The sequence below is a fragment of the Oceanobacillus salinisoli genome (assembly GCF_009733865.1).
Classification (GTDB): domain Bacteria; phylum Bacillota; class Bacilli; order Bacillales; family Amphibacillaceae; genus Oceanobacillus; species Oceanobacillus salinisoli.
Window position 1 is genome coordinate 1 of the sequence record NZ_WOFB01000028.1, and the last position, 57,671, is coordinate 57,671.

The window sequence follows — 57,671 nt, forward strand, 5'->3', positions numbered from 1 at the left end:
TTCGTCCTGAGCCAAGATCAAACTCTCCAAAAAAGTTTGAATTATGATTGACACCAATCAACCATAACTAAAAGTCTTAGCTTCAAAAATTGATACAGGGTATAAGTTATCATTTATCAGATTAACTGACATCCAACTTCTTACCACTGACATTTGTTTCATACTGGTTGTTTTGTTCAGTTTTCAAAGAGCAATTGATAACCGCTGTTCTTTTCAGCGACTTTTATTAATATAACACAATTACTTATTTGTTGTCAATAACTATTTTGCTCAAAACCTAAATAATTATTAGCGACAACTTTTATATTATATCAATTACACTGTTACAAGTCAACACTTTTTTTAACTAAACTTTAAATCGTTTTTTGGTTCAAAAGCGTTTCTTTTGCAACAGCAAAAGTTATATTACTACCTTTCAGCCTAAAAGTCAACATCTTATTAAAACTAATTTACCCAAACAAGCAAACCTTATTATGCACATCAGAAACCTATCCTGTGTTTCTTCTGTACTTCAGCAATTGCTTTTCTAAATAAATCCTTATTAAAATCAGGAAAATAAACATCTGAAAAATATAGCTCCGCCTGTGCTGATTGCCATATAAGAAAATTGCTTATTCGCTTCTCCCCACCTGTTCGTATGATTATTTCTGGATCGGGTAAAGTTTTTGTATATAGAAATTGTTGAAAATAGTTTTCATCCAACTGGTTAATATCTATTTTCTTATGCTGTATATCTAAAACTAAATGACGCACAGCCTGTAAAATATCGCTCCTCCCACTATAATTAAGCGCAAAATTCACAATTAACCCATCATTACTTTTGGTTTGTTCGACAGCTTTAATAACCGCTTTTCTTGTAGAATCCGGAAGGCTGGCAATGTTCCCTGATACAAGTATTCGAATGTTTTTCTTCATAAACCCTGGTAGTTTTTTATTAAAAAACTTTACCGGCAAATACATGAGATAGTTTACCTCATCAGCAGGTCTTGACCAATTTTCTGTAGAAAAGGCGTATAACGTAAGTACCTTAATATTCATCTCGACGCAAGCATCAATAATTTTTTCCATAGCTTGCGTTCCAGCAAAATGACCTTCACTCCTGGAAAGACCTCTCGATTTTCCCCATCTTCCATTCCCATCCATAATAATAGCTACATGATTTGGAACCCATAAACTCATCTGGCAGCCTCCTATTCAAAATTCATTCCCTGTTCATTCATCTTTTATCATTCCATTGTTACATCTAGCCGAAAACATATCTTCTTTAATACCACTAAATATTAGAAAAACTCGTATACGCCCACGCTTTCATCAATTGTTAGTTTTTCTTATAGGCTCTTTTCATATAGATTGTTGCTATTTATATGATATTAAGTCAGATATAAGTACGTACGACGTAAAGAATTTCAATTTATTCTCCTGCTACGGAAATACACTACGCTATTGTTGTGCTATATATAGGAAGAGTAACCACACTACCAAACTTTTACAAAACAGCCTTCTTATAATTAAGAAGTTAAAATTTTGGCTGCGTCGAATCCACTTCACTTCTCAGGTAACATTTTATGCGTGAAATAAAGCTTCAATCAGCGGAAGCTTTCTGCTTGCTAATTGAAAATTTCAAAACGTCCGAACACTCCATTGCTAAAGCAAAGCATTTATTCCCTTTCGATATCCAGTCCCTTCATTTGTTCGGTTATCCGATGCTTTGTGAAATTGAATGATTGCCATAGTTGTGTTTCCTGATTTTCTATTTGTTGTTTCCTATTTATAAGCATATCTTTTAACTCCGGATAGTCCGGGTCCAATTCATACAATTCGATTAGACCTTCCACCCCGGTATAAGACAGCGAATTTAAATAATGAATGTCTATCTTCCCTGTATCTTTAAAACGTTCTATATTTTTGTCTACAATTACTTGCTCCACATTGATTACATTTAATAATACATAAAAACTCAGGCCTGCAATCAGATAAAAGTGAAGCAATGTCAGTTTTTCCAACCAAACTCGTATCAACGTATATGCAAAAATCACGATAAGGTAAATCATAAATCCGTGAGCCAAAATCCGGTCCATCGTGAATCCGTAGGCCGCTTCATACAAACTTAATCGCTGATAAGCGGAAGCAAGCATGACACCACTCACTAATATAAGTACCGAATACATGATTTTAAGTATCACCTTCATACTCTTCCTTGAATCCTTGACCAACTTTAAGCAGCATATTAGGATTATCCAATTAATTAACGTCACGAAAAGCAATTCAAAAAATCCCCGTCTTGCATAAGAGGCATAAGTAAATCCATCCTGTAATCCATTACCGAAAAAGTAATTAAACTGAATGACTACAAATAATACATAAACAGCATTTAACATAATTAATATGGTAAGTGCCGTGACACTAGCCCATCGAATCTTTTTCACGTTAGATAAAATCGTTATGCTTTGTGATTCATACTGATTTCGCAGCACTTGTAAAACACCAAAAAATAATAGGGTGAATAATAAAACAAGAGCGAGACGAAAGATAGACTCCCAGGAACCAAACTGCAGGAGAAACCGAGGCAAGCGTAAAACGATATCCTCAAAAACCTTATCTGCCGACATTAAGAGTGCAGTAATTACCAGCAATAAGGGAATCCCAATTCCTAATCCGATAAAAATATGCTTCAACACCTGACTCGTTGTTTCATTTATATTGTGAAACACCTTTTTAAACAATACTTTGCCAAAATTGGAGATATACTTTAATCCTTCCAAAAGCTTAGAAGTCAGAGCAAATACGAATTCAGGCTTTGCCCATTTCATGTTTTTTGGACTTGTAATTAATACAATATGGAAGAAAATCAAAAGTGGTATCAACAGCACATTAAGAACATAAAAGAACTCATTATCATAGACCGCATAGCTTCCAGCAAGCAGCCAGATTACAACCATAAGGAGAATTCCAATTCTTCGATGCTGGAAAGAGAGTTTAAACCGGATGAAAAATACTAAATAAAATCCAAAAACAAAAATCGGATAAGAAATCCCTATCTCTCCATGAAAAAAACTAACTTCCGCCAGAACTCCTAATCCCAAGCATGCTATAAAAAGCAACCAATCTTTCCTTTTCAGTTCCATTGTATAACCCACCTCACCCTTTTAATTCTATATACATAGTTTATCTAGGTATTATTATAAAAAAACACTCTGATTTTCAGGCAGGGAAACATCCTCCCTTTATACAGAAATTCTCTTCCCCCACTTATAACCAATCCAGGATACTGGATATAAAAAACCTGTAAATACAATACAAGTAATAATGAATGGTACACTTAATAATGGATCAAACCAATTATATGGAATAAGCTTGAATATGGTTAAATACATTAATAATAGATTTGGTACAATACAAATCAAGAATGTTCTTTGAAGAATCCTTTTTCCCTTATGTCCAAACTCTTTACCAATTTCATAACCAAGAAGACCCCAAAAAAATGTATAGATAAGCATAATCAGTAAAGTCGTATCCGTTAACGCTGACCAAAGCTGCTCGGCCCAATCCCACTTAAAGACATTATAACTAACCGTTAATAGAATACCACCGATAAAAATCATACTATTACATATTACAAATAACCATTGTGTTTTTCTCGGGGTGGCCGCAGTTTCCTCACGCCAGACTCCTGCAATTTCACGCGGCGAACCCAATCGCTCTACTAATCGCTCATAGACATCTTCATTTTCAACGGAAGATTCCTTTAGTATTTCATATATATGTAACTCATAATCCGCCATAATCGCCTGCTTATCCGGATGCTTACCAATTAATTGCTCTAATTCTTTGTAAAACCTTTGATTCGTCACCTTCAAGATTCGTTTCTCCCAATTAAGTTGTTCATCACCTTCACATAGCGGAGCCATTCATTGGTCTTCTCTGATAGCATTTCTTTGCCTTCCGCGGTAATGCGATAATATTTGCGGGCCGGGCCTTTTTCCTGGTTTTTCCAATACCAATCGATATAGCCTTGCTTATGCATCTTATGAAGTGCAGGATACAATGTCCCTTCTTTCATTTGGAAGTTATGTTCACTGCGGCGATCCATCTCTTTTACCAGTTCATATCCATACATATCACGTTCATCTAATAATTGCAGTACAAGCAAAGATGTACTACCTTTAACAAGTTCCCGGTTAAACATTTTATCACCTACCTAGAATTATTAGGTATATATACTATAAAATATTTACTTTTGATTGTAAAGTATTACTTGAAAAATCATAAGACATCAACCAACACAAATTATCCTAATAACTGGATCGAAACTCTCTTAGAAAATTCAAAAATAATCCCGCTTTTTTATGCATATTTCTAGAAACCTACTAGAAAATAACTGATAATAGAAATGTCTCTTTAAAAACATTCGTAAGGAAGGTAGTTAATGACAACAACATATGAACCAATTATTCAATTTAATAACGTTCATTTCTCAGATAAGGGGATGCCAATCTTAAAAAATATTACAGGATCTTTTCAGGAAGGGAAGATTACGACACTTGTAGGACCTTCTGGCGCAGGGAAAACCACTCTATTCCGCTTATGCAATCGACTCATCTCACCGGATTCCGGAGAGATTCTCATTAAAGACAAACCAATTGAACAATATGACCCGATTGATTTACGGCGCAAAATTGGACTCGCCCTTCAAAGCGCGACAATGATAAGTGGAACAGTGTATAAAAATCTCTCCCTGCCAATGACATTAAAAGGGGAAGAATTACCGGAAGAAGATGCAAAAGAATTATTAGAAGATGTCGCATTAGGTGGAGCGTTTCTGAATCGGAACGTTAAAGATTTATCAGGTGGACAAAAACAAAAAGTGTCCATTGCACGAACATTAGTGAACCATCCCAAAGTTCTTTTATTGGACGAAATCACTTCATCCCTTGACCGGGTATCTCAGCAGGATATCGAGGAACTCATTCAAAAAATTAATCAAAAATACGGGACAACCATTATTTGGATTACCCATAACCTGGAACAAGCTTTATCCATTGGTGATAATACTTGGGTCATGATGGCCGGTGAAGTCATAGAAACTGGAAGAAGCGATTTGCTGAATAATCCGAGAGATGAACGAGTTCAGCGTTTTGTAAGGGGGGATATGGAATGAGTTATTTAGCATTATTCTTGTCACTCATATTTGTATTCATTCCCCTGATCCTATCTAAAACATTACATCTAGGTTTAGAGAAGGATACCATTATCGCTACTGTTCGCTCTATCATTCAATTGCTCGCAGTTGGATACGTACTGCAATTCGTGTTTGCCTCGGAGCAATTTGTATTTATCATTTTAATGATCATCCTGATGATAGGTGCAGCTACACAAAATGCACGAAAAAAAGGTGTAACCATTAAAGGAATCACCTGGAAACTGATTGCAACCTTTGTATTTATTGAAGTACTTACACAAGCCATTCTTCTTGGATTTGGAATTACTCCACCGACCGCGCAGTATATCATTCCTATTAGTGGTATGGTCGTGGGAAATTCTATGGTGCTAGCGATTTTATTTCTTAACCGGTTTACAGCCGAAGTGGAGGCAAGACAGGATGAAACAGAGCTTATTTTGTCACTCGGCGGAACACCAAAGCAGGCAATACATACCTCACTTGTGACCTCTATCAAGGCTAGTACCATTCCGACAATTGAAAGTCAGAAAACAATTGGACTTGTGCAGTTGCCTGGGATGATGAGTGGACAAATTATTGCAGGTGCAGATCCGGTTCAGGCTGTACAATTCCAATTGCTTATCTTATTTTTACTTTTAACGACAGCAATCGTCACTAGTATTATGCTCGGATTTTTGTCCTACCCTACACTGTTTAATGACAAAATGCAGATGCTAAAAATTAGGGAAGAAGAATAAGAACTAACTATCACGCTTCATTTTTAAGTTTTTCATATACTTAGGACGTTAAAGTTTTAGCTTCGTCGAAAAACTTCTTCGCTAAAATTTTATACTTTCCTAACATGTAAAAAAGGAACCGGATAAGAATTCGCCGGTTCCTTTTTTATTATTCCGCTTCTGAAACAACAGTAAATCTTTCATTGATATGTTCTTTATTTTCTATTTCATCTACAACGGCAACCGCGTAATCTGCATAGCTTATATAGCTGTCGCCTGTTTCATTTACAATGACGTGGTCCTTTCCTTTCTTATACGAACCTGTTCTCTTTCCCTCCGGATCAAACATAGCGGCCGGGCTAATAAATGTCCATGTTATGCCACTGGAGTTTTGTAGGTCCTCCAGGTTTTTCGCTTGATTGACAGGAATCGCTATAAATTCTTTTGGAAATTCCGGAGTGTCCATTAGTTTGGTTGTTTTGGCCTCATCTACATATAAACTTCCAGCTCCACCTACTACAATCAATCTTGTTTCAGGAGCGCCTTTTAAAGCTTCTATCAAAGATTTCCCTAAATCTACATGCAGGTACGCATTATCCAGGCCTGTACCAAAGGCATTCACTACCACATCAAATACTTGAAGATCCTCTGTGTTTAGATCAAAGGCATCCTTTTCTACAACAGAAACACTCTTATCCTCCAATTTCTGCGCATCTCGTACAATAGCTGTTACGTCATGCCCTTTTTCCTTCGCCTCTTTTAAAATAAGCTTACCCGCTTTTCCGCCAGCTCCAATAATTCCTATTTTCATTAAGAATCCCTCCATATATTCGTTTTATTGTAACCAATTCGATTACATCTATATCAAAAAAATGGAACATTATGATCCAATTTTTTTAGATAACACCGTTACTAATTCTTCTAGGGTCACCTCGTTTAAAACAGACTCCATTGCGTTTTGGGCCTTTAACAATATGAGTTCGAGAACATCCTGGATATTTGCTCCAACCTGGCAATTTGGATTTGGGTTCTGATGAAATTGAAATAATTCTCCTTCCTCCACAACATCAACGGCTTGATAAATTTCAAGTAATGTTATTTGATCTAAAGGCTTGCGAAGTTCAACTCCACCCTGACCACGATAGATTTCGATTAGTCCCGCATTTTTTAATTTCCCCATTACTCTCCGAATCACAACTGCATTCGTATTCACGCTTTCTGCTATGAACTCCGATGTTAGCCGCGTATCTCTTTCAATAGAAACGAGTGATAAAATATGTACAGCTACAGTAAATCGACTGCTGATTTTCATAATGTGACCTCCGTTGTAATCATTATAGTTACATCAAAAAGATGTGTCAAGGTATTATCTGCAATGTTCTTTGTTGTATACTTTTAAGATAATCGGAAAACCTAATAGTTGACATAACTCTCATAATTTTGTATATTACACTTAATTAAAAATACTTTAATTCAAATTAATAGGATTGAATATAAAAGGAGATTTCCCTATGGGTACTGAAAACTTATCACTAAAAGCATTTGTTGTTTTATTAAAAGCAAATAAAACATTGGGAGAGGTGATTAAGAAAGATATTAGCAGTCATGGCATGCGTACTTCTGATTTTACAATTATGGAAGCATTATACCACAAAGGCAAACAAACGATAAAACAAATTTCAGAAGCTGTACTGATTAACACCGGCTCCATTACTTATGTTATCGACAAATTGGAGAAGAAAGGGCTGCTCGAACGGATTCCCTGTAAGGATGACCGTCGCGCCGTTCATATTCAATTAACAGATGAGGGAATGAACTTAATGGCAGAAATCTTTCCACTCCATCAAAAAGTCATCGAAGAAATATTTGAGGACGTTTCAGAGGAGGAAAAAGAAATCGTAATTGATGTACTAAAACGCGTTGGAAAGAAAGGGGAACAACTAAAATAAAGAAACAGTGGGATACATTATCGATCAGAAACGGAAAATTCCAGGCATATGTAAACCATTCACCTATCCCACTTAAAGCAAAATCATTAAATAATTAGAGATTTGGAAAGGAGAAACATAATGAAACATATATTCCAAGAAGGAAAAAATCATTCAAAAACTTTATTACTGCTTCATGGTACAGGAGGAACGGAACAGGACCTTCTCCCATTAGCAGACATCATTGATGGGGATGCCAATGTACTTAGTGTACGTGGGAATATTTCGGAAAATGGCATGCCTCGCTTTTTTAAACGATTAGCAGAAGGAGTATTTGATGAAGAGGACTTAATTTTCCGCACCAAGGAACTAAATGAATTTCTTGATGAAGCATCTGAAAAGTACGGGTTTGACCGAAATAACATCACTGCCATCGGTTATTCAAATGGAGCGAATATCGCTGCAAGCCTTATGTTTCATTACAAAGACGCGCTACAGGAAGCCATCCTTCACCATCCAATGGTACCGAGAAGAGGCATCGATTTACCTGACCTTGCCGGTAAGAAGGTATTTATTGCTGCAGGAACGAATGACCCAATCTGCCCTGCTGATGAATCTGAAGAACTAAAATCCTTACTTGAAAATGCCGGTGCCAGAGTAGAACTACATTGGGAAAACAGAGGGCATCAACTAACGATGGATGAAGTGAAAGCTGCTGCTAATTGGTACAAAAATTAAGGATCTTATTTTCGCAAAGTTTAAATAAAATGATAAGCACGATGATGGTAGAATATTACCGCTACGGAAATACACTACGATCGTTTTGTACTTTTATATTTTTTTGATATTTGATTTCACTAAATAAATTTAGTAAAGTAAGCTAATCACTATTAAGCTGGCTGATTGGAGCGGAGGGGGCGACTCCTGCGGGAAAGCGAATTTCCTGCAAAGCAACAAATCTTTTCGGCAGGACCAGTAACCGCAATCCTAATCTTTAAAAACAGCCAAAATGAAAAAGCTGCCGTGTTTTGAATTAACACGGCAGCTTTTTAATTTCTTAAAATGACATAAATCAGATAGATTACATACGAAAGTGCTAAAATAAGCCCTTCCCTCTTCCCTACTCTGAAATTGGTTCTGGAGAAGATAAGCAAAATCACAGTTAAAACCATCATAATAAGTACATCACTGAATACCTTGCCATTTACGGGAAGTGGTGTAATCACTGATGAGGTACCAAGCACTAATAAAATATTAAAAATGTTACTCCCGACAATATTACCAAGTGCAATTTCACTTTCCTTTTTAAGTGCTGCGGTTACTGATGTTACTAATTCTGGTAAGGACGTACCCATCGCCACAATGGTTAAGCCAACCAGTGTTTCACTCATACCCCATCGATAAGCAATCTCCGTCGCATTCGATACGACCAGCTCCCCACCAAAAACAATTCCAGCTAAGCCCAATATTGTAATTATAATATTTTTCCCCCATGTCACACCTTGAGGGATTGGTTCATCGGATAAGCTTTCGCGGCTCTTAAACGCAACCTCAATGACATAGTACATAAAGATAGAAAGAAATAATAAAAAGATAAGCCCATCACTTCTTGTAATGAAATTATCACTTAATCCTTCCAAAGTAATATCACTCATCACGACAAGCAATGCTACACTCGCTAAAAATGTAAAGGGGATTTCCTTTCGAATCGTTTCCGTTTCTACCTTTAAGGGGAATATAAATGCTGCTATCCCAACTACCAAGGTTAAATTAAAGATATTACTGCCAATGACATTACCAAGGGATACATCTGCACTCCCTTCTAAAGCTGCGATAATACTAACCGTTACTTCCGGAGAACTCGTTCCAAAAGCAACAATCGTTAATCCAATTAAAATAGAAGGAATCCGAAGCAGCCTTGCGATATTTGATGCTCCGTCAACAAAATAATCTGCCCCTTTAATTAGTAATACAAAGCCAACAACCAATAAAATATATGCCAAATTATTCCACCCTCCTAATCCCATATTTATCATAATATAACCTTCCCCATTTTCTATTTTGAATTCCTTTCAATGGAGGATTGGATTATTTTGCAATAAAGTGAATCTTCAATTAGTGGGGGTCTTACAGCCAGTTAACCACATGATAAAAAAAAGCCGCCTTATTTGGCGACTTTATACTTCCATTAATTTCCCACTTGTTTCACGACGTATCACCGGAGCAACTTCTGTACCTAATAATTCAATCGTTTTTTCTATATTTTTAAAAGGGACTCCACCAATATCCATTTGCAGCATAAAGCGTCTATGCCCAAACATTTCATGCTGATAGAGTATTTTTTCAATAATATCTTCCGGACTTCCGATAAACATAACGCTTTGCGGTTCTGTTATTTTCTCAAATTCTTCCCGTGTGATAGTAGTTTCTATTCCACGCTGCTGATTCATGTATTTCATATAGTTTGCATAGTATGGGTAAAATTCTTCCTTCGCTTTTTCTTTTGTTTGAGCAATATAGCCGTGTCCTGTTATTCCGATTGGCAGTTCGGCTTTCTCATATCCAGCAAGGTATCCCGCCTGATGGTATGCATCTACTAATGGGGCAAATCTTGTATGAAATCCCCCAATCATAGCTATCGTCAAGCCTAAGCCATATCTGCCAGCTCTTGCTGCACTTTCTGGACTTCCTCCCACACCTACTGAAATTGGAAGTTTTTCCTGATGTGGCCGTGGTGCAATTTCGGAATCTTTCAATTCGGAACGGTATTTCCCGCTCCATGTTACCCGTTCATTTTCGTTTAGCTCCATTAATAATTGCAGATGCTCTTCAAATAATGCATCATAGTCATCTAATCGGTATCCAAATAGCGGGAAGGATTCCACAAATGCCCCTCTTCCGGCTATAATCTCTGCACGTCCATTTGATATTAAATCCAACGTGGCAAAGTCCTCGAATAACCTTACTGGGTCTATCGTATTTAAAACCGTTGTCGTACTCGTTAATTTAATATTTTTCGTAACCTGTGCCATAGCAGATAAAACCATTTGCGGGCTGGAAACCGCATAATCTAGACGGTGATGTTCCCCGACACCGAAAATATCCAACCCCGCTTCATCTGCCAGTTTAGCCGCATCGATGATTTCATGAATGCGCTGTTTGGCATTATTTGATTTACCTGTATAAGGATCAGCTACTATATCCCCTAATGTATAAATACCAATTTCAAATGTATTTTCATGGTGTATATCCATCGCTCTTCCTCCAATAATTACATGCTCCTGTGTCTATTTGAACACTTCCGCAAAAGTCTATTCTTCTAATCGAAGCTGTATCGTATTTCCAGAAGGATCTTCCGTTACATAAAAATCATTTTCCTTTGTTACGGTTATACCCAGTTGTTCTAATTTCGATATGGTTTCTTTCCGCTTCTCTTCATCTGGAAATATAAGTGTAAACCAATTTAATCCAACACTATTTTTCGCAGGTGCTTTAGCCCCTACCCCATTCCATACATTCAAACCAATATGATGGTGATAGCCATTGGTTGATGCAAAAAGTGCGCCAGGATATCTCGTTACAATATCGAATCCCAAGCCATTGACATAGAAGTTTTCTGTTTCATCCAAATCAGAAACATGCAAGTGAATATGCCCCATTAATGGATCCTCAGGCATTCCATTCCACTGTTTATCAGCTGCTTCAAGCACACCTTCTGCATCCATTTGTACAGTCGCCATTTCCACTAGATCCTCATTCCAATTCCATTCAGTAGACGGACGGTCTCTTGCAATTTCAATCCCATTTCCGTCTGGATCATCGAAGTAGAGCGCTTCACTTACATAGTGATCAGAAGCTCCTAAACGAATTTGATTTCCCTTTGTCTCAATAAGGTGTTTTAAAAATGCACCAAGGTCTGCACGTGATGGAAAAAGTATCGCAAAATGATATAATCCCGTTGTTCTTCCCTGTTTAGGTACAACATCGTCTGGTTGTTCCAATGTTAAGAGCGGTGTTTTCCCATTTGCAGTTAAAACTGCCTTGCTGCTAGTTTGTTCGAGTACTTTAAATCCCATGAAATCACGATAAAATTCAAGTGATTTATTTAAGTTGGTTACATTTATGTTAACCTCACCAACATAAATGGTTGGTTTTTGGAAAAATTTCTTTTCCATCATTTCCATCTCCTTCTTTTGAAAACATTCATTATCTTTATATTCTGTTAATCCGTTAACTTCTACACTCTTAGTTACTACTTTTTATTTAATTACTTTTAGTAAGTATAAGATGATATCATGGATTTGTCAATTACGTTACAGTGTATTTTTTATATAATTTTGAATATCTATGCCAGTTTTTAACATTGGCTCTTTCGTAAGTTTTATTGCTTTTTAATCTTTGCAGTTGATATAAAATTAAACATATCTTTAGATGATGTAATATTTTAAACAAACAGGTTTATTTTGATAGAATGATTTAAGAACTTCAAGATTAATGAAGTTTTTGTCTGCCGTATGATACATGGCATATACTCTGAAGAAAAGGGGGGTTTACATGATTGTGAGAGAGCACGACGGTCATTTTGTGATGATTGAACAGAATAATCACGCCATAATTTCTGGTGAATTAATGGCAAATTGGAAAGACAGCCTTTTTCTTGGTAAGGCCCACCGAAAGTCCGTGAATTACGCAATCAAAATGCATGATTATGGTTGGAAATACTTTGATAAACAGCCACTTTGGAATGATCAAACGAACAAACCTTATACATTTTCAGATTTCCCTATTTCTCCTAAAACCATCGTCTACACTCACGGAATTAATGAAATTGAAAAAAATGATATCTATGCTGCATTATTATGCAGCGAACATTTTTCAAGGTTCATAGCACAAGAATCATCCAGTCATGCGTCACGCTTCATAGAAGAAGAAAAGGAACGGCGGCAGCGGCTTATCGCTTCTTTAGGGGAGTTAAACAAACGTTTGTTTAACTTTCACTATGATCTCTTAAAACTTGGAGATAGCCTATCATTATACCTATGCTTAAACGAACCTGGCGTTACCAAGGAGGACGTTCATTTCTTTTTTCGCAATGGAATAGATTTGCCATCAGATATAGACCAATTAAGCAAACAAGTTCTGGAGCCGGAATGGAAAGATGAGCATACCATTGTGCTTAGCCCGTTTCCATTTGAATCAAGTGTGACAGTGCGGATAAAACAAAAAGTTGTTTCTAAGACAGTAATTCGAAAACATGGGTTAGTTCATAGTTATGAAAATACTCCTTATGAGGAACTAGAGCTGGAGATTATTCCGAATTAACCACCCTTTTACAATTAAAGAAGGAGCCGAGTGATTCGGCCCCTCTCTTTACGACTCCTGTCTTAATGGTGTCTGTCCATCTGGAAAGCTATCATTTTCCACATAGAGTTTTCTTGTTGGATAAGCGAATTCTGCTCCTTCTTCTCTTACAATATCTAAAATCTTATAATTAATCTCTTCCTTCACCTCTAAAAATTCACCCCATACCGTTGTTTTAGTGAAGAAATATAAGAATATACCCAGACTGCTGTCATTGTATTTATCAAATTTAACAAAGATTGTTTCCTGATCAATATCAGGATGGTTTTTCAATAAATGATCAATTCGTTGGACAATAGCTTGCATTTTTTCTTTAGGTGTTTCATACGTTAATGCCAAGTTAAACGTAATTTGTCGTTTCCCCATTTTGCTCCAGTTTGTAATCGGTTCATTGGCTAACTGCGCATTAGGCACAGAAACAAGTGCATTGGCAAATGTACGAATCTTCGTGCTCCGGAATGTAATATCCTCGACCGTCCCTTCCACACTAGGTGTTAACACCCAATCCCCGATGGTAAATGGTTTTTCCGAAATAATGACAATACCGCCAAGAAAATTGGCCAAAGCATCTTTTGCAGCTAAGGAAATAGCCAATCCACCTAGTCCTAAACCTGCAATAAAACCTTCAATTCGGTAGCCAAATTCCTGAAGAATAACGGTTGCACCAATAGCTACAATAATAAACTGTAAGGTTCTGGACAGTAACGGAATAAGAATTTCATCAATCTTTATATCTGTTTTATCATTAATTTTCCGAAAAAGTTCGGATGATGTGGAGGATAGTCTAACTAATCCCCATGTTAAAAGGAAAATGATAGATGCGCTTATAAAACGACCGAACATTTCGTTTTCCTGGTGATCTATATAAGGGTAATATCTTACCGCAGCGTAAAGTCCAATAATAGTAAATAACCATTGAACTGGTTTTTCAAAGGATAAAAATATATTCGATAAAACATCTATTTTCGTCTTCTTAACTAATCTCATGAGGATTGCAAAAACATATTTGGCAAATAGTTTACGAAAAAGAACAAATAACAGGAATATCCCCACTGCTATTCCCAGCTCAATCAGGTGCTCATAAGAAATAAATAACTCCCATGTCATATTAGTTCATTTCCTCCTAAAATTTCTAGATATTATCAACGGCTAATCTGTGCTTTTCTCTTTTGAAAATTAACATCACGATAATATGCATTTTTCACTAAAATATTTGGCCCTAAGCAATTTACTGCAGGACAATGGCAATTTAAACTTTTAGCAGTTTTACTATCCATCCAGCGGTCATAGGCTTCAGGCAATGTTGTATTCTGAATATTACCCAATGACGGTTCCTCATCACCAAAATCCGTTACAATGACATCCCCATTAAAAATATTCACATTCAAACGTGAGCGACCATCTGGATCATTTCGTACTGTTACACTCTCTTCTTGATATAGACGCTTCAATAAGTCCAAATCATCTCGGTTAGAACTACAGGCATAAAAAGGTAATGTTCCAAATAACATCCACATGTCTTTGTTTCGATAGTCCAGAAGTCGCTGAATCGCTGTTCGCATTTCATCCAGACTAAGAATTTCCAAGTTACTTGCAAAATCAACAGGGTACATAGGATGAATTTCATGACGAGCACAGCCCATTTCATTTACATGATCATGAATTTGCTCAAGATATGGAAATGTTCGTTTATTCAACATCGTTTCTGCAGATACCATTACTCCCTCACTGGAAAGTCGCCTTGAATTTTCCACCATTCGTTCAAAATACTTTTTACGATTATCGAGAGAAGGCTTTCGTTCCATCAAGGCAAATCCAGATTCTGCAAATTCTTCAGCAGTTCCCCAGTTATGAGAAATATGTAACACATCTAAGTATGGAATAATTTCTTCATATCGGCTATATGGCAGCGTCAAATTGGAATTAATCTGAGTTTTGACCCCTCGCTTTGAAGCATACTTTAACAAAGGAATAACATATTCCCGGACAGACTTTTTATTCATCATTGGCTCACCGCCAGTTATACTAAGTGTACGAAGATGCGGAATCTCATCCAAACGTTTAACAAGTAGTTCCATTGGAAGGGCATCTGGATCACGAGCCTGTAGTGTATATCCCACCGCACAATGAGCACAGCGCATATTACACATAGTTGTCGTTGTAAACTCAATATTGGAAAGTGTCATCTTACCAAATTCCCTGACATCCATATATGCTTCCCATGGATCATTGGCAGGTGTTATTGCTAGATTTCTCTCTGTCGTATTCATAAATTAATCTTCCCCTTTAAAATCTATTCTACTATTTTAACACTTTATGTGTTGATTCTTATACTTAAGACATAAAAAATTGTAGCTGGTTGGATATTCAAAAAATTCAACAGTTGATATGCGCTCTCTCATTACCTCTTCCTCTTGTGGTTAAAACCCTCCATTAATGGTTTTTAGTGAATGTGTTAGTTTTTCTTATACTAGGACGTTAAAATTTTAGCTACATTGAATGCCCTTCTTTGCTAAAATTTTTCTAACGTGTAAAAAAGCAGTACTTGGAGAACCTCCTCTATAAAATCAAATATCCTTCCACCTTTCCATTTTTCACTTAAATCTCAGATTATTTTACTGTGTTTAAGGCAAACATAGATAATAACTAATATGATCAAAATCTAATCAAAAAGAGGAGATAACATGGAAAAAAAGCCGTCTACCAATAACGAAACCAACATCGAACATGATGACACACTTACTACCCGGCAAGGACATCCCGTCACCAATAACCAAAACATTAGAACAGTGGGAAACAGAGGACCTGCTACATTAGAAAACTATGACTTCATTGAAAAAATCAGTCACTTTGACCGGGAAAAAGTACCTGAACGGATAGTACATGCCCGTGGTGCAGGTGCTCACGGATATTTCGAGTCCTATGGTATGGCTGGTGATGAACCCGTTTCCAAATACACAAGAGCAAAAGTTTTCCAGGAAAAAGGAAAGCAAACCCCAGTATTTGTCCGCTTTTCTACCGTTGTTCACGGCTTACATTCTCCTGAGACAGTCCGTGACCCAAGGGGATTTGCTGTGAAATTTTATACAGAAGACGGAAACTGGGATTTAGTCGGAAATAACTTAAAAATATTTTTCATTCGTGACGCGGTGAAATTTCCAGACATGATTCATGCCTTCCGCCCAGACCCTGTTACCAACATTCAGGATCCAGAACGTTTTTTTGATTTTTGTGCCAATTCACCAGAATCGTTTCATATGGTGACGTTCGTTTACTCTCCATGGGGAATTCCAGCAAATTACCGTATGATGCAAGGTTCTGGGGTAAACACATATAAATGGGTCAATAAAGAAGGTAAAGCGGTCCTTGTCAAATATCATTGGGAGCCGAAGCAAGGAATAAAGAACCTGACCATGAAAGAAGCAGAAGAAATCCAAGGGAAAAACTTCAATCATGCGACCCAGGATTTATACGAGTCAATTGAGCGTGGAGAGTACCCTGAATGGGAGCTGTCTGTTCAGATTATGGAGGATGGACCTCATCCTGAATTGGACTTTGATCCACTTGATGATACAAAACTTTGGCCAGAGGATCAATTTCCATGGCTGCCTGTAGGAAAAATGGTCTTAAATAAAAACCCGGAAAACTACTTTACCGAAGTAGAACAGGCTGCATTTGGTACCGGTGTTCTAGTTGATGGTCTCGACTTTTCAGATGACAAAATGCTGCAGGGAAGAACATTCTCTTACTCAGATACCCAGCGTTACCGTGTAGGTGCAAACTATTTGCAACTTCCGATTAATGCAGCGAAAAAACGTGTGGCAACCAATCAGGAAGGTGGCCAATTAAGATATGAAAATGACAAAGCACCTGGTCAAAATCCGCATGTCAATTATGAACCATCGATTTTAGGCGGATTAAAAGAGGCGGAACAAACTGGAAAAGAGTATACACCAAAAGTTGAGGGAAATCTCGTACGTGAATCGATTGACCGAAACGATAATACGAAGCAAGCTGGTGAAACCTATCGCCGCTTTGAGCAATGGGAAAAAGATGAGTTAATCAGTAATCTTGTGAATGACTTAGCTGTATGTGACAAGCGAATTCAAGATAAAATGATTGCCCTAGCTGAAGAAGCAGATGAAGAATACGGCCGCCGTTTAAGAGAAGGTTTAGAGGAGAAAAACAAAATGATGGCTGATACGAAGATGGAAGCAGGGGAAGAAATGCATCCACTTGGAGCCAAAGATGCCCATCAGGCAGTCAAAGATGCTGTGGAAAAAGGCCATGATGCAGACCCTTATTAAAAGCTGATAAAACAAAAGAACTCGGTATTTGCACTAAGTACATACCGAGTTCTATTAGTATAACATCGATCATTTCTGTCCACCTATAAATTCTCATGTATTACATCCAACACACTTCTTAACTGATTCACATGAATTTGCCCTGGGGCAGATGTCTTTTTAGCTGCTCCAAATGTAATCGCCGAACCAAAAATTTCTCCGCTTAACCGGCTGATAACCCCTTGTCCCCCCATCGCCATCGTGATAATTGGACGATCGGCATATTGATGTTTCATCTCATTCGTCGCTTCCAATAAAGTTAAAACATCTTGCGTATCCTTTGGCATAACAGCTATTTTAGGAATATCCCCACCTAACTCCTGTGCTTTTCGTAACCGTGAGACAATCTCCTCTTTAGATGGAGTTTTTTTAAAATCATGATTGGAAATAATCACAAAGACTTCCTGTGAATGGGCCGTCTGAATAACGGATTTCACCACGTCTTCCTCACTGTACAATTCCACATCAACTAAATCAATCAACCCAGTTTCGATTGCAGACAAATTTAATTCTACGTAGTACTGTTGTGAGACTGCTTTTTCTCCACCTTCCTTTGCACTGCGAAAAGTGAATAAAAGCGGTTTACTGTTCAACATTTCTCTTATTGAGGCAAGCGTCCCTTTCAGTAAATCTATGTTCTCCATATCTTGATAAAAGTCTACCCGCCACTCCACCAAGTCAATATCTAATGTTGATAGTAATTTGGCCTCTTCCAGTAATTCCTCTTTTGTCTCACCAACCATGGGTACACAAATTTTAGGCTTACCTTCACCGATTCTTATATTTTTTACAGTTAATGGGCGCAACATATATTTCCTTCTCTCTTTTCTTGAATAATAATTATAGTGTATATCATTCTAGATAATTTTCCTTTTTCCTGCTTCCATAAACCAATAACTCGATAAGCACACACTAATCGTCTTCTAATATTTGTAAAGGAACACCTTTAACAACAGGACAAATATCACAGATTACCGAACAAATACGCTGGATTGCTGTTCATATTTACTATGTTGTCTATAATCCTATATAGATAGGGTCATTTAAGATAGGCCGTCCTTTCATTTAAGGTTGCTTACCATATCGCTATGCTGCCTGAGAAAAAAATTAAAACAAACGTTTGATTTAATCTTTCATTGTCAATCAAACATTTGTTTATGATGGATTTCCCTATCTTTAACAGTCGTAAAACTTGCCACTTTTCGAATATTACTTTTCAAATCTTATTATCAATACTGATGTATACCGACTCTGTTTGAATATGACTCATCATGATGAATGGCCTCTAAAAAAGTTTGAAGAGCGTTTTCTACATAGGTAACTGCTTTTTGTCGAATAGGTTCCGCAGTTAGTTCATCTACCACATCCTGATGCTTTGGTGTTGGTGAAGGTGACATACTAATCACCTTACCATCAATAACCTCATATAGAACATTTTCCTCCAATGCATCGTAATCTGCATAAGTATATTTCTTGTTTCCTCCTGGAATAACCATGAGTTCACCCATTTCCCACGGAATACGGTTTCATTTATGGTTATTATAACATAACATAGAACATCATTATGAAGTCTTCTTAATTAAAAGTTACCTCTGCTGAATAAAGTATTTTCCCGTTTTTCCTAATCTTTTCCTTTAATTCTTCTGAGGGATCTTCATACCTAATCATATCCAAGACTAGTAACGCATCTAATTCCTCTTCTAAAGCAAATGTTAGTTCCGTCTATTCTCCTATTGTCGTTTATGGAGAAACGAATGCCAAATCAATATTAGATTTTTCATTGTTGTCTCCGATTGCCCGTAAACCAAATAAAATAATTTTATCTACTAAAAGCCTCCAGTTCTGTAAACTAAAAGCTTAATCTATATCTCGTCTATTATACCCAACAAATCCAGACACCATTAAAGTAATAGAAATCAAAACTAAAATAAAAATAGGCATCACTTCCATATCCTCAACAGGTAGCTGCGGAATATATCCAAATGGCGTTAGTTTTCCAACCCAATCTGGAAAGTCAAACAACCCGCCCAAATATAGAACGAAAAAGCTGTAAAATAAGTATATCCAAATGAGACCAGTTAGCTTCGGAGCATATCCTATTAGGAACACAGTGCAACCAATCATCACAAGCATTGCCGGATAGTATACCATTGCCGCCCCATATATCGTCCCAAACGAAAAAGGTTCTTCCATGACGGCAGATGCAGCAGCCCATAGTCCAATCGCCGAGAGGGAAATCATCATAAAACCATTGAAAATAGCAATGATTACATAGCTTCCCATTAACCTAGTACGTGATACAGCCCTGCCAAGCAAATGATCAATTCGACTTTTCTTCTCTTCCCCACTCAGTTTTAACATGGACATTAAAGTAGGAATGCTTGCAAGGATGGACATAATCATCATCAACATCGGTATAAACTGTTCTGTATATGAAAAACCTTCCTCTGAAGCTAGCATTTGTTCCAGTAATTCATTTCCTTCAAAGAAAGAATCCAAATCACCAAAAACCGAGCCATAAGAAAGTCCCATAACAAATATACCGACAGCCCATGCGATGATTGCAGTACGTTGTAGTCTTAATGCAAGACCAACAGGATTTTGTAAAAATGCTGTGGCGTATTTTTTGCCCGGTTTAGCTGGTAAAAATCCCGCTCCCAGATCACGTACGGCATTTAAATAATTTGCAAAGAAAAATAGAAAGATAGATGCACCAATCATCCATACAATTGGCCACCAATTATTATCGGAATATGCCCCAGTCTGCGTTACCCAGCCAAGTGGTGATAACCATGATAAGGTACCGTTACTGACATCGCCAATAGCACGCACAAAATAGGCAATAAGTAATGCTGCGATGGAAAAACCAATGGTGCCACGTGAACTTTCAGTAAGCTGTGCAAATATTGCCGTAACACCTGTGAAGAAAATACCAGTCACCCCTAGAGTTGTTCCATACAATAACGACCCCTCCAGGTCCATGCCTTCTATCCCTAATGCATATAATCCAAAACCATTGATTAGTGCAAGAATTGTATTTGCTATACTTAATACGAGGAGCGTTGCATTTAAATTGGATAGGCGTCCAACTTCTAAAGAACGAATCATTTCCATACGGCCATCTTCTTCATCTGCTCGTGTATGACGATTTACAAGTAAAATACTCATGATTCCAACCGTAATCGCTGTAAAAAGTAACATTTGATGGGTTGTCATGGCCCCAATCGTATAGTTATCCAAACCTCCAGGCCCTACCATCGCTGTCATGGCAGGATTCCTCATCGTATCGGCTAAAACGTCTCTGTCCTGTTGAGAATCATACATTTCATTATAGGCAATCGGTACTATTAAGGTGAAAAACGTAATCCCGATGAGCCATAAAGGAACTCGAACTCGATCACGTCGTATAATGAACCGAGTAAGTCTCCCTGTATTTTTCAAAACACTGTTTGTCATTAGAGTGCACCTCCCACTCCTGTATCCGAAGAGGGATCTTTCCTCTCATAATACCGCATAAATAAATCTTCCAGTGTTGGTGGCGTACTTTCCAATTTTACGATTCCGAACGGACTAATATGCTTTATTACATTGTCCAGATCTTCCGTATCAACTTGGAAGGACAGGGTTTGACTATTCTCCTCTATACCGTGTACCCCTTCTAATTCACCTAAATTAGTTATTGGCTGCTTCGTTTCCACTCTAAAGTTTGTACGGGTTAAGTGGCGTAATTGATCCAAACTCCCCGTTTCTATCATTTTTCCTTGACGTATAATCCCAACTCTATCACATAATTTTTCCACCTCGGATAAAATATGACTGGAAAGTAGGACACTCTTCCCTTCTCTTTTTACATCCATGACACATTCTTGGAAGACATTTTCCATTAAGGGATCCAGTCCTGATGTCGGCTCATCTAAAATATATAAGTCTGTGTCTGACGAAAAAGCGGCGATCAATGCAACCTTTTGTCTGTTTCCTTTGGAATAAGTACGACATTTTTTCGTGGGATCTAAGTCAAACTTCTCTATAAGCTCTTCTCGTCGATTCTTATGATTACCGCCTCGTAAGTTTATGAAAAGGTCAATTACCTCGCCACCTGTCAAATTGGGCCACAAATTTACATCTCCAGGTACATATGCGATTCGCTTATGAATTTCCACGGCATCCTTCCATGCATCTTTTCCAAATATTTTCACTTCTCCTTCTGTTGCTTTTAAAATCCCTAGCAATACACGAATCGTTGTTGATTTTCCGGCTCCATTCGGGCCAATAAATCCGTAAATTTCTCCTTCAGTCACCCCTAGATCCACACCATCCAATGCGGTAAACTTACCAAATCTTTTTGTTAAATTAGTTGTCTTTATAACGGTCATCAATAGACCTCCTCTTTTGGTAAAATCAATAAATTATGAAATATTTTACTTATCATGGTTCATAATATTAAATATTCTGCTTTTTATCAATAGGTTTTGAAATAATTTAATTGTTTTATTACATAATTTTTATTAAACTAACATTGAGGTGGGAGTTATGGACGGTTTTAAGCGGCGCAGGGAACAAAAAACACAGGATATTTTAAAGGCTGCATTGTCTTTATTTATGAAATATGGAGTTAAAAAAGTATCGATTTCTGAGATAGCAAAAGAAGCAAACGTATCACAGGTTACGATCTATAATTATTTTGAAAGTAAGGATAAATTAATCCATGAGGTACTTATCTATTATGTAGATGATGTATGGCAGGAGTACGAAAAGCTATTGAACAGTGATATGGACTTTCCGGATAAAGTCAAACAGATCATTTTTAATAAAACAGATGCAGCCAGCCATTTACATGAGGATTTTTATCATTACTTCATGAAGGAATATACGCAAGGAATTCATTATATTGAGGAGCTCTATACTAATAAAGTGTTTCCCGGTTTAATAGATTTGTTTAACGAAGGAAGAGAACAGGGCTATATTAATCCAAACGTATCAAATAAAGCAATTCTTTTCTATATTCAAATGCTAAAAGAAGCGATGCAAAAGACAGAAGTCAACGAAAGGATTTTGCCAATGACGGAAGAAATAATGCATCTCCTATTTTACGGGATAATAGGTAAGGGGAACGATTGATTAAAAATGTTAAGGGCTTCTATTCTGAATACGGAGGTTCCCTTCCACATAAGAGACTTCATTGAACATACACTCAATGAAGTCTTTATAAGGCTCTCTTCGTAAAGATTGCTGTTATTACATAACATAAATCATTGATAATCACGTTCTGTACTTGATTGGTTACTTAGTCTTTCGCCACAGGTACCATCCCCTAATCGAACAAAGATAGATGTTTCTACTATTTAGATAGCACCTTACTAATTCTTTCAATTGCCCAATCCAATTCCTCTTTCTTAATTATAAGTGGTGGTGCAAACCGAATGACATTTTCATGTGTTTCCTTACATAAAAGTCCTTCTTCTTTTAACTTCTCACAATAAGGTCGTGCTGGTTCATTCAGTTCGACTCCTACAAATAATCCTTTACCGCGAACTTCCTTAATAGCAGGATTATTCATTACCTTCAGCTTTGCTTGGAAATACTCACCAAGCTCAAGGGAACGATCAGCTAGTTTTTCTTCTTCGATAACTTCCAATGCTGCAACGGATACCGCACATGCAAGTGGATTCCCGCCAAACGTCGAACCATGGGAACCAGGATTAAACACACCTAAAATATCCTTGTTTGCTACCACACAAGAAATTGGGAAGACACCGCCACCTAATGCTTTTCCAAGAATATACATATCCGGTTCTACATTCTCCCAGTCACAAGCAAACATTTTTCCAGAGCGAGCTAGACCAGCCTGAATTTCATCGGCAATGTATAGCACATTGTTTCCTTTACATATGTCATATGCTTCTTTTAAGAACCCTTCTGGAGGTATCACAATACCAGCTTCTCCTTGGATTGGTTCAAATAAGAATGCTGCTGTATTTTCCGTAATTGCTGCTCTCAAAGCCTTGACGTCACCATATGGAATAAGCTTAATACCAGGTAGCATTGGTCCAAAACCACGTTTGTATTCTTCCTCTGAGGATAAGGACACAGCAGTCATGGTACGTCCATGGAAATTCCCTTCACAAGCGATGATTTCTGCCTTTCCATCGGCAATCCCTTTCACCTCGTATGCCCAGCGTCTAGCAGCTTTGATTGCTGTTTCCACCGCTTCTGCACCAGTGTTCATAGGAAGTGTCATATCTTTATTTGTTAATTTACAAATCTTTTCGTACCATGGGCCTAATTGATCATTGTGAAATGCTCGAGATGTTAACGTCACTTTATCCGCTTGTTTTTTCAGTGCATCTATAATTCTTGGATGTCGATGCCCCTGATTTACTGCAGAATAGGCACTTAGCATATCCATATATTGATTGCCTTCAGGGTCCTTTACCCATACCCCCTCCGCTTCGGAAATGACAATCGGGAGCGGATTATAGTTATTCGCTCCATATAGGGATGTTTGTTTGATAATTTCTTTCGATTGTACGTTTGTCATACTTTCTCCTCCTCTTTCTTTTTTAAGTATAGGGATAGACCCCCTGTCAACCTACTTCTAATTTAATAAGTATTATCCGTTTTCACATATCATTTCAAATTTATGAATAATTTAAGTGGTGAGAGTATTCATAATCCGCATTCGATATACGTTCATAGCTGTTTCTGCCAGATCATCCATTAAATTATAGTTTGCATATGCTCCAACGACTGCCCCTAACCCTGGTATGAGCTGCAGCATTTTTACCAAATCAATGTAATCACGGTATTCCTGCTGAAACGCAAGCCAATCCATATCCATTAATTTTCCTTTCTGCTCCTCCCAATTTTCGATAATAAACAATGTCTCTCTCCGTTTCTCATCACTGGAGAAAGCAAGCTGAAAAATATGAAGGATAAATAATCGTTCCTCATACTTGCTCGTATCAAATCCATAAATAGCAGCTGCTTCAAATAAAAACTTGACTTTGATCGATAATAATAATGGAAAATCAGCAAGCCCCATTAGTAAACCACCAGCACCAGTACCTGCGCCTTCCACGGTTGCAGTCCTTCGATAAATTAGTAATTTTTCTTTTACCAAGTTATCTTTTTCATACAAGCTAAACATTGCAGGTTCTATTTTCTGCCTTGTGGTGATATTGGATCCGATTAGAATTGCCTTTACCATATTTTTAATGCTTTCTGTTACAACAGCATGTACTTTGTCTGGAATCCATTGGTTCACCTTGTTTTGTGCTTTTTTTGATAGACGATTCATTAGACTAAATGGCTTCATGATTTTTATTCGCCATGACTGTATATCATCATTTACTTTAGCTTCATACTCATTCAAGCTTTATCACCTCTAACTTATCCTATGTTGATATACGTATGTGTTAAGCAAAAAGTTCGTTTTTTATTTTCCTTTTTACAATTGCACCCTAAAGTAACTCCATTATAAACCTACGAGATATGTCACACTACTTATTCCCAACTTCCCAAAAACATCATATAAGCGGAAGTCTCCTCTTCTACACCATACATTGCCTACTTACATAGTAATAAGTAAGGTCTATTCTAGAGAAATAAACTATTCTTTGATCTAATCAAAATCGGTTAGAAGCACTCAGGTAGAAAGTTGAAAACCTCAAAACCAGCGAAGGAAATACACGGAGACTCCTTGAAAAAGAAAAGAGCTTTTTCTGCGTGCAATGTAACGCTGCCGAAGCCTCCTTGTCCTGCGGGAAAAGAGGCATCGGTGAGACCCCTAAAGAAGACCGCACGAGGAGGCTCACCAGCCGTCATAAGGTGCGCGTAGTGTATTTCCGTAGCGGTAAGTTGATGCTCCAACTTCATTTAAAGTTAGGCAGGAGTTTATATATACTCCATAACAACAAAATTTGCGAAAAGAGCCATAAGTAAAAAAACAGCAAATCGTTGCAAACGTAGCTATCACCTAGCCTTTATCGCTATCTTTCGTTATCTTATGCAAAGAAGAGCCCTGTACTTTCTAATGTACCGAGAAAATAAAATTGATGAAAACCGTATTTTTATCTATACTAAGGAAAAGTAGTAATAGAGAGGAGTTTATACTATGGAACAAATGAAACTTGAATCAAAAGTTTTTTCTGTTTTAAAAGATAAAATACAAATGATCCAAACAGAACAGGATCGTGCCATATATCTAGTTGGTCCCATTCGACTTCCAGTAAACTTAGATGGAGAAACCGTTGAATTCAAATGGTATTGCTGGTTGAATTACGATGAGGTCACAGAAGACTATGAGCGTATTATCGAAAAATTATCCTCATCCAATCTTGCAGAATATCAGCAATCCAGTGTGCTAGTTTATGGTGATTTCGAGCATGGTGATGATGCCCTTATCCGAATGCATTCCATTTGCCATACAGGAGATATTTTTGGCAGTAAGCGCTGTGATTGCGGGTACCAATTAAAACAATCCATGAAAAAAATTACGGAGCATGGTGTCGGCGCATTATTTTATTTAGCCAATCACGAAGGCCGTGGTATTGGTTTATTCTCTAAAGCTATGGCATATGTTCTCCAGGAAAACGGTTATGATACAGTGGAGGCAAATGAAAGCTTAGGCTTTGTCAATGATTCAAGAAACTATGATGATGCCATCCTGGTTTTAAAAGCATTACGTGTTAAACCTGTCACATTGATTACAAACAATCCCAAAAAACTGGAAGCATTGAAAAATGCCGGATTATACATTTCCGGAAGGGTACCTTTATGGGGGGATATTTCCGAGTATAACAAAAAATACTTAGAGACAAAAATCGCAAAGTCCGGACATATGCGTGATGACGAGGGGACTTGTTCCAATGATTAATCACGAATTTTACATGGACTTGGCATTAAACAATGCTAAAGCGATGAAAGGTCAAACCGACCCGAACCCACTAGTTGGTTCCGTTATTGTGAATGACAACCGAATTGTAGGTGTTGGTACGCATTTGAAAGCAGGTGAACCACACGCGGAAATCCATGCATTAAGAATGGCTGGGGAAAAGGCAAGAGGTGGAACGATTTATGTGACACTAGAACCGTGCTCCCATCACGGCCGGACAGGACCGTGTGCGGTTGCTATTGTGGAAGCAGGTATTAAAAAAGTAGTCATTGCTGCTTTAGATCCAAATCCAGTTGTAGCAGGAAACGGTGTAAAAATCCTAAGAGAAGCAGGATTAGAAGTTGTAATTGGGATTCGTGAGCAAGAGGCAACCCAAATGAATGAAGTATTTAATAAATTTATAACCGATCAGAAGCCGTTCATTACTTTAAAAGCTGGAATTACATTGGACGGCAAAGTTGCCACCCATACGTACAGCAGCAAATGGATTACATCAGAGGAAGCGAGACAGGATGTCCATCAGCTTAGAAGTGAAAATATGGCTATTTTAGTAGGGATTAACACCGCATTAAAGGACAACCCTGCACTAACATCAAGAATTCCAAATGGTAGAAGCCCAATTCGTGTCATCATGGATTCAACATTAAAACTCCCTTTAAATTACCAGGTTGTTACCGACCAACAGGCTCCTACATGGATTTTTACGAGTAAAAATCACGATTCAGACAAGCGTACCAAGCTCGAAGAATTAGGAATAAACGTCTTTGTAACGAATTCTGAAACAACTGTAAATCCTGTAGAAGTCGTCGATACACTTGGGAAAGAAGGCGTTTCTTCTCTAATTATTGAGGGCGGTGGCAATATCAATGCAGCTTTCCTAAAGGAAGAACTTATTGATAAAATAATCCTTTACTTTGCACCAAAGCTCGTCGGCGGAAAAGATGCACCAACCTTTCTCGAAGGTACGGGTATTGATGAAATGCAAAATGCCATTGAATTAACCAATACCGACATCAAACCTATTGGGAACGATTTTAAATTTATTGGTTATCCAAAATATAAATAATTGAGGGATGACAACATGAAATTTGGTTTTGATATTGATGATACGTTAATTAATCTAAGGGAACATGCATTTCACATTTATAATAAAAAATTAAAGAAGAACCTGGACTTATCCATTTTTAAAAATATCGACAAAGTAGAAATACATGAACCATTTGGCTTAACTGATGAGGAAGGCAATCAAATGTGGAATAGCTCCTTAGAAGAAATTTATTATACAGATTGCCCTCCCTTCAACGGCGCACTGGAAACTTTACAAAAGCTTGATCAGCAAGGACATGAGATATACTATATTACTGCCAGACCAAAGGAACACGGTCAAAGAACAAGGGAATGGCTAAAAGAACAAGGTTTTCCAGTTCATGACGATCGTTTCTTCTACGGAATGAAAGATGATGAAAAAGTACATATCATTAAAGAACTTCACCTTGATTATTATGTAGATGATAAACCAACAGTTCTTCAGACATTACACAATGAAAAGCCAATGTTACTTATCAAGGACCAACCATACAATCAGCAGATGAAGGATTTCACCCGAATAATGGATTGGAATGATTTTCTCCATATGATTGATTTGTAATGTCGTTATTACAAGGCTCCACTGAATTACTTACGTAGCTTTTTTACACAAATCACAAACAAATATATTGCATATTACATTACCTTTCATTTTATAGTATAATAGGGATTAGGCTAAATACTTTCTGGGAGGTAATAGATTATGCCTATACCAACAAATCATGAAAAACCAGCTCGACAATCCGCTAAGGATAGTGCATTTAATCAACTCCAGCAATGGATTATAGACGGGACGTTACTCCCAGGTGAAAAAATAAATGATACAGAACTTGCTCAGGCTTTAGGTGTCAGCAGAACACCAGTACGTGAGTCCCTGCAGCTTCTTGAAGCACAGGGTTTTGTTAAAATGTATCCTGGAAAAGCAACACAAGTAACAGAAGTGGAGAGAAGTTCCATTAAAGAACTTTTACCCCCATTGGCAGTATTACAAGCATTATCAGCAGAACTTGCTATACAGAACTTAAATGATGAAACCATTGCATTGCTGGAAAATACAAATAATCGATTTGAAGAGGCAATTCGTTCAGAAAATTACTATTCCGCTTTAAAAATTGATGAAAAGTTCCATGACATTATTGTTGATACCGCTAACAATAAATATATCAAAAGTATTATAGAATCTCTGCAGGCGCACGTTAGAAGATTATTCTTCCACAATTCCATTATTCTAACTGAACATTCCATTATAGACCACGCAAAAATCATCGACCTGTTGAAAAAGGAAGATGTAGACACTTTAACTGCAACAATGAAGGATAATTGGCTTCGAACCATCGAATTATTTCCTGGTGTGTGATCAGCGCTTTTTAGCAAAACGAACACATTCGCCCACTTTATAGCGAATGTGTTCGTTTTTACATATACTTGAGAACTTGGGACGTTAATTTTAGCTACGACGAATGCGCTTGTCTGAGTATCTACAGGACAAATAAGGCTTGGACAACATTAAATCGCATGTAGAAGAAGAGATTTCTTTTTCATGGAAGGGCGAGTAACTGCGGCCCCAATCTTTAACAAAAAACTGAATACATTTTACGTGTAAAAAAACCGGCTCTCCCGATTAAAGGAAAGACGGTTTTTTTATTTTTACGCTTCTTGTGTAGCTGATACTTTTTGAATACGTGCAATAATACCTGTGATTAATATTACAACAACTGCTGGTACTAACCAGCCCAATCCCTCATTGTATAATGGCAATACATTTTCATAGAAGTTTAAAACCGGTACCATCCAACTAAAATAGTCGATACCAAGTGAATCACAAAGTGACTTTAATCCATCAAAAATACTGATGAGGAAGGTTACTGAAATAGTTGATAAATATACGATACGCGCATGATTAAATAATGGTGAAAGAAATGCCAATAGCATTAGTACAATAGCCAATGGATAAAGGAACATTAATACAGGAATAGAGAATGCAATAATGTTCGCTAAACCAAAGTTTGCAATAATAAATGTTAAAGCAGTAAAGAATACTACTAACGCTTTATAGCTGATGTTCGGAAGTAGTGTATGGAAATACTCCGCATTCGCTGTAATTAACCCGATAGCTGTCGTCAAACATGCCAATGTGATTAATACGGCTAAAAGAATGGAACCAAATGTTCCGAAGTAGTACGTTGCGGCTCCACTTAGTACCGGACCACCTGTCTCAAAAAGACCTAAGACATTTGTACTTGTTGCACCTAAATAAGCAATACCTACATAAATAAGTCCTAAGAGTGTAATGGCAATAACACCTGATTTTGCTGTAGCAGAGAGAATTTCACTTTTTGAAGTGATTCCCATTGACCGAACGACATTAATTACAATAATTGCAAATACTAAGGATGCTAGTGCATCCATCGTGTTGTATCCTTCTAAAAATCCTGTTACAAATCCACCAGTTGCATAGGATTCCTCAGGTGATTGAATAGCCCCCATCGGATTTACAAATGCCGTAATCAATAAAATTGCTATTAAAACGACAAGAACAGGCGCTAACATTTTTCCAACCATATCTACAATTTTTGCGGGATAGAGTGAAAATATAAGTGCTACTGCAAAGAATATTATCGTAAACATTAGTAATGCCGTTTGTTGAGATCCCTCATTTACAAATGGTGCAATACCAACTTCGAATGCAACCGTTCCAGTACGAGGTGCAGCAAAAAATGGTCCAATCGTTAAATATAATAATGCAGTAAAGAATACTCCGTAAGCCGGATGAACTCTACCTGCAAGCTCCTGCAAGTTACTGGACCCGGAGAACGCCATTGCCAAAATACCTAAAAGCGGCAAGCCAACCCCCGTAATTAAAAACCCAATTGCTGCTGGTCCAAGGTTTGTACCTGCATATTGACCAAGCTGTGCTGGGAAAATTAAGTTTCCCGCTCCAAAGAATAATGCAAATAACATAAATCCAATTGCTAAATAAGAAGTAAATGGTAGCTTCTCATTCATTATAATTTCCCCCTTAGTATATATTTCTATTGTTTTTAAGTTGATAAAGTGCACCTTCAATCAATGAGTTGTGTTTACTCCCCACTGATTGTTAGATGAACGAATCAGGAGTTTACTGGCTGCCCGCCCCCCACTTATAATTCTTGAGGCATTTAGAATTCTCCTCGTTAAGGGTCTTACAGCCAGTTAATCACGTGATAAAATTCATATGCAATATATCGGATGCAATCTATCATACTACCTCATTCGGCAAAATGCAATATATTTCGACAAAATTATTTAATAATTTTCGGAAAAAGTCATTAATTAGACTATTTTAAACTGACCCTATTTTATACAAATTTCTGTAGACATATTTAAGAAAACATTATAAGATTTATCTTACACGTACTTAAAAAAAAGAGGTATGAATAAATATGGAATTATCAAACCGTCTACAACAATTGCCAACACAATTTTTCGCTTCCCTCGTCCAAAAAGTAGCTGCTGCGGTTAGTGAAGGTCGTGATGTGATTAATTTGGGTCAAGGAAATCCAGACCAGCCAACTCCACCTCATATTGTCAAGGCACTACAGGAAGCCGCTGAAGACCCCAATAATCATAAGTATTCTCCATTTAGTGGAACTTATAAGTTTAAAAAGGCCGCTGCAGAATTTTATAAGCGGGAATACGAAGTTGATATAGACCCTAACACAGAAGTCGCTATTCTATTTGGTACAAAAATCGGGTTAGTTGAACTGCCCCTTACTCTGATGAACGAAGGGGAATTAATGCTGCTCCCTGATCCAGGTTATCCTGATTATTTATCTGGTGTCAGTCTAGCAAACGTTAAATATGATACCATACCACTAACAAAAAGCAATCATTTCCTACCCGATTATAAAAATTTAACAGAAGAGCAGAAAGAAAATGCCAAGCTGCTCTATTTAAACTATCCTAACAATCCGACAGGGGCGACTGCAACTGGGGAATTTTTCCAGGAAACAGTAGCCTTAGCAAAACAATATGATATTGGAATAGTTCATGACTTTGCTTATGGGGCAATCGGTTTCGACGGAGAAAAACCGATAAGTTTCCTTCAATCAGAAGGAGCCAAGGATGTTGGGGTAGAGTTGTATACTTTGTCGAAAACGTATAATATGGCTGGCTGGCGGGTTGGCTTTGCCGTTGGAAATAAGAAAATGATCGAAGCCATCAACTTGCTGCAAGACCATTTGTTCGTTAGTCTATTCCCTGCTGTCCAGGAGGCAGCGGTCTCAGCATTAACAAGCGAACAAACCTGTGTAGAGGAACTGGTAGAGCTATATGAAAACAGACGCAACACCTTGCATCTAGAATGCAAACGTATAGGCTGGGATGCTGAAACACCAAAAGGGTCCTTCTTTGCTTGGCTGCCTGTCCCAAACGGATACAGCAGCGAATCTTTTTCTGACTTGCTGCTGGAGGAAGCGGATGTCGCCGTTGCACCTGGAAATGGATTCGGTAAGCATGGGGAAGGCTATGTACGTATCGGATTATTAGTAGAAGAAGAGCGATTGAAAGAAGCAATTAGAAGAATAGAAAAGCTAGAGATTTTTTCGTGATTTATGTGTAATGACAGGTTGATTGGGTAACTTGTATGTTTGTGCTCGACTGTTGTTTGATTTTGGTTTGGGTTTGCGCGTTTTGATTTTGCTGCGGCTTGATTTAAGTCTGGGCACGCGCGTTTTGATTTTGCTACCGCTCGAATTGGGACTGGGCTCGCGCGTTTTGACTTTGCTGCCGCTCGAATTAGGGCTGGGCTCGCACGTTTTGACTTTGCTGTTGTTGCTCAATTTGGGTTTGGACTCGCACGTTTTGACTTTTCCGCCCTTGATTTAAAAGGAAGCACTTCATGGTCTAACTCTAATAAAAAAGTAAAAATACACACGTTATTTTTCCATCATCAATAACGTGTGTATTTCTCGTTGTTCTAACCTTATTACTAAAGGGTCTCTTTCAAACCTGCTTAATCTTCCAAATATCTGTCGCATACTCACGAATTGTTTGATCACTGGAGAACTTGCCTGAGTAAGCAATATTGGTGACACTCATATTCAGCCATGTTAACCGGTCCCTGTAAGCCCGTTCTGCCAGTTCATGCGTCTCCAAATATGGTTCGAAATCTTTTAATACAAAATATGGATCATTATGATAGAGAATGTTATAAAATATATCCTTAAATTCAATATCATGCTTCCCAAATTCTCCCTGGTTTAACTGATCCAATATCCGTTTCACCCGGTCATCGGTATTATAAATATCCCGTGCATTGTACCCCCCGTTTTGATAGTAATGAAGCACTTCATCTGCTGTTAATCCAAAAATAAAGATATTACTGTCTCCGACTAAGTCATGAATCTCAATATTCGCACCGTCCATCGTACCAAGTGTTATTGCTCCATTCATCATCATCTTCATGTTTCCTGTTCCAGATGCTTCCTTGCTTGCCGTTGAAATCTGCTCACTTATATCAGCAGCCGGAATGATTTTTTCAGCAAGACTTACATTATAATTTTCCAGAAAGATGACTTTTAACTTTCCTTGAATATCCTTATCGTAATTTACGATTGAAGCGACCGTATTAATGAGTTTAATAACTTCTTTAGCCACATAATAGCTGGGTGCGGCTTTTGCCCCAAAAATAAACGTATGTGGTGTCATATCCTGGTTTGGATTTTCCTTCAATTCATTATATAAATAAATCACATGAAAAATATTAAGCAATTGCCGTTTATATTCATGAAGTCGTTTGATTTGTACATCAAATATGGATTGATCGTCTACCAATATCCCAGTATGTTGATGGATGTAGTTTGCCAGTGCTTTTTTATTTTCATGTTTCACTCGATTAAACTTTTCCAGTAATGCTTTATCATTGGAATACTTCAATAGACTGATTAGTTGTTTAGGGCGCTTAATCCATTGTGGGCCAATTACTTCCGTTATCACATCTGCTAATTTGGGATTCGCTTGCAGAAGCCAGCGCCGATGTGTAATTCCATTCGTCTTATTATTAAACTTCTCTGGAAAAAGCGAATAAAAATCCCTCATTTCTTTCTTTTTTAAGATTTCAGTATGAATCCGTGCCACACCATTCACACTGAAACTCCCAACAATAGCTAGCCTCGCCATGTGAACGCGTCCGTGAGCAATAATGGCAAGTTCGGGAATTTTATCTCTGAGTTCCTCATAATTGAACCAAATTGATTTACAAAAACGTTCATTAATCTCATCAATAATCATATAAATCCTTGGCAGCAAGTTCTGTAACATTTCTTGCGGCCATGTTTCCAACGCTTCACTTAAGGTAGTATGATTCGTGTAGGCAAAGACTTTTGTGGTTACTTCCCAGGCAGTATCCCAGTCCAGCCTTTCCTCATCCATCAAGATTCGCATCATCTCCGGAATAGCAAGGCTTGGGTGGGTATCATTAATCTGAATGACGACTTTCTCTGAAAGCCTGCTAACAGGAAGTCGATGGCCCTTTTTAAATTTCTTCAGGATATTTTGAATACTGGAGGAAACGAGAAAGTATTGCTGCTTTAAACGCAATTCCTTTCCCTCATAATTGGAATCATCTGGATAGAGGAACCCGGATATTTGTTCAATCGAATGCTGATGGTCAAGGTCACGGTAAAATTCCCTATTTTCCTCCATTGCTTCAGCGTTTTGTTCAAGTACAGGTTCTGCGCTCCATAAACGAAGTGTGTTCACCACCTCATTTTTATAACCAACAACAGGAATATCATAAGGTACCGCCAGGACTTTATCGGTATTTTCATATTTGAATTCTAGTGAACCATCATTTCGTTTAAACATATGTACTTTCCCATGAAATTGAATGACGACAGCCTCTTCTTCCTTCCTTGTTTCCCAGGGATATGAATCTTTTAACCAATAATCGGGGAGCTCTACCTGATTACCATGAATGATTCGCTGTTCAAATAAACCATACCGGTAACGTATCCCATAACCGTGGCCAGGATAATGCAAGGATGCAAGGGAATCCAGGAAACAAGCAGCCAATCGTCCTAACCCCCCATTTCCCAACCCTGCATCCCGTTCTTCTGCAAATACAAACTCCGAGTGAAACCCAAGCTCCTCCAATGCTTCCTTCGCCACATCAAGCATTCCACAGTTCAGAAGGTTACTTTCCAATAGTCTTCCAATGAGAAACTCCATCGATAAATAGTAGACTTGCTTTGCCTGTTTTTCTCCATAGCTTTTATTCGTTTTAAACCAATTTGGCATAATTTCATCATTCACAATATAGGAAAGTGCATAATACATGTCTTTATTCGTTGCGTCACTCACTTCGATACCTCTATCAATAATTAACCTTTTTACCAATCTATCCTTTAAGTGATTAGCCGTTAACTGTGGCAAGGAACCATCTCTCCTTATCCGTATATTGGGGTTGGTACTAATTGTTCATATAACCTACCGTATTCCAAAGCAGATTCTTTCCAGCTAAACTGACTCTTGTTGACATTACGGATTAGCTGCTGCCACTGATCCGAGTCATGATAAATCTTTAGGGTGTAATTTAATGTATTTAACAGGTCATGGGCATTATAATTGGTGAAGCTAAATCCGTTTCCTTCTCCCGTTAATTCATTATAGGATAACACCGTATCCTTTAATCCACCGGTTTCCCGTACAATTGGGACTGTTTTATACTGCAGTGCAATTAATTGGGCTAAACCACAAGGTTCGAATTTAGAAGGCATAAGGAAAAAATCTGCACTGGCGTATAATTTCCTAGCTAACCCCTCATCAAAAGTTAATAAAGCTGCGACCTTATTTGGATACCGGGAAGCTATATCAGAAAAATAATGTTCAAATTCCTGTTCACCAGTACCTAAAGTGATGAACTGAACATCCTCTTGTAAAAATTCCTCAAAAATGTGCTGTACTAAATGTAATCCTTTTTGCTCGACCAATCTCGTAATAATTACGTACAATGGCTGATCTAAATCCATTTCAAATCCTAATTCTTCTCCAAGTGCCAATCTATTCTCAATTTTTTTGGAACGTGCCGAACGATAATTAACGGCAAGATATGGATCAGTTAGTGGATTATACTCTTTTGTATCAATTCCATTTATTATCCCAACTAAATCCTGCTCTCTTTCGATGAGCATCGGATGAAGTCCTTCACTGTAATAAGGGTACTTAATCTCTTCCGCATAGGATGGACTGACGGTCGTAATTTTATCAGCGTGAAACAAAGCTCCTTTTAGGCAATTCAGCATTCCATTCCACTCCAGCCCACCAATATGTTCCCTATCCAAATTGAAGAAATCTTCAAAAATATCAATCGGCATGACACCCTGATACTTAATATTATGAATAGTAAAGACCGTCTTCATTTGATCAACAGGTTTACGAATATTCGCTAGAACCACTGCCATAGCAGCCTGCCAGTCATGAGCATGGAGAATATCCGGTTTAAAATCACCATGCACTAAAAATTCAAGCACCGCATGACTAAAATACACAAACCGTTCGCCATCATCATAATAACCATATATTCCTTTTCTAGTGAAATAATAGTCATTTGCCAAAAAATAATAAATAACCTGATTATGCTTTAAAGTATAAACCGTTGCTTCCTGATTACGCCAGCCGAACGGTACATCAAATGTTGTTACATATTCCATTTGCTCTTTCCATTCATCAGGTATCTCATCATATAATGGTAAAATAACGCGTACTTCCAGCTGTTCATACTGCTTTAGTGCCTGTGGAAGGGAACCTATCACATCTGCAAGTCCTCCCGTTTTTATGAAAGGTGTGGATTCCGAAGCAACAAACAATACGTTCTCCATTTGATATCTTCCCTTTCTTCTATTTAAATTTCCCGCCTTTTGGCAACTACATATGGCTTGTCTTTTGAACCAATGATTCGCTGGCCTTTCGTTACATGTACGTCCTTATCCAAAATGACGTTTTCCAAATAAACATCCTCTTCAATTTTACAGCGCTGCATAATGATGGAGTTCTTTATTTTTGTCCCCTCATTTACCATAACTTCGCGAAACAAAACACTGCCTTCCACTTCTCCTTCAATGTAACAGCCATTTGCCAGGATGGACTGTTTAACCGTGGAAGGCTGACGATAATTGACAGGTGGATTATTAGAAACCTTTGTTCTGACAAACGTCGGTTTATAAAACAATTCAAGATAGTTTTCTTCTGTTAGCAAGTTCATATTATGGCGATAAAAACTTTCAATAGAATTAATGAAAGCACTATAACCCTTATGCCGATACATCTGTACCCTCAATTCAGAGAGCCTGTCTTTAATTCCGTGAACAAAGAAATAATCATGATTATAGGCAATACAATCATCTACCAGTTCCATTAACAGTGATTTATTAATGATGTATGTTCCTGTAAAAACCATTGGATTATTCCGCTCATTTGTAATGTTTTGCACCCATCCAAGATCATCTGCCTGTATACGAAAATATGGTGTATGCTCATCCTCTAATTTTTCCGCCATGGTGGAAATCAATGTGACATCCGCCCCTCGGTCGACATGGGACCGAAAGGCATCTTGATAATGGGTATTTGCGATAAATTGACTTCCGCTAATTAAGACATATTCTGATTTCCCGCGATTAAAATAGTCTCTATTGTTATGAAAAAAGCGCAAATCGCCTTTTGAAACATCTGTTGGGTCATTCCAATCTGGAGGCAAAATATACAGACCACCATTCCTCCTGTCCAGATCCCAATTTTCTCCGGTTCCTAAATGATCTAATAGGGAACGATATTTGGACCTTGTAAAAATGGCTACCTCTTGAATATCAGAATTAACCATATTGGATAGTGCAAAATCAATCATTCGATAACGTCCAGCTAACGGAATGGAGGCATGATTGCGAAAGTAAGTTAATTCATTAAAAACGTGATGCTCATGCTCCAAATTGATTAATCCCATCATCGTTTCCATTACTTTCCCCCTCCTGTCATTGCCAGCATCCCATCTAATATATCCTGATTGATAACGACAGGCTCTTCCTTTTCACCCGCTCTAATATTCGTTCCCTCAGGGATTTCCGTATTTTCCATAACGATGACGCGCTCCAGATTGGAGTTTCTTCCTACATTCACTCCAGGGTGAATAATGGATTGCTTAATTGTACAGCCTTCTTCCACTCTAACATTGGTAAATAGAACCGAGCTATCAACCTTCCCGTACACAAAACAGCCGGAGTTAACCATGGAATGATTCACCACGGCGTTTCCTCCAATAAACTGTGGTGGAAAGTTGGAATCTTTGGTGTAGATTCGCCAATTTTGATTGTTTAAGGCAAGGCCCCAATCTTCCTCATCTAATAAATCCATATTTGCTTCCCAATAGCTTTGAACGGTACCAACATCCTTCCAATATCCTTGAAATTGATAAGCATAAAGACGTTTATTATCCTGCAGCATTTTAGGAATGATATCCTTACCGAAGTCATGGCTGGAATTTTTTTGCCTCGAATCTTTCATTAAATACGCTTTCAACGTTTCCCAAGTAAACATATAGATACCCATGGATGCTAGATTATTTTGCGGCTGAGCTGGTTTTTCTTCAAATTCATAGATTCTTAAATTGTCCGTGGTGTTCAAAATTCCAAAGCGTGATGCTTCTTCCCACGGAACTTCTATAACAGAAATGGTAGCATCTGCATTGGTTTCTTTATGTTGGGCAAGCAGTTTTTGATAATCCATCTGGTAAATATGGTCCCCTGATATGACTAAAACGTATTTTGGGTTATATTGATTGATAAAGTGGATATTTTGATAAATGGCATCGGCTGTACCAGAGTACCAATCCCCACCGGTTTTCGCCGTATACGGGGACAACAGAATGACACCGCCATTTCTCCGGTCCATATCCCACGGTTTGCCGTTACCAATATGTTTGTTCAGCTCAAGTGGAGAATATTGGGTTAATACTCCCAATGTTTGAATGTTTGAATTGGAACAATTACTTAACGTAAAATCAATAATTCGATACTTTCCACCAAATGGTACTGCTGGCTTTGCGATATGGTGCGTTAATGCACCTAAACGTTTTCCTTCTCCCCCTGCTAAAAGCATCCCTACACACTCTTTCAAACTACCCTCTCCTTCTCATTATTTATTTTCTTAAATAGTGTGATTGCTAATGGTGGTATTTTTATTTTTATATGCTGTGGCAATCCATGCCACTTTTCTGAAAAACTAAAATGTTCTTTCTTATTTATCTGCCCCGAACCTCCATATTCTTTTTTATCTGAATTAAAGACTTCCCCGTATACTCCGGGGTCCGGAACACCTATCTTATAATTGTAATAAACGTTTGGAGTAAAATTACAAACAATGATGAGTTCTTCTTTTTGAATATGACATTTCCTTCTAAAAGCAATGATACTTTGGTCTATATTATGTGGGTCAACCCATTCAAAACCACTAGGATCATGATCTAATTCAAAAAGTTGTGGATGTTCTAAATAGAAGTGGTTGAGTGCTTTTATATAGTTGAAGATTCCATAGTGTAGTGGATAATTCAAAAGATGCCAATCTAACTGTTCCTGATCCTTCCATTCTGCATATTGTCCCAGTTCCCCACCCATAAATAATAAATTTTTACCTGGGTGGCAAAACATATATCCATAAAGCAGCCTTAAATTGGCAAATTGCTGCCACTGATCACCCGGCATTTTATCAAGCAAAGACTTTTTCCCATGAACCACTTCGTCATGCGAAAGCGGCAGGAGGAAATTCTCGGAATATGTATACATGAATGAAAAGGTTAATAGATTATGATGCCATTTTCGATGAATCGGATCCTTTTTCATATACTTTAGCATGTCATTCATCCAACCCATGTTCCATTTAAAATTAAAGCCAAGCCCGCCAGAATAGGTTGGAGCGGTAACAAGTGGAAGATCGGAGCTATCTTCGGCCATCATCAATGTATTTGGTTGGTAGGAAAAGACAACTTCATTTAATTTGCGGACAAACGCATACGCTTCCAGATTTTCTTCTCCACCATAAGAGTTATAGATTTTTTCTTCCTCATCCGGCCTATCAAAATTTAAATACAGCATACTTGCAACCGCATCTACTCGAATGCCGTCTATATGATACTCTTCCAACCAAAACAAGGCATTGGATATTAGAAAACTTTGCACCTCAGGGCGGCCAAAATCAAAACTAAGTGTCCCCCAGGAATGTTTCTCTGCTTTCTTCGGATCGGTATACTCATATAAGGGCTGGCCATCAAACTTACGAAGTGCAAAATCGTCCTTGCAAAAATGACCTGGCACCCAGTCCATAATTACCCCTATCTCGTGTTGATGGCATTGGTCGACAAAATATTTAAATTCGTCCCGATTTCCATATCTGGTTGTCACAGAAAAATAGCCGGTAATTTGATATCCCCAAGAAAGGTCAAATGGATGCTCAGCTAATGGCAATAATTCAATATGTGTAAACCCTTGAGATTTCACATATGGGATTAATTCCTTTGCTATTTCCTTATATGTATAAAATTCCCCAGACTCTTTTTTCTTCCAGGAGCCCAAATGAACTTCGTAAATCGACATCGGTGATGCATAAGGATTATACTGCTTTTTATTTTCAAGCCAGTTATGATCTCCCCATATATATGTAGAAAGCTCTGGTGTTAACGAAGCCGTCCTTGGTCGAAGCTCAGACTGAAATGCATATGGGTCTGCTTTCATTCGAACTTCACCAATCGAAGAAGTGATTTGATATTTGTAAGTCTGATTTGACGTTACGTCCGTAAAAAATCCGACCCAAACCCCCTCATTACTGATTCGCTTCAGCAGATGGGTATCACCATTCCAATTATTAAATTCGCCCACTACAGCAATCCGAGTCGCATTTGGTGCCCAAACAGCAAAACGAAAACCTTTCTTTCCTTCGCATTGGATGAGATGACATCCCAGAAATTGATGGCAATGATAATTCGTCCCCTGATGAAATAAGTAGATATCCTGTTCAGAAATATGAAAATTCACGAAGCAATTACCCCTCCCTTAACTAATAAACTAGGACACATAACGAAAATAATGTGGATAATACCTTTTTATATAGAACTAATTATAGGATGAATATTGGTTCACATCAAGGAATCTTCTGAAAATTCGTTCGACATTGGATGGAGTATTTTAGATAGCTGCACCATGTTCTGTCGAAATACATTAATTAATTGTAAATTCCGTTTAAATTATAGATTGAAAGGTTATCATTTAGGAGTGGGTATTTCCATAATTTAAACTTATACATATACTATATGACAATAGCATATTCGCTCACTTACAACATTAGAAGTCTTCTGATTAAGTGAAATGGCCTAATATTGTTGCATGTTTAAAGGGGTTGCTTCCTATGACAGATAGAATGATTGCTTGGATTGATGATGTTCATGAATTATCCGTTATTGGTGATATAAATAAATTGCTTCCAATCAGCGAATACCCCGTTATCTACTGGGAAAGAAAGCAATTGTATATCCAAGCAAAAGTAGAAGAAGTCGTCAATGAATCTAAAGTAAACATACGTTTCCATGAGGAACTTCCAATGGGAGAAACGCTTTTTCTTCTTTGGGGTGAAATAAAAATTCCTATTTACCCGGGAGCCATCGTTCGCACAAAATGGTTTGACGAAAACTTTACAAATCTGGATGCAGAACTTGGTGCTGTATGTAATTCATCATCGACCACTTTTTCCGTATGGGCCCCAACCGCTGTATCTGTCAGCGTAAAATTAAAGAATAAACAATATCCACTAATCAAACAGGAAAGAGGAGTATGGAAAAGAACGTTAACCGGGGACTGGCATGGTTATCCCTATACGTATGAGGTCACCTTAAATGGACAATCTGCACTGGTTAATGACCCTTATGCAAAAGCAATACTTCCGAACAGCAAAAAAGGAGTAGTGATAGACTTTTCCAGAACAAAGTCTTTAAAGGACAGTCCTATCACAAGACCCAAGCTGAATCATTTACAGGATGCGATTATTTACGAACTGCATGTGAGGGATGCGACGATCCACAAAGACAGTGGTGTTAAAAACAAAGGGAAATTTATAGGTTTAACAGAAAAAAATACGATCAATTCAAATGGCTATTCAACAGCGCTTTCCTATATCCAATCATTAGGGATCACACATGTACAGTTACTCCCAATAAACGATTTTGCCCGTGTGGACGAACTTCAACCCGATGCTTCCTATAATTGGGGATACGACCCATTGTATTTTCAAGCTCCAGAGGGTAGTTACTCTGTCTTACCAGCAGACCCTATTGCACGTATTAATGAATGTAAAACAATGGTTGAGTCCTTCCATCAAGAGGGCATATCCGTTATTCTGGATGTCGTATATAATCATGTATACATCATGGAAGAATCATCTTTTGAAAAACTAGTCCCAGGATATTATTTCCGTTATCAAGCAGATGGAACACATAGCAATGGGACTGGGGTTGGTAACGATATTGCTTCGGAACGGCATATGGTTAGAAAATTCATTTTGGATACGATTGATTTTTGGTTAAGGGAGTATCAAGTTGATGGATTCCGATTTGACTTAATGGGCGCACTCGATATAGAAACGATGAAGCAAATTCATAAACGATGCAAGAAAGAGTCCGTTCCGATTATGCTTTTAGGAGAAGGTTGGGATCTCCCAACAGCACTTCCTTTCCACCTGAAGGCATCCAGTTCGAATTCACCTCAATTAAACGGAGTCCGATATTTTAATGACTTTTTCCGTGACACAATAAAAGGAAACCTATTTCACCATCAGGATATCGGATATGTCAACGGAAATGGTCATTATATCGAGCGGCTGCCGCATTTAATGTCGGGTTCTGTTCTGGAGGAATATGGAATTCCATTTGTAACCGATGTTACACAAACAGTTAATTATGTAGAATGTCATGATAACCATACATTGTGGGACCGACTTAAGCTGACAAATCCCGAAGCAAGAGAAACCGAACGAAAAAAAATGCATCAGCTTGCTACTGGGTTAACTATACTCAGTCAAGGCATTCCATTTATTCATGCCGGCCAGGAATGGTTTCGAACAAAACAGGGAGTCGAAAACAGCTACATTTCCGGCGATGAAGTAAACCAATTAGACTGGACAAAACGGGAAACGGAGAATGAAAATATCGAGTTTGTAAAGGCACTCATTTCATTACGAAAACAATATAAGGTGTTTCGTTTGAAATCCAAGAATGAGATTAGAAGGAGATTCCATGTACTGGAAACACCGAAACCCGTATTTGGTTTCACATTACTAGGTGAAGAAGCCGACTTTTCCGTCTATGTGAATCCAACAAATGAAAGCCATACCCTTCATCTTCCTTCATCAGGGAAATGGAAAACCGCTGTTTCCAATCATTTTTCAAAGCTTAAGGAACAGCAGCTAATCATTGGAGAATACACATCTATTGAACCGTTGGAACTTATAGTCCTGCATAAATCCCGAAAAATAGCAGAAGCAGAAGACGGATCGGCTTTAGTTGGAAATGCTAAAAGGTAACTAAAACACACCCATTCTAAAAGCGATAGATTTTATGATCTCTTATATCAGACTTTATCGATTTAGACAAAAAGAAGCCACATCAGGAAGAATCCGAACTAATTCAAATTCTAACGGGAGAATTTTGAATCATGGTTCGGATTTTTCTTTACTTTAGCTAAATACTCTTGTCCCATCCCTTCATCCCTTAGCTATTGTGTAAAAATTATTAAATAATCTTCCCATTGTTCTATTTATGACGGAATTGATATACTAGTTTTAATAAGGGATTAACTGGGTGTTGATAGATAGAAAGAAAAGGGAAAAGGGAAGTGTATTTAATTGATAAACAACACAGGTCTTGTATTAGAAGGCGGAGGTATGAGAAGCGCTTATACTGCAGGGGTTCTGGATTTCTTTCTGGACAAAGGCATTGATTTTCCTGTAGTTGCTACTGCTTCCTCAGGTGCGCTAATTGGAAGTTCCTATATTGCGAAACAGCGGAATCGAAACTATCGAATTCTAAAGGAATTAGGTAATAATCCAGAGTCTGTATCAATCATGAACTGGATTCGAAAGAGAGAAATATTTAATATGGATTATATTTTTGATAAAATACCGCGGGAAATTGTACCATTAGACTTTGGGGCCTTTTCCAAATCTCCTTCCCAATTTATAGTTGGAACAACAGATATTGATACAGGAAGTCCGGTTTATTATCATAGATTTGATACGTTAGAAGAATTATTGACTATTACTCGTGCTTCCTGTTCTCTACCGGTACTGGCACCAAGCATTATCCACGATAAAAAAGAACTGATGGACGGTGGTGTATCCAACCCCCTACCTATACTGCCATTAATTCAACACGGCCTGAATAAACAAGTCGTTGTTCTAACAAGAAACAGAGGATACATGAAGAAAGCTACGAAGCTAAATTGGTTTTTTAAGCATTTTTTTAAAGAGAAGCCAGAACTTAGAAGATTATTACGTGATCGACATATCCTTTACAATAAAACGATGGAATTGCTTTATGAAAAGGAAAGAAAAAATGAGGTCTTTCTAATCCAGCCCGAGGAACCATTAATCGCAACAAGAATTGAAAATAATAAAGAAAAACTGGAAAAACTATATAGCCAAGGGTATCAGGAAGCAGAGGTAAAACACCCTGAACTCGAACGTTTTATTCAGTCCACCAATAATACTTCTCCTTACGCGACAGGTAATATTCCTTCGTAGAAAATAAGGTTTTAAAGTAATGAGTTTTAAAAATGGGGCTCTCACATCCGGTAAGAAATGAGGTTTCATCATGATTTCTCTTAGTATTCTTGACTATTCTCCAATTGATGAAGGAGCAAATGCTCATGAGGCACTGTGGCATACAACCGAATTAGCGAAATACGCAGAGGCACTCGGCTACAAAAGGTTTTGGGTTTCCGAGCATCACTTCGTACATTCTATCGCAAACAGCAGCCCTGAAATGCTAATGATGCACTTAGCTTCATCAACTGAAAACATTCGTATTGGGTCAGGTGGGGTCATGCTTCCGCATTATAGCGCTTATAAAGTAGCAGAGAACTTTCGCATGATGGAAGCCCTCCACCCAAACCGAATAGATATCGGCATTGGGAGATCACCAAGTTTTAAAATGGTGAATCAAGCATTGAACGAGGGTAAAACAAAACGCATTTCCTATGAACAACAGGTTATCGATCTAAAGAAATATTTTACAGATAACACGAAAGACGAGCATCGTTTTCAATCCTTGCTAGCTACACCGAAAATACAGACAATACCTGAAATATGGATGCTTGGAACTGGTGAAAGAGGAGCAGCGGTTGCGGCTGTACAAGGGACAGGATATGTATTTGCTCATTTCACAAGACCTGGAGTAAAAGGGATAGAAACGGTTCAAAAGTACCGTGAATCTTTCAAGCCTTCTTCCACCCTTTCCAAGCCTCGAACAATGGTAGCTGTTTTTGCAGTCGTGGCAGAAACGGAAGAAAAAGCGGAGGACTTAAAAAAGGCATTTGACCTCTGGCTATATTTCGTTGAGTCTGATCATCAGCCTCCATATTACCCTTCCGTCCAAACAGCTAAAAATCGTGGGTTCAGTACTGTTGAAGAAGCAAAAATAAAAGAAAACAGGAAGCGTATGATTGTCGGAACACCTGAAAAGGTAAAGGAAAAGATCCATCAAATTGCGGAAGCTTACGAAACAGATGAAATAATGATTATTCCTAATGTTACTGGGCCAGATAATCGAAAAAAAGTAATACGTCTATTAGCAAGAGGCATTTAGGCTCTAACGCTAACCATTTTAAAAAGCAGCTCTCAACATGTCCGAGCTGCTTTTGTCATTATGCTGTATCAGTATTTATTCCTGTAATTCAGCTTTCATTCCTGTAATTCAGCTTTCGCTCCCGTAATTCAGCTTTCGCCCCAGTAATTCAGCTTTCATTCCCATAATTCAGCTTTCATTCCCATAATTCAGCTTTCGTTCCCGTAATTCAGTATTTGCTCCAGTAATTCAGCTTTCATTCCCATAATTCAGCTTTTGTTCCCGTAATTCAGCTTTCGCTCCCGTAATTCAGCTTTCGCCCCCGTAATTCAGCTTTCGCTCCCGTAATTCAGCTTTCGCTCCAGTAATTCAGCTTTCGCTCCCGTAATGCAGCTTTCGTTCCCGTAATTCAACTTTCGCTCCGTAATTCAGCTTTCGCCCCAGTAATTCAGCTTTCGCTCCCGTAATTCAGCTTTCGCCCCAGTAATTCAGCTTTCGCCCCAGTAATTCAGCTTTCGCTCCCGTAATTCAGCTTTCGTTCCCGTAATTCAACTTTCGCTCCGTAATTCAGCTTCGTTCCCGTAATTCAGCTTTCGTTCCCGTAATTCAACTTTCGCTCCGTAATTCAGCTTCGTTCCCGTAATTCAGCTTTCGTTCCCGTAATTCAACTTTCGCTCCGTAATTCAGCTTCGTTCCCGTAATTCAGCTTTCGTTCCCGTAATTCAACTTTCGCTCCGTAATTCAGCTTCGTTCCCGTAATTCAGCTTTCGTTCCCGTAATTCAACTTTCGTTCCCGTAATTCAACTTTCGCTCCCGTAATTCAGTTCGTTCCCGTAATTCAGCTTTCGTTCCCGTAATTCAGCTTTCGTTCCCGTAATTCAGCTCGTTAATGTAATATCCTTCACCATAACAAATCCCCCAATCCTGTTAATAATCTAAACGGTAAACTAAAAAGCGTTCATATGGATTTCGTTCGTAGAGATCCGGTATTTTAACCTCCAATATTAACTCAAACAGCGTCTCATTTTCCAGAAAGTAAACATAATCATCATGGGCATAATATAAAATGAGATCGACCCCTCTTCTGTTTTTTTCCACAGAGATTAATATATTTTGAATCACTTTTCGAAAGATTTGAATGGAAAATGGATGAAAGAAATAAAATCGATTATCATTTGCCCTAATCTCATACTCTTCCGCTAAACAGCAAAGGAATTCAATCTTGTCTGTGTTTCTTTTGAATTTCCTTACATATTGTTGTTTGTTTTCTACTGCTATTTTATGATAATCTTCATTTCTCTCAATCCCTAACACAGAAGCATGATAAAAATAATGAATGAAAAAATTCAACCTACCCAGCCCACATCCAAAATCAACAATATGATCATCTTGATTAATTGCATACTTATTAAATAACTCTTCCATTGCACTGTATGGTGTCGGTTCATATGGATGATAGTGCAAAGAGTGTTTACCGGAAAAAGGTCTGTGGTTACTTGTTTTGATGTTTAGCAGTTTGTCATAGTAGTATTCTTTCATCGAACCTCTCCAATTTCGTCATTTCTCTGTTGTTTTTTTATTATCATATCTCGATTTTTCAAGACTGTAAAATCAATCTTTTTTGAATTCAAACAATTAATCATATATACTAAATGTAAAATAATTACGAAAAAAGCGGGGATAATTATGAGAAAGATTCAAACTGTCTCATTAATTGGTTTGGGCGCAATAGGTGCATCTTATGGATGCAAAATCCAGGAGTTACTTGGAAACAACTTCCAAGTGATTGTTAACGAAGAACGAATGCGGCGGTATAAAAGAGATGGCTTTCAAATTAATGGCAGTAAACAGCAATTTAATTATACAACACCGGAAACGGAAACAGAACCAGCAGACCTTGTCATTATTGCAACAAAAAACGCAGAACTTCAGCAGGCAATTGAAGACGCGAGATACCACATTGGACCAGATACGATTATTCTTTCCTTATTAAACGGGATCTCAAGTGAGGAAGATATTTATAAAGCTACAGGAAATGAACATATTTTATATAGCATGTGTGTTGGAATTGATGCAGTTCGTGATAAACAAAATATTGATTATTCCAGTATCGGAATGATCTGTTATGGAGAAAAGGACAAGTCCGTTTCCAATGACGTTCTAGCTGTAAAGGAGTTATTTGAAGAAGCTGGGGTCCCATATGAAATTTCTGAGGATATTTGGCATACGATTTGGGCAAAATTCATGTTTAATGTTGGTATAAATCAGACATCTGCAGTTTTAAAAGCACCGTATAAATATTTTCAGCAAATCCCATCCCTTCACAATTGGATGGAATCTGCCATGTATGAAGTCGTAGCGATATCCCAAAAGGTCGGAGTCAACCTTATGGAAAAAGATGTCCATCACTATAGGCCTATCCTACTAAAGCTTTCACCAGAAGGGAAAACTTCAATGCTTCAGGATGTAGAAGCAAATCGAAAAACAGAAGTCGAATACTTCGCAGGTAAAGTGTGTGAACTTGGTAAAGAATTTGGTATTTCAACCCCAGTCAATGACCAATTATATAGAATGATACATATTATAGAGGAAATGGATAAGGTGGAGTAAAGGTTCATCGTGAAACTTAGTCATGAGACTATACTATAGGGAATTTCTGGTTCTTTCTTTGCGGAGGATGTCCTTCATAGCTTCTATGAAAGACTACTTACCCTTTTCATTTAGTAGTCAGTTGACTGCCCTCCGCTTCAATCAACCAGTTAGTTTCATTATGATGAACTATGCTAAAATTTTTCACCTTAATCAAATGATAGATTATTAAAAATAAAACATTCCTGCAAAAGCAACAATCTTTTAGAAAACAGTCTCCTTTGTTATCCTTCGATGATTTTCACATAAAAGGTTCTTCTTCTTGGACCATCAAATTCACAGAAATAAACACTTTGCCACGTACCAAAAATAAAATGCCCATCAGAAATAATCAGGGTTTCACTTGCTCCCACAACAGACGACTTCATATGTCCATCTGAATTTCCTTCCATATGGATATATTCGGGCTTATTCGGAAAGGTTTCATTCATCCCAAATTTCAGGTCTGTCTTCACATCAGGATCAGCATTTTCATTAATGGTAATTGCTGCAGTCGTATGCGGACAATAAACAACCATGATTCCATCCTTAACCCCGCTTTTCTGCAATGCTTCTTCCAAATAATGATCAATATTTAGAAACGACTGCTTTTCTTGAGTTGAAATTTGAAAAGTATATAAGTTTTTACTCACTATTATCACTCCTTGGATTCGATTAAACTATACATATTATAACCATGTTACCATTCGAAACACGAATAAGTAAAAAGTGGAAGGTTATGGAGGTTTTCGATTTCACTGATTTTTTTTAATCTTAAACATGTAAAGTTATAGAATTGATTTGGTTATTAGTTGGACTAATTTTGACACATTCATCCTTTTCATTCTTATTCACCTCAAAAATCCTCTAAATTTGTCATTAAACAGGTATTTTATTCCAATAATAGTTAAAAATAATTTTAACTATTTAAAATGAGGTGAAGACAATGTTGAAGTTACATACAGAACTGGAAGGAAAACAGGCTTACTTTGGAGAAGTACATAGTAAGCTGAGAGAACTCGGATTTAGCTTATGTGGTAGCTGGGAGTATGACGCTGGTTTTTTAGATGGAATTTTATGGAGAGAAAATGGGGAATCGATTTATTTGAGAATTCCCATACACGTGTTAGATGGTGAGCTTGACCGGCCAGACGCCTTTATCGAATTCAGAACTCCATTTGTTATTAAACATGTTGTCAATATTGGACTGGACAAAGATGAAAACTCCCTGCTTTCTGCCACCGGGTTTAATCAATTTCAAAAACCTATTGACCAGGACGGACATATTGATGATAAGAACTATTGGGAAAAAACAGGAGAAGAAGTGATTAACCGTATCATAAATCAGATTACCGCATCTTAAAAAAGAAATCCTTGATTTCATGGACCTTTAATAAATAGGGGCTTACAGTCAGTTAATCACATGTTAAGTTACATTTTTATGGGAATGTTTCGTTAAACCAATCGTAAATATCTAATAATGAATATACTTTATTAAAGAGAATGACAATGTCTTGGAAGTACTACCTCATCACATTTCAAAAGGAAGGGAACCATGTCAAAATTAAAGGTGTTCAATTATTCGTTCCAAAACCTCAGTCAAAAAAACATGTCTTTTGAACAAGTTTTTCAAAACATTATCCAGTTTATGGAAAATGACCGAAATGGGAATTACCGTTTAATGTTTGGAACCGATTCACAAGTTCACGGCTATTACACGAAATTCATCACCGGAATTGTCATACAGCGTGAAAGTAAAGGGGCGTGGGCTTGTATTCGGAAAATGATTGTACCTCGAAAAATGACAAACCTTCATGAACGTATATCCTATGAAACCACGCTAACCGAAGAAATTGTATCTATGTTCACCGAGGAGCGTAAGGAGCAATTGATTGATATCATTTTACCCAATATATATAAAGGCGCCTCCTTTACCGTCGAAGGCCATATTGATATTGGGTCAGGAAATCGGAATAAAACGAGAATTTTTGTAAATGAGATGGTTTCTCGAATGGAATCCATTGGAGTAGAGCCAAAAATTAAACCAGAATCATTTGTGGCAAGTTCCTACGCTAACCGTTACACCAAATAAAGTGAATCATATGCGGGGCTCTTTCATGCCCTACTAGCTGTTGCAGTATCAAAGGTTTTCTTGCTTCGGTACTACAATCACCATGCTTTTAAGTCGAGAGCTTTCTGCCAGTTAACCACATGATTTATTTCTGACCGTATTTCCCTCCCAATACGGTCTTCCTTATGTTGCCTCAATCTCTTCTCTAAGATATACTTTAAGCAACTTCTTTATTTAAATACTATTAGAAAGAGGGCCTTTGGATGTATCATATTGTTGAGGAAAAAATCAAAGAGTCCGTAGAAAACGGGGAATTTGATGATCTTATCGGAAAAGGTAAACCACTTAACCTAAAAGAAGACTTACAAGGTTTGTCTCCGGAAATTAGAAGAGCCTATAAAATTCTCAAAAATGCAGGGTATATTCCCGAGCAACAAGATATAAAAAAAGATAAGCTTACCTTCCGTGATTTATATACTTATGCGGCAGGTAAAAAGTATGAACAACCTTATCGTCAGCAAAATGATTTTGAATCCCTTATAAAGGAAAGGAATTTAAAGAAAACCCCCTCTTATCGTCAGTATGCGAAAAAAATATATCAAAAATTATTTTTTTAGAAAGAGCATATTACTCATTTGGCAACTTCCAGCACTCGTAATATAATGAGACTTGGTAGATTAATATGTTCAGGTTGGAAAGGAGCCTTTATTTGTCTAAGATTTTCACCACTAAACGAATTATCATTGCAGTTGTTCTTATATTAATAGCCGCTATTCTTTACTTCTATTCTTCGGCTTTCATGCCTTTTATATTAGCCATTATTACTGCTTTTATTTTAGAACCTTTAGTCAGGTTCATACAAAAACATTTAAAATTTAAAAGCAGATTACCAGCCGTGGTGATTTCATTTGTACTGTTTGTCTTGAGCATTTCCTTCATCTTCTATGTTGCCATTACAAGAGTCGTGAATGAAACCATCCGATTTGCGGAAAGGCTGCCATATTATATCATTGAAATAAACTTCTATATGGAAAATTTAATTGAGGATATAAATAAAACGGCAGCTGGTTTGCCTCCAATTTTCATTAATGAAATGGAAGGGCAAATCTCCGCTTTATTGGAATGGGCAACCAATTTAGCCCAGGGATTGATACCTGTTTTAGCCGGATGGGTGCAGGGAATACCTAATTTGGTTGTTGTTATTATTATCTATTTAATCGCTTTATTTTTAATCAGTATGGATCTTCCTAAATATAAGGAAGGATTTTATGCCAGATTTGAAGCAAAGAACGGAGAAAAAGTTCGTTACATGCTGCAGCGATCCACTAAATTTTTTACTGGCTTTATTAAAGCGCAGTTTCTGGTAAGTATCATTATATTCGCTGTTTCCTATACAGGTCTATTGCTTATTTCTCCAAGTAATGCACTAATTATGGCGCTCATCATTTGGCTTATCGACTTCATCCCTATTATAGGATCCATCATCATCCTAGCACCATGGGGATTATTTGGTTTATTAACTGGGGATACAAGTACCGGAATCCAGCTACTTGTTTTAGCCGCTGTACTGTTGATTATTCGTAGAACCGTCGAACCGAAAATAATGGGCGACCAAATTGGACTGCCTGCTCTTCCAACACTGATTGGATTATGGCTTGGATTATACTTCTTTGGAATTATCGGATTAATCGTTGGCCCTTTGTCTATTATTGCTATATTATCAGCCAAAGAAGCTGGAATTATTAAGCTGGATTTTAAAATATAATAAAATAAACCATCATTTTATCTGATGGTTTATTTTTTTCTTAGCTGTTTACATATTAAGTAGTTCATTCTGCGCACACTAATGATTGAGGTGATAATATGGTACAGCATCCAAACAATGGTGATTTACCAAAAGAAGAAGCCAGAGAAAGAATCAGTATTCAAACGGGTGAAAACGCAAACCACCCATTGGATACGGATAACCGGGTATCTGGTGATTCCGTAGATGAGCACCGAAAACAAGAATCAGCAAATGCTTATATTGCTGAAAAAGAGATTAAACAAACCTTTCTCAATTCATAAATTCACCTCAGAACGGTGACAGCCTTTGAGTGAAGTTTAACCACTACTTTATGATAAAGGCAGAGAATCCATTTTGAAAATTAGATCAAAATGGATTCTTTTTTAGGGAGTAATTTTGTCTTTTTTACTAATTTATTTGGCATTTTACCTAAGGTGTTTATCCACAAGGGGCTCAAAAATATATGAACAAACTTCTATGAAAGCAGAAAATGAAACTCGGAACAAAGAGGTTATATCCAATATTCCTTAACACCTGCTCTTTGATAGCGATTAAACTTAATCATCCTGTCTATTTTAGCCGTAGACTTTGAAAGTATTTCAACTATTAAGTCCGGTGCACCCACAATACGACTTTTGTGTATCTTAGATTGATTAACACAATCACTAAATCCGGTTTAACCCATTCTTCCACTTCAGAAAGATCTTCTTCTTCAGAAAGACAAACATCAATTTCAGCAAAGAACTCTACATGATTTATTTCTCATATATATTGAACTCTGTTGATAACTCCATTGCGATAGATTGATGTTTCACATTTGGTGATGGGACATATTATATATTCGACCATCAATAACCTCATATTGAATATCTTCATCTAATTTTAAGTAATCTGCATACGTTAGAGTATTGTTATCATGTGGAGGTGCCATTTTAATCACCCCTTATTTGTTCTTACATTCAAAATTCATTATATACGATTTAATTGTTTTTATGTCGTCTTGCTTTCTAAATCCATTATACAACTTATTTTTTACACTATGCAGCTTTGATGAGCAAGTTGCTCTCAAACATATAAGAAAAGCGCAAGCGCCGGTTTAGCGACGTACGGACTGTGCCTGGCCATGCCAGGTGGTGCGGTGTTGCCGTGCAAAGCGGCGGTTTTAACCGAACAGTCCCCGCAGGAGATAAAGGAAACACGACGAACGGAGTGAGTCGATGTTGACTTATCGTACGGAGGTGAGGGAAGTCCGCTAGTCGCTGGGTGATGGAGCTAGACATCGAAGCAAAAAATTTATACTTTCTTATCTTTGAACAAAAATCAACTTATGTTCATGTTTACAGCCGGATTGAATACGCATACGGAAGGCTCATATTGGTAGGGACGCCTAAAAGATATGCTACCTCTGTGATGGTAAACATAACTTAGGGGCTTTCTTGCACGTTAGGAAAGTATAAAATTTTAGCCAAGAAGAGGATTCGACGTAGCTAAAATTTTAATGTCCCAAGTATAAGAAAAACTACCACATTCGCTAAAAGACGAGCGAATGCGAGTTTTTCTAATATTTTATTTATTTGATTATCCCCAATAATACCAAGTCAGATCTAAAGGCTATTTATAAATTCGCTACCTATTTCATATGTCCGGGCTTATCATATTGCGAATACCATAGCATAAAAACAAGAAGAACCCATATTTTTCGGCTGTTATCTTTTTTATGAAGGGCATGATCTTCCAACAAAGTAAGTGCTTCCTGCTTTTTAATGAGGTGTTCGGTTGGACTCTTTATGATAATTCCCTGCGCCCATTCATACAGCTCGTTTTTTAGCCAATGACGAATAGGTACCGGGAAGCCAAGCTTTTTTCGGTGTAACACTGAATGCGGTATAAGATCACTAATCGCTTCCCTTAACACATATTTCGTTGTCCCTTTCGTTAGTTTCGCACTGGTCGGAATTTTTTTCGCCACGTCAAATACCGCTTTATCTAAAAAGGGAACACGTAATTCCAGGGAATGTGCCATTGCCATACGGTCCGCCTTAACAAGAATATCACCAGGCAGCCACGTGTGAAGGTCAATATATTGCATCTTTAGCGTATCATCATACGAACGAGCATTTCGGTAGAAGGGATGTGTGATTTTCGTATAAGGAACGCCTTTTTGATAATCTGAAAGCAATAGTTGTTTTTCAGTTTCAGAAAAGATTTTTGCATTGCCGATATACCGTTCGGATAAAGGTGTTGTCCCACGCAGCAAATAATTTTTTCCTTTCATGTTTTCAGGAAGCCATAAAGCCACTCGTTTTAATAGCTGTTTCAAAAATTCCGGCAGATAGGAAAATCCTTTTAATGCCAAAGGCTCCCGATAAATGTTATATCCGCCAAACAATTCATCCGCCCCTTCTCCTGATAAAACAACTTTTACATGCTTACTTGCTTCCTTCGCCACAAAAAAAAGGGGTACAGCTGCGGGATCGGCAACTGGGTCATCCATATGCCAAATAATGTTTAGCAGTTCATTCTTAAAATCTTCCGGGGTTATCAACTTGTGAATATTTTCAACACCTAATTGATCAGCCGAATCTCTTGCAACATCAATTTCACTATAACCCTCACGTTCAAATCCAACTGTAAATGTTTTGATACCGGGATGATATTGTTTGGCAAGGGCAACAATACCTGTGGAATCAATTCCGCCGGATAAAAATGCACCTACTGGGACATCACTTCGCATATGCTTCGCCACCGAATCATCCAAAGCCTTTCTTGTTTTTTTGACATAACTGGAAAAATGCTCATTCGAAGGGTTAAAGGTCATCTTATAATATGATTGTACCGTCGTCTCTTCTCCCAATCTTTTGAATAAATAATGACCGGGCTTTAATTTTTGGATATTTCCCATTAAACAATACGGTTCTGGAACGTATTGATATGTCAGGTAATGTTGAAAGGCTTCCTGAGAAAAATCATCAGAATTTTCGTAAATAGTCAGGCTTTTCTTTTCAGATGCAAATAAAAATTTGTTTTCGGAATCCAAATAATAGAACGGTTTGATTCCAAATGGGTCACGTGCAGCAAACAGTGTTCTTTCTTGTTTATCCCAAATGGCAAACGCAAACATCCCACGCAATTCTTGCAAACAGTTTTCTTTTTTTAATGCATACAATACCAAAATAACCTCGGTGTCAGAATACGTTTCAAAGGAAAGTCCTTGATTTATCAAGTTATCCTTAAGTTCAACATAATTATATATTTCACCATTGAATACAATATGATAACGATCATTTCCGTATGAGAGCGGCTGATCACCGCATTTAAGATCAATAATACTTAATCGTTTAAAACCAAGCTGGATAAAGTCATCATTATAATAGCCAGTTACATCAGGACCACGATGATGGATTGATTCAAGTGCGTTATACAATCTTCCATATTCTTTTCCCTGATTAAACGATAATGTTAATTCTCCGATAAATCCACACAAATCTATATTCCCCCATAATCCACTTCATTTATTATTAAATAATTTGTTTGAGTTCGGCCTAGTATTCAAAGTTTTCCGGATTAGTGTTATGATTTACTTACTCGTATTTATCTGAAAGACCATGGAAAACCAGGCTCTCACCTAAGTAGAAGTGTAAGCCCTGATTTTAGGTTCATGGTAGAAAAGCTGTCTTTTAATGATCAATCGACTCTCTTAAAACCTGAAGTCTCGGTCCCATGCCATCACCCGCTTCAATCACATATTCATATTGGATGACCAATACATTTTCTCCGATTTGATAGGCATAATACCCTTGCGGCGGATCGGAAAAATGCTGCCGTATCCCTTCATAAGGATTTTCATCTTGGGACGTGGGGGCGGGTTCTTCGCGGTAGTTAAAATCGCCTTTGTATTCTGATTGCAGATCGGAAACAACATCATCATGGCTGGCGTTCTCCACAACTCTCAGCGAAACTGAAGTATTATCAGCATCACTGTAATGTCTGACAGTGTCACCATCAACAGTATAGTTGCCTAGTATATCATCCATTTGATATTGGATGCCATACGGTTCTAATACATAATTGGTAACCGACACTTCTTCCTCCATGCCTTCAATCATAATGATTTGATTTTCAGTACCCTGTTCCGTCACTGATAATTCTTCCGGCTCTTGTGCATTATCAAAAGTTTCCGCTGTGTCTGTGTTTTCCTCTGTCCTGTTATCAGCAGGTTCTTTTTCACTTGTATTTTCGCTCAATTGCGAAGTATCATGCTCCTCAGTCGGCAAAACTGATTGATTGCTGTTGATTATATTCATGACGAGCACACCACTGACGAGCAAAGCGGCTGCAGTTGATAACCAGATGGCTGCTTTTTTTAATGTTGTCCGTTTACGCTTTTTCCTTGCATGTTTTCTGATCGCCGTTTTCATCGATTCTTTTTTTTGGGAGTCCATTGAAACGGATATTTTCAAATCTTTTAACTCCTTTTGCAGTTCTTCGTCATTAGGATTCATAATTGCCCTCCTTTACCTTCCCCTTCAAAGCCTTAAGTGCCCGGTGGAATGTTACGCTTACTTTTGTATCCGGCCACTTTAGAATACTGGCTGTTTCGGCCACAGACAATTCTTCAATCCCCCGTAAAACCACAACATCCCGATAATCCTGTTTCAGCTTGGCAATCGCTTGATGCAATTGCTGTTTGGCTTCATTGGCTAATTGTTTTTCTTCTGGTGATGTCTCTGTTTTATAATCATACGTTTTAATTAATTTTCGCCAATCCTGTCGTTTCTTTTTACGTGCTTCATCAATCGCCAGGTTTCGGGCAATTGATATAAGCCATGTTTTAGGACTGGAATCACCTTTAAATGAATCATACCGGTCAATTGCTTTTATAAAAACTTCCTGCACCAAATCTTCCACATCGGGAGTGGACATATAATAGACAAGAAACTTATATATATCATCACTATAGGAATCAAACCAGTCTGTAATTAATTCCTCCTCCATCCCGCGACCTCCTTTTAGCGGACTTTTCTTACGCTGTCCTTCTATCTATTAGACGATGTTTTATTAAAAATATTACAGTTTTCGTTAAAAGTCATCCATTAGCCTAACCCAAGTTACAGTTTGAGGATTGGAGTTACAGTTAGGAAACACACTGAATACTAGAGATTGGAAGTCCATTGGATTGATACAGTAAGAAGGGAACTGGAAAAGGATAGAGCACCGCATAAACCACTATTGGTAAGGGATTGGATGAATACTGGGTAAAAAAAGAACTGGACCCTGATATTGGATCCAGCCTGAATTTTTGTTGAATTTTAGTTAAACAAATATTTATCTATGATTGAAAAATATTGATTGGCATTGAGTAATCCCCTCTTCTTGCTCCTCACTTTCCTTCCGATATTCCAACTATTTAGCAGTAGGTACTGACTTTTTAGCAGAGGGAAGAGGATTTTGGCAGGGAGATAACGAATTTTTTTTAAACTTATCTTATTACTCAACAGTCACGCTCTTAGCTAAATTCCTAGGTTTATCAACGTCACAATCACGGTGCAATGCTGCATAATACGCTAATAACTGTAATGGAATAACACTTACTAAAGGTGTTAACAGTTCATGCACTTTCGGTAATACAAATGAATCTGTATCCTGCTCTAAACCTTTCATACTGATAATCAGAGCATTCGCACCACGTGCTACAACTTCCTGAACGTTCCCGCGAATAGAGTAGTTTACATTCTCATGTGTTGCAAGAGCAATAACCGGCGTTCCTTCTTCTATTAATGCAATCGTTCCGTGCTTTAATTCTCCTCCAGCAAAACCTTCTGCTTG

At 37.7% G+C, this 57,671-nt stretch carries 51 protein-coding genes (1 of these 51 running past the window's edge); 21 read left to right on the forward strand and 30 right to left on the reverse strand.

Annotated elements, in window-relative coordinates:
* Positions 1 to 480: 480 nt before the first annotated feature.
* The 4 genes from GMJ66_RS17215 to GMJ66_RS17230 all read right to left on the reverse strand — a co-directional run bounded on the left by GMJ66_RS17215 (position 481) and on the right by GMJ66_RS17230 (position 4,186).
* On the reverse strand, positions 481 to 1,179 hold the full coding sequence (locus GMJ66_RS17215) for an isoprenyl transferase (protein WP_156291560.1): 699 nt from the start codon (positions 1,177 to 1,179) through the stop codon (positions 481 to 483).
* Between the two features lie 479 nt (positions 1,180 to 1,658).
* The gene (locus GMJ66_RS17220) at positions 1,659 to 3,125 is read right to left on the reverse strand and encodes a DUF4153 domain-containing protein (protein WP_156291561.1); all 1,467 of its coding nucleotides are present in this window, start codon (positions 3,123 to 3,125) and stop codon (positions 1,659 to 1,661) included.
* 99 nt (positions 3,126 to 3,224) lie between these two features.
* Positions 3,225 to 3,851, reverse strand: a complete 627-nt coding sequence (locus GMJ66_RS17225) for an HAAS signaling domain-containing protein (protein ID WP_231514970.1) — start codon at positions 3,849 to 3,851, stop codon at positions 3,225 to 3,227.
* Positions 3,852 to 3,853: 2 nt separating this feature from the next.
* The gene (locus tag GMJ66_RS17230; protein WP_156291563.1) at positions 3,854 to 4,186 is read right to left on the reverse strand and encodes a PadR family transcriptional regulator; all 333 of its coding nucleotides are present in this window, start codon (positions 4,184 to 4,186) and stop codon (positions 3,854 to 3,856) included.
* Between the two features lie 240 nt (positions 4,187 to 4,426).
* Between GMJ66_RS17230 and GMJ66_RS17235 the strand changes: the two genes are divergently transcribed.
* Both GMJ66_RS17235 and GMJ66_RS17240 read left to right on the forward strand, forming a co-directional pair.
* Positions 4,427 to 5,158: an ABC transporter ATP-binding protein gene (locus tag GMJ66_RS17235; RefSeq protein WP_156291564.1), complete on the forward strand. Its 732-nt coding sequence runs from the start codon at positions 4,427 to 4,429 to the stop codon at positions 5,156 to 5,158.
* On the forward strand, positions 5,155 to 5,916 hold the full coding sequence (locus GMJ66_RS17240; RefSeq protein ID WP_156291565.1) for an ABC transporter permease: 762 nt from the start codon (positions 5,155 to 5,157) through the stop codon (positions 5,914 to 5,916). The genes GMJ66_RS17235 and GMJ66_RS17240 overlap by 4 nt, the downstream gene beginning before the upstream one ends.
* A 148-nt stretch (positions 5,917 to 6,064) precedes the next feature.
* Here the strand turns inward: GMJ66_RS17240 and GMJ66_RS17245 are convergent, their stop codons facing one another.
* Positions 6,065 to 6,706 (reverse strand): NAD(P)-dependent oxidoreductase, encoded by a 642-nt coding sequence (locus GMJ66_RS17245; protein ID WP_156291566.1) that lies wholly within the window; start codon positions 6,704 to 6,706, stop codon positions 6,065 to 6,067.
* Between the two features lie 69 nt (positions 6,707 to 6,775).
* Entirely contained in the window at positions 6,776 to 7,207 is a 432-nt protein-coding gene (locus GMJ66_RS17250) for an Rrf2 family transcriptional regulator (RefSeq protein WP_156291567.1), read from the reverse strand.
* Between the two features lie 199 nt (positions 7,208 to 7,406).
* Here GMJ66_RS17250 and GMJ66_RS17255 point away from each other — a divergent pair, with 199 nt between their 5' ends.
* Positions 7,407 to 7,844: a MarR family winged helix-turn-helix transcriptional regulator gene (locus tag GMJ66_RS17255; RefSeq protein WP_156291568.1), complete on the forward strand. Its 438-nt coding sequence runs from the start codon at positions 7,407 to 7,409 to the stop codon at positions 7,842 to 7,844.
* 117 nt (positions 7,845 to 7,961) lie between these two features.
* Positions 7,962 to 8,561, forward strand: a complete 600-nt coding sequence (locus tag GMJ66_RS17260; RefSeq protein WP_197046758.1) for an alpha/beta hydrolase — start codon at positions 7,962 to 7,964, stop codon at positions 8,559 to 8,561.
* Positions 8,562 to 8,872: 311 nt separating this feature from the next.
* Here the strand turns inward: GMJ66_RS17260 and GMJ66_RS17265 are convergent, their stop codons facing one another.
* From GMJ66_RS17265 to GMJ66_RS17275, 3 genes are all read right to left on the reverse strand, one after another.
* Positions 8,873 to 9,826, reverse strand: coding sequence for a calcium/sodium antiporter (locus GMJ66_RS17265; protein ID WP_156291570.1), 954 nt, complete (start codon positions 9,824 to 9,826; stop codon positions 8,873 to 8,875).
* A 174-nt stretch (positions 9,827 to 10,000) separates the two neighbouring features.
* Positions 10,001 to 11,077, reverse strand: coding sequence for an LLM class flavin-dependent oxidoreductase (locus tag GMJ66_RS17270; RefSeq protein ID WP_156291571.1), 1,077 nt, complete (start codon positions 11,075 to 11,077; stop codon positions 10,001 to 10,003).
* Between the two features lie 57 nt (positions 11,078 to 11,134).
* Positions 11,135 to 11,998 carry a VOC family protein gene (locus GMJ66_RS17275; RefSeq protein ID WP_156291572.1) on the reverse strand — a complete coding sequence of 288 codons (864 nt, stop codon included), beginning with the start codon at positions 11,996 to 11,998 and terminating at the stop codon, positions 11,135 to 11,137.
* Between the two features lie 379 nt (positions 11,999 to 12,377).
* On the opposite strand from GMJ66_RS17275, the gene GMJ66_RS17280 reads away from it, so the two are divergent.
* Complete coding sequence (locus GMJ66_RS17280; protein WP_156291573.1) at positions 12,378 to 13,145, forward strand: DUF3891 family protein; 768 nt, start codon at positions 12,378 to 12,380, stop codon at positions 13,143 to 13,145.
* A gap of 48 nt (positions 13,146 to 13,193) precedes the next feature.
* Here GMJ66_RS17280 and GMJ66_RS17285 read toward each other — a convergent pair whose 3' ends face one another.
* Together GMJ66_RS17285 and yfkAB are read right to left on the reverse strand one after the other, a co-directional pair.
* Positions 13,194 to 14,291, reverse strand: coding sequence for a mechanosensitive ion channel family protein (locus GMJ66_RS17285; RefSeq protein ID WP_156291574.1), 1,098 nt, complete (start codon positions 14,289 to 14,291; stop codon positions 13,194 to 13,196).
* A gap of 35 nt (positions 14,292 to 14,326) precedes the next feature.
* Positions 14,327 to 15,454: a radical SAM/CxCxxxxC motif protein YfkAB gene (gene yfkAB, locus GMJ66_RS17290; protein WP_156291575.1), complete on the reverse strand. Its 1,128-nt coding sequence runs from the start codon at positions 15,452 to 15,454 to the stop codon at positions 14,327 to 14,329.
* 414 nt (positions 15,455 to 15,868) lie between these two features.
* On the opposite strand from yfkAB, the gene GMJ66_RS17295 reads away from it, so the two are divergent.
* Entirely contained in the window at positions 15,869 to 17,491 is a 1,623-nt protein-coding gene (locus tag GMJ66_RS17295; protein ID WP_156291576.1) for a catalase, read from the forward strand.
* Between the two features lie 83 nt (positions 17,492 to 17,574).
* Here the strand turns inward: GMJ66_RS17295 and aroD are convergent, their stop codons facing one another.
* From aroD to GMJ66_RS17315, 4 genes are all read right to left on the reverse strand, one after another.
* Positions 17,575 to 18,339: a type I 3-dehydroquinate dehydratase gene (aroD, locus tag GMJ66_RS17300; protein WP_156291577.1), complete on the reverse strand. Its 765-nt coding sequence runs from the start codon at positions 18,337 to 18,339 to the stop codon at positions 17,575 to 17,577.
* A 420-nt stretch (positions 18,340 to 18,759) separates the two neighbouring features.
* Complete coding sequence (locus tag GMJ66_RS17305; RefSeq protein ID WP_156291578.1) at positions 18,760 to 19,026, reverse strand: PDDEXK family nuclease; 267 nt, start codon at positions 19,024 to 19,026, stop codon at positions 18,760 to 18,762.
* A gap of 361 nt (positions 19,027 to 19,387) precedes the next feature.
* Positions 19,388 to 20,986, reverse strand: coding sequence for an ABC transporter permease (locus GMJ66_RS17310; protein WP_156291579.1), 1,599 nt, complete (start codon positions 20,984 to 20,986; stop codon positions 19,388 to 19,390).
* On the reverse strand, positions 20,986 to 21,903 hold the full coding sequence (locus GMJ66_RS17315) for an ABC transporter ATP-binding protein (protein ID WP_156291580.1): 918 nt from the start codon (positions 21,901 to 21,903) through the stop codon (positions 20,986 to 20,988). The genes GMJ66_RS17310 and GMJ66_RS17315 overlap by 1 nt, the downstream gene beginning before the upstream one ends.
* Positions 21,904 to 22,060: 157 nt before the next feature.
* Here GMJ66_RS17315 and GMJ66_RS17320 point away from each other — a divergent pair, with 157 nt between their 5' ends.
* Positions 22,061 to 22,648 (forward strand): TetR/AcrR family transcriptional regulator, encoded by a 588-nt coding sequence (locus GMJ66_RS17320; RefSeq protein WP_156291581.1) that lies wholly within the window; start codon positions 22,061 to 22,063, stop codon positions 22,646 to 22,648.
* A 220-nt stretch (positions 22,649 to 22,868) separates the two neighbouring features.
* On the opposite strand, the gene GMJ66_RS17325 is transcribed toward GMJ66_RS17320, so the two are convergent.
* Positions 22,869 to 24,068, reverse strand: a complete 1,200-nt coding sequence (locus GMJ66_RS17325; RefSeq protein WP_156291582.1) for an ornithine--oxo-acid transaminase — start codon at positions 24,066 to 24,068, stop codon at positions 22,869 to 22,871.
* A 111-nt stretch (positions 24,069 to 24,179) separates the two neighbouring features.
* The gene (locus tag GMJ66_RS17330; RefSeq protein WP_156291583.1) at positions 24,180 to 24,902 is read right to left on the reverse strand and encodes an EcsC family protein; all 723 of its coding nucleotides are present in this window, start codon (positions 24,900 to 24,902) and stop codon (positions 24,180 to 24,182) included.
* Positions 24,903 to 25,643: 741 nt separating this feature from the next.
* Between GMJ66_RS17330 and GMJ66_RS17335 the strand changes: the two genes are divergently transcribed.
* From GMJ66_RS17335 to GMJ66_RS17350, 4 genes are all read left to right on the forward strand, one after another.
* A complete protein-coding gene (locus tag GMJ66_RS17335) occupies positions 25,644 to 26,405 on the forward strand; it encodes a GTP cyclohydrolase II (protein ID WP_156291584.1) in 762 nt (253 codons plus the stop codon).
* Positions 26,398 to 27,489, forward strand: coding sequence for a bifunctional diaminohydroxyphosphoribosylaminopyrimidine deaminase/5-amino-6-(5-phosphoribosylamino)uracil reductase RibD (gene ribD / locus GMJ66_RS17340; protein ID WP_156291585.1), 1,092 nt, complete (start codon positions 26,398 to 26,400; stop codon positions 27,487 to 27,489). Before GMJ66_RS17335 ends, ribD begins: the two co-directional genes overlap by 8 nt.
* Before the next feature lie 15 nt (positions 27,490 to 27,504).
* Complete coding sequence (locus GMJ66_RS17345) at positions 27,505 to 28,071, forward strand: 5' nucleotidase, NT5C type (protein WP_156291586.1); 567 nt, start codon at positions 27,505 to 27,507, stop codon at positions 28,069 to 28,071.
* A 141-nt stretch (positions 28,072 to 28,212) separates the two neighbouring features.
* Complete coding sequence (locus GMJ66_RS17350; RefSeq protein WP_156291587.1) at positions 28,213 to 28,866, forward strand: GntR family transcriptional regulator; 654 nt, start codon at positions 28,213 to 28,215, stop codon at positions 28,864 to 28,866.
* 290 nt (positions 28,867 to 29,156) lie between these two features.
* On the opposite strand, the gene brnQ is transcribed toward GMJ66_RS17350, so the two are convergent.
* Positions 29,157 to 30,515, reverse strand: coding sequence for a branched-chain amino acid transport system II carrier protein (gene brnQ, locus GMJ66_RS17355; protein ID WP_156291588.1), 1,359 nt, complete (start codon positions 30,513 to 30,515; stop codon positions 29,157 to 29,159).
* A 416-nt stretch (positions 30,516 to 30,931) separates the two neighbouring features.
* Between brnQ and GMJ66_RS17360 the strand changes: the two genes are divergently transcribed.
* Positions 30,932 to 32,098, forward strand: a complete 1,167-nt coding sequence (locus GMJ66_RS17360; protein WP_269321888.1) for a pyridoxal phosphate-dependent aminotransferase — start codon at positions 30,932 to 30,934, stop codon at positions 32,096 to 32,098.
* 394 nt (positions 32,099 to 32,492) lie between these two features.
* Here GMJ66_RS17360 and GMJ66_RS17365 read toward each other — a convergent pair whose 3' ends face one another.
* From GMJ66_RS17365 to glgB, 5 genes are read right to left on the reverse strand one after another with little or no spacing between them, the layout of a single operon-like run.
* Entirely contained in the window at positions 32,493 to 34,922 is a 2,430-nt protein-coding gene (locus GMJ66_RS17365) for a glycogen/starch/alpha-glucan phosphorylase (RefSeq protein ID WP_156291590.1), read from the reverse strand.
* A gap of 14 nt (positions 34,923 to 34,936) precedes the next feature.
* Positions 34,937 to 36,367: a glycogen synthase GlgA gene (glgA, locus tag GMJ66_RS17370; protein ID WP_156291591.1), complete on the reverse strand. Its 1,431-nt coding sequence runs from the start codon at positions 36,365 to 36,367 to the stop codon at positions 34,937 to 34,939.
* Between the two features lie 23 nt (positions 36,368 to 36,390).
* The gene (glgD, locus tag GMJ66_RS17375) at positions 36,391 to 37,497 is read right to left on the reverse strand and encodes a glucose-1-phosphate adenylyltransferase subunit GlgD (RefSeq protein WP_156291592.1); all 1,107 of its coding nucleotides are present in this window, start codon (positions 37,495 to 37,497) and stop codon (positions 36,391 to 36,393) included.
* Positions 37,497 to 38,654 carry a glucose-1-phosphate adenylyltransferase gene (locus GMJ66_RS17380; RefSeq protein WP_269321889.1) on the reverse strand — a complete coding sequence of 386 codons (1,158 nt, stop codon included), beginning with the start codon at positions 38,652 to 38,654 and terminating at the stop codon, positions 37,497 to 37,499. Before GMJ66_RS17380 ends, glgD begins: the two co-directional genes overlap by 1 nt.
* Complete coding sequence (glgB, locus tag GMJ66_RS17385) at positions 38,651 to 40,564, reverse strand: 1,4-alpha-glucan branching protein GlgB (protein ID WP_156291593.1); 1,914 nt, start codon at positions 40,562 to 40,564, stop codon at positions 38,651 to 38,653. Before glgB ends, GMJ66_RS17380 begins: the two co-directional genes overlap by 4 nt.
* 370 nt (positions 40,565 to 40,934) lie before the next feature.
* Here glgB and pulA point away from each other — a divergent pair, with 370 nt between their 5' ends.
* The 3 genes from pulA (at position 40,935) to GMJ66_RS17400 (ending at position 45,381) form a co-directional block, all read left to right on the forward strand.
* On the forward strand, positions 40,935 to 43,100 hold the full coding sequence (gene pulA / locus GMJ66_RS17390; RefSeq protein ID WP_156291594.1) for a type I pullulanase: 2,166 nt from the start codon (positions 40,935 to 40,937) through the stop codon (positions 43,098 to 43,100).
* A gap of 321 nt (positions 43,101 to 43,421) precedes the next feature.
* On the forward strand, positions 43,422 to 44,318 hold the full coding sequence (locus GMJ66_RS17395; RefSeq protein WP_156291595.1) for a patatin-like phospholipase family protein: 897 nt from the start codon (positions 43,422 to 43,424) through the stop codon (positions 44,316 to 44,318).
* A 70-nt stretch (positions 44,319 to 44,388) separates the two neighbouring features.
* Complete coding sequence (locus tag GMJ66_RS17400; protein WP_156291596.1) at positions 44,389 to 45,381, forward strand: LLM class flavin-dependent oxidoreductase; 993 nt, start codon at positions 44,389 to 44,391, stop codon at positions 45,379 to 45,381.
* A 906-nt stretch (positions 45,382 to 46,287) separates the two neighbouring features.
* On the opposite strand, the gene GMJ66_RS17405 is transcribed toward GMJ66_RS17400, so the two are convergent.
* Entirely contained in the window at positions 46,288 to 46,899 is a 612-nt protein-coding gene (locus tag GMJ66_RS17405) for a class I SAM-dependent methyltransferase (RefSeq protein ID WP_156291597.1), read from the reverse strand.
* Positions 46,900 to 47,046: 147 nt separating this feature from the next.
* Here GMJ66_RS17405 and GMJ66_RS17410 point away from each other — a divergent pair, with 147 nt between their 5' ends.
* Complete coding sequence (locus tag GMJ66_RS17410) at positions 47,047 to 47,970, forward strand: ketopantoate reductase family protein (protein WP_156291598.1); 924 nt, start codon at positions 47,047 to 47,049, stop codon at positions 47,968 to 47,970.
* A 263-nt stretch (positions 47,971 to 48,233) separates the two neighbouring features.
* On the opposite strand, the gene GMJ66_RS17415 is transcribed toward GMJ66_RS17410, so the two are convergent.
* Positions 48,234 to 48,641 carry a secondary thiamine-phosphate synthase enzyme YjbQ gene (locus GMJ66_RS17415; protein WP_156291599.1) on the reverse strand — a complete coding sequence of 136 codons (408 nt, stop codon included), beginning with the start codon at positions 48,639 to 48,641 and terminating at the stop codon, positions 48,234 to 48,236.
* Between the two features lie 293 nt (positions 48,642 to 48,934).
* Between GMJ66_RS17415 and GMJ66_RS17420 the strand changes: the two genes are divergently transcribed.
* The 5 genes from GMJ66_RS17420 to GMJ66_RS17440 all read left to right on the forward strand — a co-directional run bounded on the left by GMJ66_RS17420 (position 48,935) and on the right by GMJ66_RS17440 (position 52,126).
* The gene (locus GMJ66_RS17420; protein ID WP_156291600.1) at positions 48,935 to 49,351 is read left to right on the forward strand and encodes a YugN family protein; all 417 of its coding nucleotides are present in this window, start codon (positions 48,935 to 48,937) and stop codon (positions 49,349 to 49,351) included.
* A gap of 192 nt (positions 49,352 to 49,543) precedes the next feature.
* Positions 49,544 to 50,080: a ribonuclease H-like YkuK family protein gene (locus GMJ66_RS17425; RefSeq protein ID WP_156291601.1), complete on the forward strand. Its 537-nt coding sequence runs from the start codon at positions 49,544 to 49,546 to the stop codon at positions 50,078 to 50,080.
* 242 nt (positions 50,081 to 50,322) lie between these two features.
* Positions 50,323 to 50,676, forward strand: a complete 354-nt coding sequence (locus GMJ66_RS17430; protein WP_156291602.1) for a DnaJ family domain-containing protein — start codon at positions 50,323 to 50,325, stop codon at positions 50,674 to 50,676.
* Positions 50,677 to 50,768: 92 nt separating this feature from the next.
* Positions 50,769 to 51,824, forward strand: a complete 1,056-nt coding sequence (ytvI, locus tag GMJ66_RS17435; RefSeq protein ID WP_156291603.1) for a sporulation integral membrane protein YtvI — start codon at positions 50,769 to 50,771, stop codon at positions 51,822 to 51,824.
* A gap of 98 nt (positions 51,825 to 51,922) precedes the next feature.
* Entirely contained in the window at positions 51,923 to 52,126 is a 204-nt protein-coding gene (locus GMJ66_RS17440; RefSeq protein ID WP_156291604.1) for a hypothetical protein, read from the forward strand.
* 230 nt (positions 52,127 to 52,356) lie between these two features.
* Here GMJ66_RS17440 and GMJ66_RS21255 read toward each other — a convergent pair whose 3' ends face one another.
* From GMJ66_RS21255 to glmS, 5 genes are all read right to left on the reverse strand, one after another.
* Positions 52,357 to 52,470: a Uma2 family endonuclease gene (locus GMJ66_RS21255; RefSeq protein WP_197046757.1), complete on the reverse strand. Its 114-nt coding sequence runs from the start codon at positions 52,468 to 52,470 to the stop codon at positions 52,357 to 52,359.
* A gap of 1,005 nt (positions 52,471 to 53,475) precedes the next feature.
* The gene (asnB, locus tag GMJ66_RS17450) at positions 53,476 to 55,329 is read right to left on the reverse strand and encodes an asparagine synthase (glutamine-hydrolyzing) (RefSeq protein WP_269321890.1); all 1,854 of its coding nucleotides are present in this window, start codon (positions 55,327 to 55,329) and stop codon (positions 53,476 to 53,478) included.
* Between the two features lie 193 nt (positions 55,330 to 55,522).
* A complete protein-coding gene (locus GMJ66_RS17455; protein ID WP_156291606.1) occupies positions 55,523 to 56,347 on the reverse strand; it encodes a hypothetical protein in 825 nt (274 codons plus the stop codon).
* The gene (locus tag GMJ66_RS17460) at positions 56,337 to 56,840 is read right to left on the reverse strand and encodes an RNA polymerase sigma factor (RefSeq protein WP_156291607.1); all 504 of its coding nucleotides are present in this window, start codon (positions 56,838 to 56,840) and stop codon (positions 56,337 to 56,339) included. Before GMJ66_RS17460 ends, GMJ66_RS17455 begins: the two co-directional genes overlap by 11 nt.
* A 492-nt stretch (positions 56,841 to 57,332) precedes the next feature.
* Positions 57,333 to 57,671, reverse strand: the end of a protein-coding gene (glmS, locus tag GMJ66_RS17465) for a glutamine--fructose-6-phosphate transaminase (isomerizing) (protein WP_156291608.1). It continues 1,464 nt past the right edge of the window; the window shows 339 of its 1,803 coding nt (coding positions 1,465-1,803); its start codon lies beyond the right edge, outside the window; its stop codon occupies positions 57,333 to 57,335.

Coding starts and splice junctions, on each gene's coding strand:
- GMJ66_RS17215 (WP_156291560.1), bottom strand. CDS start 1,179: ATGAGTTTATGGGTTCCAAATCATGTAGCTATTATTATGGATGGGAAT.
- GMJ66_RS17220 (WP_156291561.1), bottom strand. CDS start 3,125: ATGGAACTGAAAAGGAAAGATTGGTTGCTTTTTATAGCATGCTTGGGA.
- GMJ66_RS17230 (WP_156291563.1), bottom strand. CDS start 4,186: ATGTTTAACCGGGAACTTGTTAAAGGTAGTACATCTTTGCTTGTACTG.
- GMJ66_RS17235 (WP_156291564.1), top strand. CDS start 4,427: ATGACAACAACATATGAACCAATTATTCAATTTAATAACGTTCATTTC.
- GMJ66_RS17240 (WP_156291565.1), top strand. CDS start 5,155: ATGAGTTATTTAGCATTATTCTTGTCACTCATATTTGTATTCATTCCC.
- GMJ66_RS17245 (WP_156291566.1), bottom strand. CDS start 6,706: ATGAAAATAGGAATTATTGGAGCTGGCGGAAAAGCGGGTAAGCTTATT.
- GMJ66_RS17250 (WP_156291567.1), bottom strand. CDS start 7,207: ATGAAAATCAGCAGTCGATTTACTGTAGCTGTACATATTTTATCACTC.
- GMJ66_RS17255 (WP_156291568.1), top strand. CDS start 7,407: ATGGGTACTGAAAACTTATCACTAAAAGCATTTGTTGTTTTATTAAAA.
- GMJ66_RS17270 (WP_156291571.1), bottom strand. CDS start 11,077: ATGGATATACACCATGAAAATACATTTGAAATTGGTATTTATACATTA.
- GMJ66_RS17275 (WP_156291572.1), bottom strand. CDS start 11,998: ATGGAAAAGAAATTTTTCCAAAAACCAACCATTTATGTTGGTGAGGTT.
- GMJ66_RS17280 (WP_156291573.1), top strand. CDS start 12,378: ATGATTGTGAGAGAGCACGACGGTCATTTTGTGATGATTGAACAGAAT.
- GMJ66_RS17285 (WP_156291574.1), bottom strand. CDS start 14,291: ATGACATGGGAGTTATTTATTTCTTATGAGCACCTGATTGAGCTGGGA.
- yfkAB (WP_156291575.1), bottom strand. CDS start 15,454: ATGAATACGACAGAGAGAAATCTAGCAATAACACCTGCCAATGATCCA.
- GMJ66_RS17295 (WP_156291576.1), top strand. CDS start 15,869: ATGGAAAAAAAGCCGTCTACCAATAACGAAACCAACATCGAACATGAT.
- aroD (WP_156291577.1), bottom strand. CDS start 18,339: ATGTTGCGCCCATTAACTGTAAAAAATATAAGAATCGGTGAAGGTAAG.
- GMJ66_RS17305 (WP_156291578.1), bottom strand. CDS start 19,026: ATGGTTATTCCAGGAGGAAACAAGAAATATACTTATGCAGATTACGAT.
- GMJ66_RS17310 (WP_156291579.1), bottom strand. CDS start 20,986: ATGACAAACAGTGTTTTGAAAAATACAGGGAGACTTACTCGGTTCATT.
- GMJ66_RS17315 (WP_156291580.1), bottom strand. CDS start 21,903: ATGACCGTTATAAAGACAACTAATTTAACAAAAAGATTTGGTAAGTTT.
- GMJ66_RS17320 (WP_156291581.1), top strand. CDS start 22,061: ATGGACGGTTTTAAGCGGCGCAGGGAACAAAAAACACAGGATATTTTA.
- GMJ66_RS17325 (WP_156291582.1), bottom strand. CDS start 24,068: ATGACAAACGTACAATCGAAAGAAATTATCAAACAAACATCCCTATAT.
- GMJ66_RS17335 (WP_156291584.1), top strand. CDS start 25,644: ATGGAACAAATGAAACTTGAATCAAAAGTTTTTTCTGTTTTAAAAGAT.
- ribD (WP_156291585.1), top strand. CDS start 26,398: ATGATTAATCACGAATTTTACATGGACTTGGCATTAAACAATGCTAAA.
- GMJ66_RS17345 (WP_156291586.1), top strand. CDS start 27,505: ATGAAATTTGGTTTTGATATTGATGATACGTTAATTAATCTAAGGGAA.
- GMJ66_RS17350 (WP_156291587.1), top strand. CDS start 28,213: ATGCCTATACCAACAAATCATGAAAAACCAGCTCGACAATCCGCTAAG.
- brnQ (WP_156291588.1), bottom strand. CDS start 30,515: ATGAATGAGAAGCTACCATTTACTTCTTATTTAGCAATTGGATTTATG.
- GMJ66_RS17360 (WP_269321888.1), top strand. CDS start 30,932: ATGGAATTATCAAACCGTCTACAACAATTGCCAACACAATTTTTCGCT.
- glgA (WP_156291591.1), bottom strand. CDS start 36,367: ATGGAGAACGTATTGTTTGTTGCTTCGGAATCCACACCTTTCATAAAA.
- glgD (WP_156291592.1), bottom strand. CDS start 37,497: ATGGAAACGATGATGGGATTAATCAATTTGGAGCATGAGCATCACGTT.
- pulA (WP_156291594.1), top strand. CDS start 40,935: ATGACAGATAGAATGATTGCTTGGATTGATGATGTTCATGAATTATCC.
- GMJ66_RS17400 (WP_156291596.1), top strand. CDS start 44,389: ATGATTTCTCTTAGTATTCTTGACTATTCTCCAATTGATGAAGGAGCA.
- GMJ66_RS17405 (WP_156291597.1), bottom strand. CDS start 46,899: ATGAAAGAATACTACTATGACAAACTGCTAAACATCAAAACAAGTAAC.
- GMJ66_RS17410 (WP_156291598.1), top strand. CDS start 47,047: ATGAGAAAGATTCAAACTGTCTCATTAATTGGTTTGGGCGCAATAGGT.
- GMJ66_RS17420 (WP_156291600.1), top strand. CDS start 48,935: ATGTTGAAGTTACATACAGAACTGGAAGGAAAACAGGCTTACTTTGGA.
- GMJ66_RS17425 (WP_156291601.1), top strand. CDS start 49,544: ATGTCAAAATTAAAGGTGTTCAATTATTCGTTCCAAAACCTCAGTCAA.
- GMJ66_RS17430 (WP_156291602.1), top strand. CDS start 50,323: ATGTATCATATTGTTGAGGAAAAAATCAAAGAGTCCGTAGAAAACGGG.
- GMJ66_RS17440 (WP_156291604.1), top strand. CDS start 51,923: ATGGTACAGCATCCAAACAATGGTGATTTACCAAAAGAAGAAGCCAGA.
- GMJ66_RS17455 (WP_156291606.1), bottom strand. CDS start 56,347: ATGAATCCTAATGACGAAGAACTGCAAAAGGAGTTAAAAGATTTGAAA.
- GMJ66_RS17460 (WP_156291607.1), bottom strand. CDS start 56,840: ATGGAGGAGGAATTAATTACAGACTGGTTTGATTCCTATAGTGATGAT.